Here is a 49,218-nt window from a genome sequence, read left to right as displayed (position 1 = left end):
CCGGCCGCACGCAGGTACGGCACCACATCGTCCCACGCCCACGATCCGAGTCGCGCACCTGCGATGAGTACGAAGTTCGCCATGGCTGCACCGTATCCGAGCGGCCCGACGACCGCTCCGGAAATTCTTTCGACGCACGCCCTGGTGCCGGCGGAGCCGCGGGCCGTCGGCCTCCACCGGCCGCCGGCCCGCGGTGGACGACGAGGGCGGGCGCGGAGTCCACTCCGCGCCCGCCCCTGTCGCCGTCGGTGGGTCAGGCGAGCAGTTCCACCTCCGCCAGGGTCGACTCGGCGTCCAGGACCAGGCGGTACTGGGTGTAGCCGTCCGGCTTCGGCACCGAGAAGGCCCGGGTCTGGCGGTCCCAGGTGAAGGACTCACCGGAGCGCCTGTCGAGGGTCTTCCAGTGCGTGCCGTCCGAGGAACCCTGGAGCGTCCAGCCGGTGGGGGCCTTGGCGCGGTCCGCGGACGAGGTCAGCGTGTACTGGACGGCCTTGGTGCGTCCGTCGACCGGGAGGTCGACGGTGGTGACCGCCGCGTCCGTCGCCGAGGTGTTGTCGAACAGCGCGCCGTCGCCCCTGACGGCGTCCGCGCGGGGCGTCGGCACCTCGTCGTCCTGGGTGATCGACTCCGGCGCGGCGTTCCTGCCGGTGCCCCACGACGAGGGCTTCGGGCCCATGTCGAACTCCAGGACCCCGCCCTTGGCGAGCAGCGAGTGCGGCAGCGAGCTGGACGTCCAGGAGCGGCCGTTGACCTTGAGCCCCTGCACGTACACGTTGCGCGTGCTGTTCTTCGGCGCCTTGACGACCAGGTCCTTCCCGTTCTCCAGGTGGACGGTCGCCTTGGTGAACAGTGGGGAGCCGATGGCGTACTCGCCGCTGCCCATCACCAGCGGGTAGAAGCCGAGCGAGGAGAAGAGGAACCAGGCCGACTGCTCGCCGTTGTCCTCGTCGCCGTGGTAGCCCTGCCCGATGTCGCTGCCGGTGTAGAGGCGGGAGAGCACCTCGCGGACGTTCTTCTGCGTCTCCCAGGGCCGGCCGGCCGCGTCGTACATGTACGTCACGTGGTGGGCCACCTGGTTGGAGTGGCCGTACATGCCCATGCGCACGTCCCGGGCCTCCGTCATCTCGTGGATGACGCCCCCGTAGGAGCCCACGAACTCCGGCGAGGCGGTCTCGGGGGTGGCGAAGTACTCGTCGAGCTTCTTCGCCAGGCCGTCACGGCCGCCGTACAGGTTGGCCAGGCCGCGGCTGTCCTGCGGGGCGGTGAAGGCGTAGCCCCAGCCGTTCGTCTCGGTGTAGTCGTAACCCCAGACCCGCGGGTCGTACTTCGCGGAGTCCACCCGCCAGTTCCCCTTGGCGTCACGCCCCTGGAAGAAGCCGGCCTGCGGGTCGAAGAGGTTGACGTACTCCTGGGCGCGGTTGAGGAAGTACGCGGACTCCTCCTTGTAGCGCTTCTTGCCGGTCTTCTCGTAGAGGGCCTTGCCCATCTCGGCGATGCCGTAGTCGTTGAGGTACCCCTCCAGCGCCCACGACAGGCCCTCGTGGGTGTCGGTGCTGGTGTACCCGAGGAAGGGCGAGGTGGTCATGCCCTTGCGGCCCACGCCCGACTGCGGCGGGACGACCGTCGCGTTCTTCACGGCCGCGTCGTACGCCGACTCGGCGTCGAAGTCCACACCCTTGACGTAGGCGTCGGCGAAGGCCACGTCCGAGGAGGTGCCCGTCATCAGGTCCGCGTAGCCGGGGGAGGACCAGCGCGAGGTCCAGCCGCCGTCCTTGTACTGCTGCACGAACCCGTCGACCATCTCGCCGGCCTGGCTCGGCGTCAGGAAGGAGTACGCCGGCCACGTCGTCCGGTAGGTGTCCCAGAAGCCGTTGTTGACGTAGACCTTGCCGTCCACGATCTTCGCGCCGGTCTGCGTCGGGGTGTCCGGGCCGGGCATCGGGGAGAACGGGGACGCGTACTGGTACTTCGAACCGACCTTCTCGAAGCCCGAGTTCGGGTACAGGTACAGCCGGTACAGGCTGGAGTAGAGCGTGGTCAGCTGGTCGGGCGTGGCGCCCTCGACCTCGACGCGGCCCAGGATCCTGTCCCACTGCTTCTGCGCGCGCGACTTCACCGTCTCGAAGGAGGTGCCCTGCGGGACCTCCTGGCGCAGGTTGTCCTTCGCCTGGTCGATGCTGATCAGCGAGGTGGCGAGGCGCAGCGAGACGGTGCGGTCCTCGCCCGCGTCGAAGCGCAGGTAGCCCTTCACGCCGCTCGACGTGCCCTCCGTGACGGGGGCGTCGAACTCGCCGTACAGGAACAGCCGGGTGGCGCCGGTGGACAGCCCGGACTTCACGTCGGAGTAGCCGGTGAAGGTGCCGGTCTCCTTGTCGAGCGTCAGGCCGGCCTGTTCGGTGACGTTGTCGAAGAGGACGCTCGCGTCGTCACCGGGGTAGGTGAAGCGCAGCACGGCAGCGTGGTCGGTCGGCGCCATCTCCGTCTTGAGGCCGTTCTCGAACGTCACGCCGTAGTAGTAGGGGCGGGCCGTCTCGTTCTCGTGCCGGAAGGGCAGTGCGCGTGCGCCGCGCGCCGTGTCCGGGGTGCCGGAGGCGGCGGACGGCATCACCTGGAAGGTCTGCCGGTCGCCCATCCAGGGGCTGGGCTCGTGGCTGGCGCTGAACGCCTGGATGGTCGGCAGGTTGTCCGAGTTGTTCGCCTTGGCGTAGTCGTACAGCCAGTTGAGGGTGCCCGCGTTGGTCACCGGCGTCCAGAAGTTGAAGCCGTGCGGGACGGCCGTCGCCGGGAAGTTGTTGCCGCGCGAGAAGCTGCCGCTGGAGTTGGTGCCGCGGGTCGTCAGCGCGTAGTCCGACTTGTGCGCCTTCGGCTTCTGCGGCGGCAGCTGCTTCAGTGACACGTCGTCCAGCCAGCCGCGGAACTTCGCCGGGCCCTCGGGGGAGTCGTACGCGACCACGATCCGGTCGACGGTCTTGCCGGCCGCGACCGACCCGATCCGCGAGACGACGTCGTTCCACTGGTTGACGTAGAGCACCTTGGCCGCGCCCTGCCCCTGCGGGGTGAGGGCGAAGCCGTGCTGGTCGGTGGCGCCCAGGCGGCTGAGGGAGGTGCCGTCGGTGAAGACCAGGTCGACCGAGACGTTGGTGGCGTCGTAGTCGCGGTCGCCGTCCGCCATCGAGGGGTAGATCCGGTACGACAGCGCGGTGTCCCGGCGGACGGGCAGGTCGACGTCGAAGACCTTGTTGTACGAGTAGGCCCGGCCGTCACCGGTGTGCCGGCCCGCGTAGCGCAGCGCGCGCGTACCGGTGAAGCCGGCGCCCGACTTCGCCGTCGGCGAGCCGCTCGGGCCGCGGTCGACGAGCGAGAGCATGTCCTGCGGGACGGGGTCGTCGGTGCTGCCCGTCGACAGCTGCAGGTCGGCGAGCTGGGTGATGCCCGAGGCGCCGTTGTTCCGGGTGATGTCGATCCGGAAGTGCTGGTACTCGGCGGGCTCCGCGAGGTCGTACGACTTCGTCTGGAAGCGCTCCGGGAAGGACTCACCGGAGCGCGTGTCCAGGGTCTTCCAGTCCTTGCCGTCGGTGGAGCCCTGCAGGGTCCAGTCCTTGGGGTCGCGCTCGGCCGCGTCGTTCGCGGACGTCAGCGCGTAGGTGACCACCTTCGCGGGGCCGTCGAGGTCGAACTCCACCCAGCCGGTGGGCTGGAAGACCAGCCACTTGGTGCCGGGCTCGGCGTCGACGAGGTTCTCCTTCACCTCGCCCGAGTCGGTGTACTCGCCGTTCGCGCGGAGGTCGGTGACGTGGTCGTTGAGGTTTCCGGGTATGCCGGTGCTGTAGCCACCGTCCACGCCCGAGGCCCGCTTGGACCCGTCCGCGGCGGTGTCCACGGTGTTGCGCCAGTCGGGCGCGGGTTCGCCCGACTCGAACGACGATGCGAAGGTGTCGACGTGCGGCTTGTGTTCGGGAACGGCGACCGCCGCTTGCTGTGTGGCCGCGGCCAGAGTGAAGGCGGTCGCCAAGACGACCGCCGACGAGCGCCATCTGTGCCGGGCAGCTCTCTGCTGCATATGCGCGAGCACCCCTTCTGCGCCTGGACAACGTTGTCAAGTTCGCTGTGCAAGGGCCAGTAGGGGGTCAAGGCACCAGTGGTGTCAAGGGTGTTGGTGTGACTTTCGGACCGGCTGGGTTCGCTTGTCCGGTCATGTCCCGGCCCGCCGAGCGGCGATGGGCCTTGGCGCGGTCCGGCGCTCCGGGGGCGTGCACAGGGATCGTCGAGCCGGCAACCGGGCGGAGGGCTGCCGGTGAAGCCGACCGGGAGCGGGGGAGACGACGCGTCACCACGTCCCTCCGGCAACCGGTTCCCGCACCCGCCGCAGGAACCGCCTGGTAGCCTGCGATCTTCGCCGGTCAGCCGGACGGAGTCCCCGGCAGGTGCCGATGTCCCGTTCCCAGTCGCTCCCGACCGCCCTCGACGCCCTCGACCGCGCCTTCGCCTCCGAGGAGCCCTTCCCCGTCACGGGGTGCCTGTACTGCTACGGGGAAGAGGACCTCGCGCTGCTCTCCGGGCCACTGCACCGCATATCCGAGGACCTGGTGTCCTCGGTCGCCGCGAAGACGCCGGACCACTGGGACGACTTCCCGCGTCTCTACCGTCGACTCGTCCCGCGCATCATCCGCCCGGTCGTCACCGGCCTGTCCGGCATCGATGAGGAACTCGTCGCCTCCCGCCTGGTCCAGGCGGGCTGGACCACCTGGGACGCACCCCTGACCGAAGCCCTCCGCGACGTCTGGGACACCTGGTGGCAGACCACCTTGCGCACCCACCCCGGCTCCGTGCCCGTCCGGACGGCCCTCGCCGTCGTCACCGTCGCGACCGGCGGCCTGTCCCTCTGGTTGGACACATGGACCGGCATCCGCACCGCGTCCGCCGACGCCCGACTGGCGGACCTCGTCGACGATGTGCTGTTCGAGTCCGAGTTCACCGATCTGAGCATGGGCTTCTACGGCGAGTACCACGCCACCGCGGAGCTGGTGGAGTGGCTGGTCACGGATGTTCGCGACCGTGTCGCCGACGCGCGTCCCGACGCCCTGTACCGCGTCGAGGCCTTCCGGACCGGCGCCCCGCACGCCGGATGAGCGTGGACGCGCGCCATGCGACGGCCGGGGCCCGGTCGGGACCGGGCCCCGGCGGCGGGCGTACGTCAGACCAGGTCGGGGCGCTGCCAGTCCTCGTCCAGCACGTGGTGCGCCAGGAAGTTCAGCACCGTGGCGTACCACAGGCGGACGTTGTTGGGCTTGAGGATCCAGTGGCCCTCGTCGGGGAAGTACAGGAACTTCGCCGGGACCCCGAACCGCGCCAGGTCGTTCCAGAGCGCCAGGCCCTCGCCGATCGGCACCCGGTAGTCCTTGTCGCCGTGGATCACCAGCATCGGCGTGGCGATCCGGGCGGCCCGCAGGTGCGGGGACTCCTGTTCGTACCGCTCGGTGGTGGCCAGCGGGTCGCCCTGCCGCCGCATCCAGTAGGCCGGGAAGTCGGTGACCTGCGCGAAGCTGTACATGTTCCACAGGCTCGCGTGCGTGACGATCGCCTTGAAGCGGTCGGTGCGGGTGGCGATCCAGTTGGCCATGTAGCCGCCGTACGAACCGCCCATCATCGCGGTGCGCGAGCCGTCCAGGTCGTCCCGCAGCAACGCCGCGTCGGTCAGGGCCATCACGTCGTCGTACGGCGCGCCGCCCCAGTGCGCCCAGCCGCGCTCGTGCATCCGCTGGCCGTATCCGGTGGACAGCGCCGGGTCCGGCAGCAGGACTGCGTAGCCCGCGGCCGCCGCGACCCACGGGCTCCAGCGCCAGTGCCAGGCGTTCCAGCTGGTCTGCGGGCCGCCGTGCACCCACAGCAGCAGCGGCGCCGGGGTGCCGGCGCCCGCGCCGTCCGGCAGCACCAGCCAGGCCCGCAGGGCCGTGCCGTCCGCGGCGGTGGTGTGCACCTCGGTGAGGCTGCCCGGCAGCGCCGTGTCCCGCCCGGGGCAGGGCAGCGGGACGGGCCGCTGCCCTGCCGTCGCCGCGTCCAGGCGCACCGGGAGCGGCGGGCTGTCCACGGCGGAGCGCAGCGCGTACACCGTGCCGCCGTCCGGGCTCACCACCACGTCCGAGTACGTACCGGACGCGGTCAGCGCGACCAGTTCGCCGCTGCCGGCCGAGAGCCGGAAGACCGGTCCGTGGCCGGCCTCGTCGGCGGTGAAGTACACCACCGGGGAGCCGTCCTGACCGGGCACCGGGGAGACGACCGGCGAGCCCGGCCACTGGTCGAAGCCGGGCAGCAGGTCGCGTCCGGCGTCCCGGTCGTCCGTGGCCCTCGCCAACCACAACGTGACGTCACCGGGGGCGTCCCAGGTGACCCGCCGCCGGCGGGCGCACACCACGTCCCGGCCGTCCGGGGTGAACGCCGGGGCGCCGAACTCCGCGTCGGGGTCCTCCAGCATCCGCAGCGGCTTGCCCGTCTCGGCGTCCGCGACGACGACCACACCGCGGAGCTCGTCGGGGAGGGTGCCGACGGCCGTCGCGTACGCGACCAGCGAGCCGTCGGGGGACAGCGCGACACCCTCGGCGAACGCGGCGCGGCGCGCGCCGCAGTCCACGGCGGCGGGCTCCTGCGCGGTGGCGTCCGCGACGGTGAACACGTGCGGGACGCCGGGGCCCAGGTCGTGGTCCCAGTACCGCACCGGCACCGACTCGTGCAGGATCGCCGTCACCTTGGCCTTGCGGCGTGCCTCGCGCAGCCGCTCGTCCTGCTCCGCGTCCGACGCGCCCGGCAGGAGGGAGGCGCCGAAGGCGATCCGGGAGGAGCCGGCGGCCGTCGTGTACTCGTCGATCCCGCCGGCCCTGGCCAGCAGTTGCCCCGCCTCGCCGCCGTCCGCCGGCAGGCTCCACAGCGCCGCCTCCTGCCGGTCCTCCTCGCCCTCGCCGGGGTCGGCGACCGGACGCGAGGACAGGAAGAGCAGCGTGCCGTCGGGCAGGAACCGGGGCGCGGACTCGCCGCGCCCGGAGCGGGTGAGGCGACGGGCCGGACGCTCCCCGGCCGGGTCCAGTTCCCACAGGGCTCCGATGAACCGGGTACGGTCGGCGGACAGCTCCTGGACCGCCGTCACCAGACGGGTCCCGTCAGGCGACAGCGCGAGCGATGAGACGCGGGGCAGCGCGAGGAACGCCGCCAGGTCGTGGAATGCAGTGGGTTCGGGCATGAGGATCATCCTGAATCCCCGGGGCGGCCCCGCACCAGTGCCCCCGGCGGCAAATCACGGTCAAAGACGCAGGCCGCGGCCGCCCGGCCCGCCCGCGCGCCGCGCACCGGCCGTCGCTCCCCCTCGAGACGGCCCCTACGGCCCTACAACCCTCCGCGAACACCAGGTGTCTTGTGGGTGACGGAACACCGGACGCCCGCGGCCGGACACCATCCGGGCGCGGGTGACCGACGCGGCCGGGAGGGGCGGCGAGGGCACCCCAGGAGACCAAGGAGGTTCTTCCGTGCGTCACATCAAGAGCGCGGCCTTCACGGCCGCGGCACTCCTCACCCTCGGCGGCGGCGCCCTGCTCACCGCGCCCGCCGCTGAGGCCGACGTGCCGTTCCCGTCGATCGGGTGGCAGCAGCGCAACTGCGACTTCGACGGCAACGGCCACGACGACGTGCTGATCGGCGCCCCGGGCGCCACCGTGTCCGGGGCCAAGGGTGCCGGCTACGTCACCGTGCAGTACAGCGGCTCGGGCGGCCTCAGCACCACCAGGAGATCCGTCCTCAGCCAGAGCACCGCGGGCGTCGCGGGCGCCGCCGAGGCAGGGGACGGCTTCGGACGGGCCGTGGCCACCGGCGACCTCGACAACGACGGCTACGACGACGCGATCGTCGGCATCCCCGGCGAGGACCTCGGCACGCTCTCCGACGCCGGGGGCGCCGTCGTCTTCTTCGGCTCCCCGACCGGACTGCACGGCAGCGACAGCGCGTGGCTGGAGGACCCCGACCAGCCGCGGGCCGGCGCGAACTTCGGGCGTGCCCTCGAAGCCGCCCGGTACTTCGCCCCGGACCCCTCGGACCCCGACGCCAACCTGCGCGACAGCATCGCCGTCCTGGAGAACGACTCCCTGCTGTTCTTCACCGTCGAGCCGGGGGCGGCCGCCGCACCGCGAGCGCAGCGGGCGGGCCGGGGGGTCCGCGCCCTCGAGCGCACGGCGCAGGACACCGGCGTCGCCCTGCGCAGCCTCAGCCACGGCAACTACAACGAGGACTCCTGGGCCGACCTGGCGATCTCCGGGGTGACCACCGGCGGTGATCAGCCCGGGGCCGGCGTCACCCAGGTGCTGCACGGGGCCCCGGCCGTCGAGGACCTCGGCGACGGCGGCACCTTCGAGGGCGGCCCCGCGGTCGTCTCCAGCGACTTCAACCAGGACGGCCAGGACGACCTGGCCATAGGCGACACGGGGACCGGTTCCGCGCTCGGCGGATCCGTCTCCGTCTACCTCGGCAGGGGCGACCTCTCCGGCCTCGCCCCGACCCCGGCGCAGACCTGGACCCAGGACTCCGCGGGCGTCCCGGGCGTCGCCGAGGCGGGCGACCGCTGGGGCGCCGAACTGTCCTCCGGCGACACCAACGGCGACGGCCACCCCGACCTCGCCATCGGCGCCCCCGGTGAGGACATCGGCTCCGTCGCCGACGCCGGTGCGGTCTGGACCCTGCGCGGCGCACGCGGCGGGCTCACCGCCACGGGGGCGCGCAGCTTCGACCAGAACACCGCCGGCATCCCGGGCGCCGCGGAGGCCTCCGACCGCTGGGGCGGCCAGATCCGGCTGATCGACGCCGACAAGGACGGCCGCTTCGGCCTGCTGGCGGCGGCACCGGGCGAGAACACGAACGACGGCTTCGTGTGGGTCGTCCCCGCGTCCTCGACCGGCCTGGTGGCCAACGGGACATGGACGTACGACGGCGCGGCCCTCGGCGCGCCGACGGCCGACGCGCAGTTCGGCGCGGCGATCGACGAGTAGGCGGAACGCCGCCGCACGGCGTGTGGCGCGGCACCCCGGGGCTCCCGGATGCCGCGCCACACGCACGCGCCTTCGGGGTACGTGGTCCCGGCTCCACGCGGACGTCTTCGCACCGGCGGCAGCGCGTGGGGCATGATCGCGGCATGGATGAGATCGTGTTGATGTCCGACCCGAGGGTCGCCGCGATACCGGTCGGGGAATGCGGCGAGCTCCTCGTGGACGTCCGCCGCGGCGGCTCCCTGCTGGTGGACACCCGCAAGCAGGACCCGGCGGACGCCTTCGCCCACCTGCGGGAAGGCGTCCTGGAGCGGCTGCTCGAAGCCCAGGCACTGCTGCCGCCGGGCCTGCGCCTGCTGTTCGTCGAGGGCTACCGTCCGCCCTCGCTCCAGCGGGAGTACTTCGAGGAGTACGCGGGCCGACTGCGCGGCGAGAACCCGGACTGGTCCGACGCCCGGATCCATGCGGCGGCGAGCCGCTACGTGTCCCCGCCCGACATCGCACCGCACAGCGCCGGCGCGGCCGTCGACCTCACCCTGGCCGACGGCGGCGGACGCGAGCTGGACCTGGGCACCCGGATGAACGCCGACCCGGAGGAGAGCGGGGGCGCCTGCTACACCCACGCGGCCGGCATCGGCGAGGAGGCCGCCGCCAACCGGAAGCTGCTGGGTGCGGTGCTCACCGCCGCGGGCCTGGTGAACTACCCGACGGAATGGTGGCACTGGTCCTTCGGCGACCGCTACTGGGCGCTGGTCACCGGGCAGGCGGCGGCCCTCTACGGTCCGCGGGAGATCACACCGCGCGGCTGACCCGTCGGGCGTCGGGCCGGCCACGAGGAGCCATGGCGTCATCGTCCCGGGGCTGGGTGATCCGCGGGTAACGCCCTAGCATCACCCCATGCCGAGACCCGAGGAGAGCGGGCGCGCCGAGGGGGCGGACCCCGGTCCGTGGCGCGTCACCGTGGTGGACCGTCACAGTGCGGAGGGGCGACCGCCGTACCCCTGGCAACCGCCGGACGGACGGCCGCTGGCGCGGCGGGACGACCTGCGCATCCAGGGGGCGACGGGCGAGGTCCGCTGCGTGGACGCCTCGGGGCGGACGCGCTGGACGCACGCCTTCCACGGACGCCCCAACGCCGCCCACATCTCCGGGGGCAGGGTGCTGGTCACCACGGACTCCCTCGACTACACGCCCTGGGGGTTCCTCGGGCCGGCCCTGCTGCTCGACCTGGCGGACGGCACCCTGGTCGCCGAACTCCGCGGGGAGCGCGGCGCCGCGCTCGGCGGCGGACGCTTCCTGCTCGGTCTGGAGGGCTACGACTTCTACGACACCTGGCAGCACGACCGCGACGGCGCCACCACCGACTCCTGGCGCAGTTACGGCCACTACGTCGTCGGCACCGGCGTACGCGTCGTCGAGGCCGACCGGCGGTACCCCACCGAGAGCCGCGTCGTGCGGCTGCTGCCCGGCGGCGAGATCGAGCGCGGCCCGCGGCTGGCCGATCCGCTGACGCCGCGGCCGGTGGTGCTGGAGGACGGTACGATCCTGGTGCTCGACGCCGGGCGGCTCCGCGCCGTCGACCGCCGGCTCGCAGACTCCGTCCTCGCCGAACTGCTGCCGATCCCCGACAGGGCGTCCGGCTACATCAACTCCCTGCGCCGCGAGGGCGACCGCCTGACCGCGATCATCGCCGAACCCGGGCCGGGACACCCCACCACGTACACCGTCCACACCTGGACCCTCGCCCTCCACCGGCGGGACGCGCCGCCCACGAGGCCCGCGTGACCGGCGCCGCGCAGCCGCCCGGCGAACGCACCGCGTGGCCACCTTGGTTGCCGAGCCCGAGTGAGTGGTGGCGCATTACTCGATCGCCCAGGAACACGACGGCCTGATCCGGACCTGGCCCCGCCCGGTGGGAAGCGGGTGCGGGGCCCCGGGCGACCTGCCGGGGCCCGCACCCGGGAGGCCCGGTCAGTACCCGAGTTCCTTCCGCGTGTCGTCCCAGAGGCGTTCGGCCGACGCCTCGTCGATCGCCCACGCCGCGACACCGGTCCCGCCCACGGTGGGCTCGGGCTGGAGCTCGGCGGGCCGGCAGTCCTCGAAGTAGCGGCCGGTCACGCCCTCGACCAGAGGTGAGGCGGCGAGGAGCACCTGGGTGGCCGCACCCTGCTGCGGCGTCTTCCAGCCCGGCGGGACGTCGAGCCGCTCGCCCGCCTCGTTCGTGGCGCCCACGAACCGCAGTTGCTCGTCGCTGAGGTGGCGCTGCAGGTTGGTCATGATGCCGCCCGGGTGCAGCGCGTTGGCGGTGATGCCGTCGGCCGCCCAGTGCCGGGCCAGGGCGACGGTGAAGAGGATCGTGGCCGACTTCGACTGGCCGTAGGCCGTCCAGGCCTCGTAGGGGCGGCGGGCGAAGTGGATGTCGTCGAAGTCGACCGGGGCCATCAGATGGGCCGACGAACTGACCATGACGACCCGGGCACCACCGGCGGCGCGCAGCGCTCCGTGCAGGCCGAGCGTCAGCGCGGCGTGGCCGGTGAGGTTCACGGCGTACTGGGTCTCCCGGCCCTGCGGGGTCAGGGTGAGCTCCGGCACCGCCATGACGCCGGCGTTGTTGACCAGGATGTGCAGCGGCCCGGTCCACTCCTCCGTGAAGGCGCGGACGCTGTCGAGATCGGCCAGGTCGACACGGGCGACGCCGACCTCGCCCCGGCCGGTCTCCCGGCGGATGCGGTCGGCGGCGGGCCCGGCCGCGTGCGGGTCACGTACGGCGAGGGTCACCTGCGCACCGGCCCCGGCGAGGGCGAGTGCCGTTTCCAGCCCGATGCCCGACGCGCCGCCGGTCACGAGGGCGCGCTTGCCGGAGAGGTCGACGCCGCGCACGACGTCCGCCGCGGTGGAGTGCGCCCCGAAGGGGATGTCGGTGACGAAGGACATGAGTTCCTGCTTCCTGCTTCCGGCGCACGGGTGCGGGCACGCCGGGTGACGGTGTCGGCCGGATCTGAAACCAACCGGATGGTTTAAATGTAGGCCGAGAGTCCCGAGGGTGCAACCATCCGGTTGGTTTTCTGTCCGGGCCGTGGCCGGCCCGCTGCCGGCCGGCTCGCACGGGCCCCTCCGCGCGTTCCCGCGCCCGCACCCGCGGCCCCCGTACCGCGCCGGCACCCCGTCCGACCTGGATCTCCTAGGCTGTCCCCATGGCTTACGACTCTGCCGCCACGCGGGCGCGCCTCATCGAGGCCGCATACGGCGAATTCGTCGCGCACGGGCTCGCCGGTGCCCGCGTCGACCGGATCGCCAAGGCGGCGCCGGCCAACAAGCAGGCCATCTACGCCTACTTCGGGTCCAAGGACGAGCTCTTCGACGCGGTGCTCGAAGCCCGGCTACGCGTGCTGGCCGACGTGGTGCCGTTCACCCCCGACGACCTGGCCGCGTACGCGGGGGCGCTGTTCGACGCCTTCACCGACGACCCGGACCTCATCAAGCTGACCCGGTGGAAGGCCCTCGAGCGCCCCGAGGCGTCGGCCATGGAACGGGACAACCACCTCGCCAAGGCGCAGGCGGTCGCCGACGCCCACGGCGTCGGTCTCGAAGCGGGCATGGACGCGCTGATGGTCGCGCTGGCCGCCGCGCAGGCGTGGGTCACCACACCTGCGGGCATCCGCGATCCGGAGGACGGTGACGAGACGGCCCGGCGCGGCCGGCACCGCGAGGCGGTCGTGGCGGCCGTCGGCGCGATGACCGCGCGCCTCCTGCCGCCCGCCGTGGGCTGACCGGCCCGCCGCCCCTCACCCGCCGGCGGTCACAGCTGCGCCTCGCAGGCCTCCAGCCTGGCGAGCAGGCTCGCCAAGGCCTCGTTCCACCGCACGGTGCCCCGCTGTTCCTGGAGGAGGACGCGCAGCGCCCGGACCTCCTCGGCGGCGAAGGACTCGTGCCCGGGGTTGTACTCGAATTGCAGGAACGCGACCTGCAACTCGAAGTACCGGGAGGGATCCGCCTCGTGGAGCCACCGGGTCAGCGCCAGTGCCGCGGCGCCCTCCGCCCGGGCGCACCCGAGGCCGACCGACGGCTCCACGACGAACTCGACCGTGGTGACGCCGTCGGGCGTGATGAGGCACATCCGCGCCGGGTCCGCCCCGTTGCGGACCATGCCGAAGGCGTCCTCGCGCCTCCGGTCCTGCGGCGTGTCGTCCATCTCTTCCCTCGCCTCTTCCTATCCGGTGGGACGGGCGGGGCCTCGCGCCGGTGTGCGGCGCGGGCCCTCGCACACATCAACAACCGGGGACGCCCGGGCATACCCGATGTGACGGAAGAGATCGCGGGAATTCCCGGGCTCAGGCGCCGGGGAGCCGTCCGGTGAGTCCGGTGACCTGCCGGCGCACCACCTCCCGGCCCGCGGGGTGGAGCGCGGCGAGGTCCGTCCCCTCCAGCGCGTGCAGCGCCGCCGCGGTGTCGCCGTCGAACGGGGCGCTCCCGCCGAGCACTTCGTAGCCGTCGCGGACCGCGACGCGCAGGCGGCGTCCACCGCCTTCGGCGTGCACCGCGGACGCGACGACCAGCGGCGGGGGACCGCCGGCCTCGCCGGGCTGTTTGTCGTAGGCGCTGACCAGCGGTTCCCGCCAGCGGATGCCGAGCAGGAGATGCTGCTTGGCCACGGCCTCGGACAGATCGGTCTCGTGGGTCCGGTCGGGTTCCAGCGTGATCGCGCGGGAGTCCAGGACGAGCGCGGCGGGCAGCAGGCAGCGCAGGGTGCTGCCGACGAGGTTGCCGCCGACGGTCGCCGTCCGGCGTACCGCGCCGGTGCCCACACCGGCGGCCGCCCGCCGCAGCACTTCCGGAACCCGGTCGTCGATGCGGTTCAGCACCACCGCCGCGCCCAGAGCCTCGCGTTCGACCAGGTTGGCCTCCGGCAGGTCGCGCAGCGACATGGCCCGTTCGGGGAACCCGTCGCGCTGCCAGGTGGCCCAGACGAGCGTCGCGCCGCCGACGGGCACCGCCCCCTGGGCCATGAACTCCTGTGCTTCGGACACGGACGTGGGCAGATGCAACAGCACGGCAGTCGACCCGCCTTCCGGGAGTCGGCGACCGGACGGCGAGCGTGCCGGTCGCATGATCGCTTGCGCTTGGCATTCTCCCCGTACGGCCGGGAGCGCGTACAGGGCTCAGCAGTTCCCTTCGTGCGCCCTCCGTGCGCGAACTGCCCCCGGCGCGCGGGCCGGAGGCGGCGCGGCCGGCGCTGACCGCGCCGGAGGTCAGGCGTCCTGGTGGCGTGCCTCGTGCCGCCAGAAGCCGGAGAAGGTGATGCGGTCCTTGGGGAGGCCGGCGCGGTGCAGGTGCCGGCGGCCCTTGGTGGCGAGGCTCTGCTCGCCGACGACGAAGGCGTAGCCGGTGGCGTCCGGCGCGGCGTGCCCGCGCAGTTCGGCGAGCGCGACGGAGCCGGGGACGGCGTGCGGGTCCTCGCGCACGACCCAGGTGACGGCCATCCCCTCGGGGGCGTCGAGGTCGCGCCGGTCGTCGGGGGTGGGGACCTCCTGGATGAGCCGGCCCACGGTGTCGCGGGGGAGGGACCGCAGGATGCCCGTGGCGGCGGGCATCCCGCTCTCGTCGGCGACGACGAGGACCTCGGAGGCGTCCTCCGGACAGTCGAACATGACGCCCTGGTCGAGGAGTGCCAGCGCGTCGCCGGGCCGGGCGCCGCAGGCCCATATCGCCGCGCGGCCCTCGAGTTCGCCGTCCGGGCCGCGGTGCACGACGAACTCGATGTCCATTTCGGCCGTTCCGGGGCGGAACGCGGCGACGGTGTAGTTCGAGTAGTGCGGACGCTCGGCCGTGGGGATGGCGAGGTAGGGCTGCCACCACCTGGCCCCGGAGAACTCCGGGAGCCGCAGGGCGTCCTGGTGGGGGAGTTGCATGAAGAGGCGGAACCAGTGGTCGTAGCCCCTCCACGGGAAGTCGGCGAGGTCCGTGCCCGTGACGGTCACGCGGTGCAGGGAGGGGGTGACCCGCTCGGTCCTGACGACCTCGGCGCGGAACATCCTGGGGTTCTGCGGCATGAGCCGCGCGGTCTTCGCCATGTAGGAAGGTTAGCCTAAGTTTACCGAAGTGAAAGGGGGGCGGTTCGGGCGGTGCTTAGGTTAGGCTAACCTTCGTTCGTGAGTTCTTCGGAAGAGACCGCCATGGCCCCCGGCCTGCGCGGACACCGGCTGGCGGCGTACGGCGTGACCGTGTCGTACGACGGGGTCGACGTCGTGCACGACGCGGCGATCACCCTCCGGCCCGGCGAGGTGACCGCCCTCGTGGGCCCCAACGGCAGCGGCAAGTCGACGCTCCTGCGCACCGTGGCACGCCTGCAGCGCGCACGCCGCGCCACCCTGACGATCGACGCGCACGACGGCACCACTGCCGACGGGCTCGCCCTGACGGCACGTGAGTTCTCCCGCCGGGTGGCCCTGCTGACCCAGGGCCGCCCCACGCCGGGCGGCCTGACGGTGCGCGACGTCGTGGAGTTCGGCCGCTACCCCTACCGGGGCCGCTGGGGCCGGTCCGACCCGGAAGGACCCGCCGCGGTGGACCGCGCGCTGGCGATGACCGGTGTCACCGACCTCGCCGGCCGCGGCGCCGAGCACCTCTCCGGCGGGCAACTGCAGCGTGTCTGGCTCGCCGGCTGCCTCGCCCAGGAGACCGGGGTGCTCCTCCTCGACGAGCCCACGACCTACCTCGACCTGCGCTACCAGGTCGAACTGCTGGACCTGCTCCGGGAGCTGGCCGACGACCACGGCATCGCCGTCGGCGTCGTCCTGCACGACCTGGACCAGGCGGCCGCCGTGGCCGACCGGATCGCCCTGCTGCGGGCGGGCCGGATCGTCGCCGACGGCCGGCCCGAGGACGTGCTGACACCGCAACTCCTCACCGACGCCTACGGGATCCGGGTCGACGTCGACACCGACCCCCGGACCGGCCTGCTGCGCACCCGCGCCGTCGGCCGCCACCACGCACGCAACGAAAGGCCCGTCACCACCCCATGAGACGCTCCATCCTCACCGCCGCCGCGTCCACCGCCGCCGCACTCGCCCTCGCCGGCTGCGGCACGACAGAGCCGGCCGCGGCCCCCGCCGCCAAGGACACCCAGGGCATCACGCTCACCGACGCGGGCGGGGCGAAGGTCACCCTCGACGGGCCGGCGAAGAAGGTCGTCGGCACGGAGTGGAACGTCGTCGAGTCCCTCGTGACCCTCGGGGTCGACCCGGTCGGCGTCGCCGACGTCAAGGGCTACGGCACCTGGGACACGGCCGTCCCGCTGAAGAACCAGCCGAAGGACATCGGCACCCGCGGCGAGCCCAGCATGGACACCATCGCCTCGCTCTCCCCGGACCTGATCGTCGCCACCACCGACCTGCCGGACGCCGCCGTCAAGCAGTTGAAGAAGATCGCCCCGGTCCTCGAGGTCCGTTCCGCCGACGCCGCCGACCCGGTCGGGCAGATGAAGGAGAACCTCGACCTCATCGCCGAGGCGACCGGCACCACCACCCGGGCCGACGAGGCGAAGAAGGCCTTCGACGCCAAGGTCGCCGAGGGCCGCGAGACCCTGGCCGACGCGGGACTCGCCGGCACGCGGATCGCGTTCGCCGACGGCTACGTCGCCTCCAACCAGGTCTCCATCCGCCCCTACACCGGCGGTTCCCTCATCGGCGGCGTCAACACGGCGCTGGGCCTGCGGAACGCGTGGACGATCGCCGGCGACAAGGACTACGGCCTGGCCGCCACCGACGTCGAGGGCCTCACCGGTCTCGGCGACGTGCGCTTCGCCTACATCGGCAGCGACAGCGAGGGCAGCGACGTCTTCGCCGACGACCTCGCGAAGAACTCCGTGTGGAAGTCCCTGCCGTTCGTCGAGAAGGACGACGTGCACCGGCTGCCCGACGGCATCTGGATGTTCGGCGGCCCGCGGTCGATGGAGGCGTACGTCGACGCCGTCGTCGGCGCCCTGACGAAGTAGCGCGCCGTGGCCGTCACCGCAACGACCCCCGCCACCCGTCCGCACGCGGCCGGCTCCCGGACGGGAGCGGCCGCGGTGACGGCCGCGCTCGTGCTCCTGGTCGCCGCCCTCGCGGTCGTCGACGTCACCCAGGGCACCGCCGCCGTAGGCCCCGCCGAGGTCTGGAAGGCCCTCACCGGCCGTGCCGCCCCCGGCGACGCGTCCGTCGTGATCGCCTCCCGGCTGCCCCGTATGACCGCGGGCCTGCTGGTCGGCGCCGCCCTCGGGACCGCCGGGGCGGCCCTGCAGGCCGTCAGCCGCAACGTGCTCGCCGCACCCGACACGCTCGCCGTGAACGCCGGTTCGTACCTGGCCCTGGGCGTCCTCATGGTCACCGGGACCTCCCTGCCGCTGCTGGCCTCGTCCGGCGTGGCCTTCGCCGGCGGACTCGCGGCCGCCGCCGTCGTGCTGTCGCTGTCGGGGCTGGGCGCCGGGACCGTACGCCTCGTCCTGGCCGGCAGCGCCCTCACCCTCGGTCTGACCTCCGTCACCGAGGGGCTGATCCTGCTCTTCCCGCAGCAGACCAACGGCCTCTACCAGTGGAGCCAGGGCAGCATCAGCCAGAACGGCTTCGACGGCGTGCTCCAGATGGCCCCCGTGGCCGTGGCCGGCGCCGCCGGACTGCTGCTCGTGGCCCGCCGCGTCGACGCCCTCGCGCTCGGCGACGACGCCGCCCGCGGCCTCGGCGTCCCCGTCCGCGGCACCAGGATCACCGTCGTGGTGTTCGCGTCGCTGCTGTCCGCCGCGGCGGTGACCCTCGCCGGGCCCATCGGCTTCGTCGGCCTGTGCGCGCCGGCCCTCGTACGGCCGCTGGCCCGGCGCTTCCGGGCGCTGCTGCGCACCCGCACCGGACTGCCCGTCACGGGCCTGACGGGCGCGGGCCTGGTGCTCGGCGCGGACGTCCTGCTGCGCGCCGTGGTCCCCGCGCAGACCGCCGTCGCGGTGCCCACCGGCGTCGTGACGAGCCTGGTTGGCGCGGTGTTCCTGGTCGTGATGGCGCTGCGGACCCAGGACTCCGGGGGAGCGGGCGCACCGGACCGGATGCGTATCCCCGGCCGGGTCGCCTTCCTGGCGACCGTGGCGGCCCTGGTCGCCGTGCTGGTGGGGCTCATGGTTGCCGGAGTGCTGCTGGGCGACACGAAGCTGCTCCTTGGCGACGTCGTCAACTGGGCGCAGGGCAGGTCCGGTCAGGCCGTCACCTTCGTCCTCGACACGCGCGCGCCGCGGGTGCTCGCGGCGCTACTGGCGGGGGCCGCGCTCGCCCTGTCCGGCACCCTGGTGCAGGCCGTCACCCGCAACCCGCTCGCGGAGCCCGGCATCCTCGGCGTCTCCGGCGGCGCCGCGCTCGGCGCGGTGCTGTTCGTCACGACGGCCCCGGTCGCCGGGGCGTGGGGTGTCGCGGGGGCCGCGTTCGCCGGTGCCGCGGTGACCTGCGTGCTGGTGTTCGGCCTCGCGGCGCGGGGCGGCTTCCGGCAGACCCGGCTGGTCCTCGTCGGCGTCGGCGTGTCCGCGGCGGCGACGGCCCTGATCAGCCTGCTGATCGTGCTCACCGACCCGTTCAACGCGACGAAGGCGCTCACCTGGCTGTCCGGCTCCACCTACGGACGGACCGCGCCCGACGCCCTGCCCGTGGCGGCCGCCCTCGTGCTGGGCCTCGCCGTCGCGGTTGCGCGGCGCACCGAACTCGACCTGCTGTCGGTCGACGACGACACCCCGGCCCTGCTCGGACTGCGCCGCGGCCCCGCCCGGTTCGGCTTCCTCGTGACGAGCGTGCTGCTCACCGCGACCGCCGTGGCCGCCGCCGGCACCATCGGCTTCGTCGGGCTGGTCGCCCCGCACGCCGCCCGGGCCCTCGTGGGCCGCCGGCACGTGCGCGTCGTACCGGTGGCGGTGTTCCTGGGCGCCTCGCTGGTCTGCGCGGCCGACCTCCTTGGGCGGACCGTCATCGCCCCGGCCCAGCTGGGCGCGGGCCTGATGACGGCGGTCATCGGCACGCCGTACTTCCTGTACCTGCTGCTGCGTACGCGACGCTAGCGGCGAGGGGCGCGACAGCGGGTGGTTGGTGGGGCCCTGCCGGTGGGTTTTCGGCTGTCGCGCCGTCTCGCGCCCTGCGGGCGCAAAGATGCTGGCTGCGGGTGGGAGGGTGGCGGTCCGGGGCCGGTCGGCAGTCTGCGGGTGGGCGGGCGGCTGGGGTTCAGGCGCCGGAGCGGGGTGGGTTGTTCGTCTGGTGCCGGTCTCGTTGCCGTCCGCGGGTATAGATGGCCGGTGACCACGCCCACCCTCCGTGGGTGGCGCGCGCGCCGTAACCGGCGTCTGCGGGTGCTTCCCCGATCCGACATCGGGCTCTGTTTCGACGTCTATGACGCTGAAAGCGGGCCCGATCTCCGTCCGGGCAAAGATCGGGCTCTGTTTCGACGTCCATACCGTCGAAACAGAGCCCGATGTCGTTCCGATCGCTCGGCAGCAGCTCGAATCACCCGCAGTCGCGGGTTACGGCGGGCGCGCCCAGCACCGGGAGTAGGCGTGGAAGCGGCCATCTGCACCTGCGGACGGCAACGAGACCTCCGCCAGGGGAGAGGCAACCCGCTCCGGCGCCTGAACCCCCGCCACCCACGCACCCGCACACTGCCGAGTTGGAGCGCCCCCCACCCTCCCCTCCGCAGCCCGCCGCTGTGCGCCCGAAGGGCGCGAGACGAACCCGCACCCACCCACCGGCCCGAGCCGTTCTCGGGTCCGGCGCCGGCCTGGTGCCGGAGGCGGCGCCGGGGACCTGGGCCGCCGGTCGTCTGGCGGTCCCAGGCGCGTTCCAGGAGCGGTTCAGGGGCGGGCCGCAGCCACCGCGGCTGGCTCCTCCTGACGGGCGGCGAGCGAGGCGACGATCTCGCCGGCCCGGATCGCGGTCGTGGAGAGCAGAGTGGAGGTCAGCCCGTGCGTGTGCTCGGTGCCGCCCTGCACGTAGATGCCCGCCCGCACCTCGGGGGCGACCTCGACGCGGTGGTCGCGGCCGACGCGGAGGGCGTCGCCGTCGTCGCGCAGGCAGATCTTGGCGGACTCCCCGAGGAGGGTGCCGACGTCCTGCGAGCGGTAGCCGGTGGCGTGCACCAGGACGTCCGCCGCCAGGACGTGCCGTTCGCCGGTCGGCAGGAACTCCACCGTCACGTCGAGGCCGTCGTCCGCGGCGCTCACGTCCCGGATGCGCGAGACGTTGAGGAAGCGCAGCCGTTCCCGGCCCTGCACCTTCTCGCGGTAGGAGGTGGCGTACAGGGCCTCGATGAGGTCCATGTCGACGACCGAGTAGTTGGTGCTGCGGTGGTAGTCGAAGAGGGACTGCTTCACCTCGGACGGGGAGGCGAAGTAGAGGTCCACCGCCTCCGGGTCGAAGATCCGGTTGGCGAAGGGGCTGTCGTCGGCGGGTGTGTAGCCGTACTTGGCGAACACCGCGCAGATCTCCGCGTCGGGGAAGGTGCGGTGCAGGAAGTCCACGGCCTCGGCGGCGCTCTGGCCGGCACCGAGGACGACGGCACGGCGCACCGGGGCGCCCGTCGCGGTGAGCTCCGCGACCCTGGGCAGCAGCTGGCTGTTGTGCCACACGCGGTCCGACAGTTCGGTGCCGGGCGGCAGGTGCGGCTCGAGGCCGACGGCCACGCTGATGTTGCGGGCCCGGTGGGTCACCGTCCGCGTCGGGTCCTCGGGGTGCCGGCACGTCACGTCGAGGTGGTCGACCTCGCCGTCGGCGCCGCGGACCGGTGTGACCGACAGCACTTCGGAGGAGTAGTCGACGAGGTCGGCGACCCGGGCGGCGGCCCACTCGAAGTAGTCGTGGAACTCCACGCGGAGCGGGAAGAGGGTCTTCTGGTTCAGGAAGTCGACCAGCCGCCCCTGCTCGCGCAGGTAGCACAGGAAGCTGAAGTCGCTGGTCGGGTTGCGCATGGTGACCAGGTCCTTCAGGAACGAGACCTGCATCGTCGCGTCGTCGATCAGCATGCCGCGGTGCCAGCCGAAGCGGGGCTGCCGCTCCAGGAAGCGGGCGTCGATCCGCCGGGAGGCGGGGACTTGTGCGTTGTGCTCCTCGATGGCTATCGCGAGAGCCAGATTTGACGGTCCGAAACCGATCCCCAGGATGTCGTGGATGGTGTCCGGCTCATTGAGCGGTGCTGTCACCGTTGCATCGCCTCCCTATGCGCGCCACATACTAGATAAGGTAAGCCTAACCTTGCAATAATCACTGAAGGAGAGGCAGCCCATGCGGGTCGTCATGTTCGGTTACCAGACCTGGGGACACCGGACGCTGCAGGCGCTGCTGGAGTCGGATCACGAGGTCGTCCTCGTCGTGACCCACCCCAGGAGCGAGCACGTCTACGAGAAGATCTGGGACGACTCGGTGGCGGAACTCGCCGAGAAGCATGGCGTCCCCGTGCTGCTGCGCAACCGTCCGGACGACGCCGAACTGCTCGAGGCGATCAAGGCCGCGGCGCCCGACATCATCGTCGCCAACAACTGGCGCACCTGGCTGCCGCCGGAGATCTTCGACCTCCCGCCGCACGGCACCCTCAACGTGCACGACTCCCTGCTCCCCGCCTACGCGGGCTTCTCCCCGATCATCTGGGCGCTCATCAACGGCGAGCAGCGGGTCGGCGTCACCGCGCACCGCATGGACGGCGAACTGGACGCGGGCGACATCCTGCTGCAGCGCTCGGAGCCCGTCGGCCCGCAGGACACCGCCACCGACCTCTTCCACCGCACCTGCGACCTCATCGCGCCCCTGGTGCGCGAGTCGCTGGACCTGATCGCCTCAGGCCGCGCCGAGTGGACGCCCCAGGACCGTTCCCGCGCCAGCTTCTTCCACAAGCGGTCCCTCGAGGACAGCCGCATCGACTGGAACTGGCCCGCCGAGGACCTGGAGCGGCTGGTGCGGGCGCAGTCCGACCCGTACCCCAACGCCTTCACCTACCACCGTGGGGAGCGCATCAGGATCGTCGCCGCCGCCGTCTCGCGGGCCCGGTACGGCGGCACGCCCGGCCGGATCTTCATCCGCGAGGGCGACGGCGTCGTCATCGTCGCCGGCGCGGACGCGCGCGGCGGCCACCGCAAGGGCCTGCTGGTGCGCACGATCCGCACCGACGACGGCACCGAGTACGCGGCCACGGACTGGTTCCGCACCATGGGCGGCTACCTGACGACCCGTCCGTGACGACGGCACTGGCCGGCCCCGGGCCGCTGCCCGCCCTGCGCGCGCTCGGGGGCCGCACCGTCGTCGTGAAGGTGGGCGGCAACGCCATGGGCGACGGCTCGCTGCTGCGCACCTTCGCGCAGGACGTCGTCCGCATCCGGGAGGCCGGGGTGCGGGTCGTGGTGGTGCACGGCGGCGGCCCGCAGATCAGCGCCCAGCTCGACCTGGTGGGCATCGAGGCCCGCTTCGTCGGCGGGCTGCGGGTCACCACGCCCGAGGTGCTGGACGTGGCGCGGATGGTGCTGGCCGGCAAGGTCCAGCGGGACCTCGTCGGACTCCTCAACGAGCACGGCCCGTACGCCGTGGGGCTCACCGGCGAGGACGCGCACACGCTGACCGCGGTGCGCCGCTACGCCCACGTCGACGGCGAGATCGTCGACATCGGCCTCGTCGGCGAGGTGACGGAGGTCAACACGGCGGCCGTGGACGTGCTCCTGGACCACGGCCACATCCCCGTCGTCTCCTCGCTCGGCCGCGGCACGGACGGCCAGATCTACAACGTCAACGCGGACGCGGCGGCCGGGGCCCTGGCGGCGGCGCTCGACGCCGAGGCGCTGGTCGTGCTCACCGACGTGCCCGGGCTGTACGCCGACTGGCCGCGCCGCGAGCGGGTCCTGGACCGGCTCACCGCCACCGAACTGGAGGCGATGCTCCCGGCGCTCGGCGGCGGCATGGTGCCGAAGATGGAGAGCTGCCTGCGGGCCGTACGGGCCGGCGTCCGTACGGCCCGCGTGCTGGACGGCCGCGCCCCTCACGCCCTGCTGGGCGCGCTGACCGCGGGGCCGGGGGGCGCCGGCACGACCCTCACCCCGGACTAGCCGAGTGGCCCGCGGGGTCGCCACGCCGTGCCGCCGCCGGGTCGTACGGCGGCGGCGGCCGGTGAGCCGGACCCCGCGATCCAGTCGCCCTAGTCCCCCGGCTCGGGGAGGATGTGGCCCCCTCGGCGGCGAACCGGGCGGGGGTGTCCTTGATGATTACGAGGATGCGTGACTCCGGGACGCCGCTCACCCTGCTGCCGGGGGCCGAGATCTCCGTGGCCGGCCGCGTCTTCTCCGCGTCCGCGTGGCCGGCGGTAGGCCGACGTCGCGGGCACCGCAGGTCGATGACGCTCCGTCGGACCGGTGCCGTGCCCATGTGGGCTCACAGGCACGGGCATCGAGGGGCCGGCGCCCGGTGCCCATGCGACTGCCGTGGTCGAGGAGGCCGCGCAGACGCCGTGCGTCTTGTCTGTGACCGGGTAGGCTGCCTGGCGGGCGCCGCGGTGTTCCCGGAGGACGGGGAAGCCCGTGGGTGCGCGTCGGCGCCGCGTTCGCCGGGCGGGCAGATGCGGGGCGCTTCGCGTCAACGGCCCATGGGAACCGCGGCGTTGCGGGGCGGGGGCCTTCGGACGGCCCGTCGGCCTCCGCGGCTGTCCGCACCGAACGTGCCGAGGCGACGGCCGGGGTCGACGAGGCCGCGCGGGCGCCGCGCGCCCTGTCCGCAGCCTCGTGCACTGCCCGGCGGGCGCCGGGGTGCTGCCGGAGGACGGCTGGTCCCGTGTCCGCGTTCCGTGTTCGCCGGGCGGGCGGATGCCGGGCGCTTCGCGCGGGTCGGGGGCGTCCAGCCGGTCGCCCCGAACGTGCCGGCGACGGCCGGGGTCGACGATGCCGTCTACGTGCCAGTGGCACCCCGTGGCGGGTCACTCGGCGGCGACGGGGACCGCCTCGTGGTGGCGGCCCATGGGGATCACCAGGGGGGTGCCGCTGACCGGGTCGGTGGTGACCTGGCAGCGGAGGTCGAAGACGTCCTGGACGGTCTCGGCGGTGATCACCTCCGCCGGCGGGCCCTCGGCGGCGATCCGCCCCGACTTCATCGCGATGACGTGGTCGGCGTAGCGGCAGGCCTGGTTGAGGTCGTGCAGGACCATCACCACCGTGCGCTGCTCGCGGCGGTTGAGGTCGGTGACGAGGTCCAGCACGTCGATCTGGTGGGCCAGGTCGAGGTAGGTGGTCGGCTCGTCCAGCAGCAGGACGGGGGTGCCCTGGGCGACGGCCATGGCGATCCAGGCCCGCTGGCGCTGGCCGCCGGAGAGCTCGTCCACGGCGCGGTCGGCGAGCTCGGTCAGGCCGGTCGCCGCCAGCGCCTCGTGGACGGCCAGCTCGTCGGCCTTGGACCACTGCCGCCACCACGTCTGGTGCGGCGAACGGCCGCGGCTGACCAGGTCGATCACGGTCAGTCCCTCCGGGGCCACCGGCGTCTGCGGCAGGATGCCCAGTCGCTGGGCCAGCTCCCGGGTCGGCACCGACCGCAGGGCGCGGCCGTCGAGTTCGACGGTGCCCTGGCGGGGCGCGAGCAGCCGGGCCAGGGCCCGCAGGAGGGTGGACTTGCCGCAGGCGTTGGCGCCGACGATGGCGGTGATGCGGCCGGTGGGTATGACGAGGTCGAGGTCCTCGACGACCAGCCGGTCGTCGTACGCCAGGTGCAGCCCGCGCGCCCGGAGGTCCGGGCCCGCGGCGGCGGTGGGGGCGGGGGCGGGGTCGGTGGTCGCCATGGGTTCAGCCTCCTGAGCCCGCGCGGTTGGCGCGGATGAGCAGCCAGAGCAGTACCGGCGCGCCGATGACGCCGGTGACGATCCCGACCGGCAGTTCCGTGCCGGGGATCGCTTCACGCGCGACGAGGTCCGACCCCAGGACGACCAGTGCGCCGGTCAGCCCGGAGGCCGTCAGCGGCGGCCACGCCGTGCCGGCCATGCGCTGGGCGATCTGCGGGGCGGCCAGCGCCACGAAGGCGACCGGGCCGGCCGCGGCCGTGCCGAAGGCGATCAGCCCGACCCCGATGAGCAGCAGCGCCAGCCGTACGGGCTGCACGGCGGTGCCGAGGCCCGCCGCAACGTCGTCGCCGAGCTGCAGGGTCCGCAGCCGGCGGCCCATGCCGAGGGCGAGCGGCACCAGCACGGCCGTGGCGACGGCGAGCTGGGTGACCTGGTCCCAGGTGCGGCCGTTGAGGTTGCCCACCAGCCAGCCCAGGGCGGCCTGCGCCTCGAAGCGCTCGCCGCGCGCGACCAGGTAGTCCGTGGCGCTGGTGCACATCCAGGACACGCCGATGCCGACCAGGATGATGCGGTAGCCGGTGGCGCCGCCCTTCCAGGCCAGCGCGTAGACGAGCAGCGCCGTGACCAGCGCGCCCAGCAGGCCGAGCCCCTGGGTGCCGAGGCCGCCGTCCCAGCCGAGGACGATGCCCGCGACCACGGCGGTTCCCGCGCCCTCGGTCAGCCCGATCATGTCGGGGCTGGCCAGTGGGTTGCGGGTCATCGTCTGGTACAGCGCGCCGGAGATGCCGAAGGCGATGCCGACGAGGAGTCCCACGAGGGCGCGTGGCAGCCGCAACTCGCGTACGACCAGCACCGTTCCGGGGTCGCCGGCGCCCGTGAGGGCCTTGACGACGTCGGCGAACCCGATGGGGTAGTCGCCGAGGGTCAGGCCCCAGCAGAACAGCAGGAACACCGCGGCCAGGAGGGCGGCGCAGAGCACCACCAGCCGTGGCCGGAGCACTCCGGAGACCGGCGGGGCCGCCAGCCGGAAGGTCCGGCGGCCGCGGAGGGGGGCGAGGGCGGTCATGCTCAGACCTCCGCGAGCTTGCGCCGGCGGACCAGCGCGATGAAGAACGGGCCGCCGATGAAGGCGACGAGCACGCCCGCCTGCACCTCGGTGGGCCGGGCGACGACCCGCCCGAGGATGTCCGCCGTGAGCAGCAGGCAGGGTGCGAGCACCGCCGACAGCGGCAGCAGCCAGCGGTGGTCGGGGCCGATGCCCGCGTACTGCGCGAGCATCCGGGCGACGTGCGGCACCACGAGGCCGAGGAAGACCACCGGGCCGATGACGGCTACGGACGCGCCGGTCAGCAGCATCACCGCGACGACCCCCTGCAGGCGTACGAGGCCCAGCCGGCGTCCGAGCGAGGCGGCCACGTCGTCGCCCAGGGCCAGGCTGTTGAGCGCGGGCGCGGTGGCGAGCGCGAGCACCGCCCCGACCGCCAGGAAGGGCAGGATGCTGCTGACGACGGCGGCGTCCTGGTCGGCGAGGGTGCCCGCGGACCAGAAGCGGTAGCGGTCCAGCGCGTCGGGATCGGTGAGGACGATCGCGTTGGTCAGCGAGAACAGCAGGAAGGTGACGGCGACTCCGGCCAGCGCCAGCTTCACCGGTGTCGCGCCCGAGCGGCCCGTCCGGCCGAGCAGGAAGACCAGCACGCTGGTGCCGAGCGCACCGGCGAAGGCGAACCAGATCGTGCCGTGGAGCGAGCCGAGCCCGAACACCGCGATGGCGACGACGATCCCGAAGGACGCGCCCGCGCTGACGCCGAGGATGCCGGGGTCGGCGAGCGGGTTGCGGGTGAGGGCCTGCATGAGCGCGCCGGACAGCCCCAGGGCGGCGCCCGCGGTGACACCGAGGACGGTGCGCGGTACGCGGACCGTCCAGACGATGTTGTCGACGAGCCGACTCGAGGGGTGGCCGAAAAGCGCCCGGACGACCCGGTCCGGGGGAATGTCGACGGCACCCAGCCCGATCGAGAGCACGCACAGCACCGCGAGGGCGGTGGCGAGCAACACGACGAGCAGGGCTGGGCGCAGGCTTCTGCGCGCGGTCACCGGCCTGGCTCCACGGCCACCATCCTTAGGTTAGGCACACCTTAACCCTACCGCCGTGAGCTGTGCTGTCGTGCCCGACGGGGAGGGCTATCAAGTTAGGTAATGCTTACCTTAATATGGCCAGCGGTCACGGCTCGTCCGAGTCGGTTCCGCACGTCTGGAGAGGCACGGGCACCTGTGTCGGGTAACGAAGAACTGGTCATGACGGCAAAGGACTTCTGGCGCGAACGGCTGATTCCGCTCGCACAGGAGACCGCCCTCCCCATCGACCTCCCGTACCCGCAGCGTCCCGAGGGACCGCCCGCGGTGCGCTCCCGCGCCCTGCCCGGCACGGCCGCGGGGGAGGACCGCCACCTCGCGGCGTACGTCGCCCTGCTCCACCACTACGGCGGCGGCGCCACCGACCTCGTCCTCGCCCACGACGGGCTGCCGCTGCGCGTCGCCCTCACCGCGGACACCACCTTCGCCGGGCTCACCGCGCGGGTCGCCGAGGCCGCGGAGCGGGCCCGCGCCCACCGCGTCCCCGCCGGCGACCTCGCCGCCGAGGTGGGCGCCACCGCGACCCGCGGCGGCGGACTGCTCTGCAACACCGGCTTCGCCCCCGGCGACTGGGCCGGCGGCCCCCTCGACCTCGCACTGCGGGTGACGACCGGCGAGGTCCACGCCGTGTACCGCCCCGACCTCTTCGAGGGCGCGACCGTCGACCGGATCCTCGGCCACTACGCCACGCTGCTCGCCGACGCCACCGCGCACCCGGACCGCGCGGTGGGCGACCTCGTGCTGCTGGAGGGGCCGGAACGGCACCGCCTCCTCCACGAGTGGAACGACACCGGCCACGACGTGCCGCTCGCCACCTGGCCCGCGATGTTCGCGGAGCAGGTCCGCGCCCGGCCCGACGAGACCGCCCTGGTCTTCGAGGACGTCCGCCTCACCTACGCCGAACTCGACGCCCGCGCCAACCGGCTGGCCCACGCCCTGGCCGCCCGGGGCGCCGGCCCCGAGACGGTGGTGGCGCTGGCCGTACCGCGCTCGGCGGAACTGATCGTCGCCGAGGTGGCGGTGCTCAAGTCAGGCGCCGCCTACCTGCCGGTCGACACCGACTACCCCGCCGACCGCGTCGCCTACATGCTCACCGACGCCGCCCCCGTCTGCCTCCTCACCACCGCCGAGGTCGCCGCCGAGCTGCCCGGCGAGCTCCCCACACTGGTCGTCGACGCCCCGGACACCGTCGCCGAACTCGCCGGGCTGCCCGAAAGCGCCCCCGACCTCGACGGCCGGCTGACGGTCGCGAACGCCGCCTACGTCATCTACACCTCCGGCTCCACCGGCCGGCCCAAGGGCGTCGTCCTCTCCCACGCCGGCGTCGCCAAGCTCGTCGCCACCCAGAGCGAGCGCTTCGGCATCGGCCCGCACAGCCGGGTGCTGCAGTTCGCCTCCCCGAGCTTCGACGTCGCCTTCTGGGACCTGTGCCTCGGTCTGCTCTCCGGCGGACGGCTCGTCGTCGTCCCCTCCGAACGCCGCGTTCCGGGCCCGCCGCTCGCCGACTACGCGAACGCCCACGGCATCACCTTCATGATCCTGCCGCCCGCCCTGCTCGCCGCCATGCCCGACGACGTGCACCTGCCCGCCGAGGCGACGCTGCTCGCCGGGACCGAGCGCGTCTCGCCCGAACTCGTCGGCCGCTACGCGCGCGGCCGCATGATGTTCAACGCCTACGGCCCGACCGAGGCGACCACCAACTCCACGCTCGGCCGGTGCGACCCCGACACCCCGGCCGGCACCATCGTGCCCATCGGCGTGCCCGACCCCGGCACCCGCGCCTACGTACTCGACGCCCGGCTGCGTCCCGTCCCGGCGGGTGTCGCGGGAGAGCTCTACCTCGGCGGCGCCGGACTCGCCCGCGGCTACCTCGGACGGCCCGACCTGACGGCCGAGCGCTTCGTCGCCGACCCCTTCGGCGAGCCGGGGGAGCGGCTGTACCGCACCGGCGACCTCGTGCGCTGGAAGGCGGACGGGCGGCTGGAGTTCCTCGGCCGTGTCGACAGCCAGGTCAAGATCCGCGGCTTCCGCATCGAGCCCGGCGAGATCGAGTCCGTGCTCCGCGCCCACCCCGCCGTCGCCCAGGCCGCGGTCGTCGTCCGCGAGGACCGGCCCGGCGACCGGCGGCTGGCCGCCTACGTCGTGCCCTCGCTCGACGGCGAGGCCGAGGTCGCCGAGTGGAAGGACCTGCACGAACTCCTCTACTCCGCCGCGGGCTCCGAGGGCTTCCGGGAGAACTTCGCCGGCTGGAACAGCATGTACGACGGCTTGCCCATCCCCCTCGCCGACATGCGCGAGTGGCGGGCGGCCACCGTCGAGCGCATCGCGGCCCTCGCACCGCGCCGCGTCCTGGAGATCGGCGTCGGCAGCGGCCTGCTGCTGTCCCGGCTGGCCCCCGGCTGCGAGGCGTACTGGGGCACCGACGTCTCCGAGGAGGCCGTCGCCGCGCTGCGCGCCCAGATCCGCGACGTGCCGGAACTCGCCGGCCGCGTCGAGCTGTCGGCCCGCCCCGCGCACGACACCACCGGACTGCCCGAGGGCCACTTCGACGTCGTCGTCGTCAACTCCGTCGCCCAGTACTTCCCGGGCGCCGACTACCTCGAGGACGTGCTGCGCAAGGCCGCCGCGCTGCTGGCGCCCGGCGGCGCCCTCTTCGTCGGCGACGTCCGCAACCTGCGGCTGCTGCGCACCCTGCGTGCGGCCGTGGAGAGCCGGCGCGGTGCCGGGAACGCCGATGGCCCCGACGACAAGGAGGCGCTGCGCGCCGCGGTCGACCGCTCGGTGGCCTGGGAGGGGGAACTCCTCGTCGACCCGGACTGGTTCGCGGGCCTCGACGGCTTCGCCGCGCAGGTGCGCGTCAAGCGCGGGACGCACCACAACGAACTGACCCGCTACCGCTACGACGTCGTGCTGCGCCCGGCGGCGGACGCCACCCCCGGCGAGGGCGACGAGATCGCGTGGGCCGCGCTCGGCGGCCTGCCCGCCCTCGACGCCCGGCTCGCCGCGCGCCCGGAGCGGCTGCGCGTCACCGCCGTGCCCAACGCCCGCCTCACCGAGGACCTCGACGCCCTCGCCGTCCTCGACGACAGCAGCCGCCCCGGCGCCGACGGCGTCGGAGGTGTCGATCCTGAATCGCTGCACGAACTCGCCGCGCGGCACGGCCTGTCCGCCGTCCTGACCTGGACCGGCGACGCGGACGACGGCAGCCTCGACGCCGTCTTCGTCCCCGAGGGCGCCGACCCCGGCGAGCTGTACCGGCCCGCCGGCGGCCGTCCGCTCGCCAACCGGCCCGCCCCCTTCCGCGACGTCACCGCGCTGATGCGGACGCTGCGCGCGCACGCCGCCGAATTCCTGCCCGAGTACATGGTCCCCGCGGCCCTCGTGCCCCTGGACCGCCTCCCGGTGACGCCCAGCGGCAAGCTCGACGGCGCCGCCCTGCCCGTCCCCGACTACGCCGCCCTCAGCTCGGGCCGCGCCCCGCGCGACGCCCGCGAGGAACTGCTGTGCGCCCTGTACGCACGGGCCCTCGGGGTGCGGACCGTCACGATCGACGACGACTTCTTCGCCCTCGGCGGCGACAGCATCGTGGCGATCCAGCTGCTCGTGCTTGCCCGCCGCGCCGGGCTGCGCCTCACCCCGCGCGACGTCTTCCGGCACCGCACCGTCGCCGCGCTGGCCGAGGTCGCCCAGGAGGGCGGCCCGGACGACGCCACCGCCACGGACGTGGACGCGCCCCTGGTGTCGCTGACGGACGCCGAACTGGCCGCCGTACGCGGCGACCTGACGGCCGACGTCGACGAGGTGCTGCCGCTCGGCCCGCTCCAGGAGGGCTTCTTCTTCCACGCCCTCGTCGACGGCGCCGACCACGACGCCTACGTCGTCCAGCAGGCCGTCGAGCTGTCCGGCCCCGTCGACGGCGCCGCCCTGCGCCGCGCCATGGAGCGGCTCCTGGAGCGGCACGCCCCGCTGCGCGCCTGCTTCCGCCAGCTTCCCGACGGCCGGCCCGTCCAGGTCGTCACCCGTGGCGCCGCGCTGCCCTGGCGCGAGGTCGACCTGTCCGCGCAGGAGGAGGGCGTACGCCGCGGCCTCGCGGACGCCGTCGCCGCCGACGAGCGGTCCCGCCCCTTCGACCTCGGCCGGCCGCCGCTGCTGCGCTGTGCGCTCGTCCGCCTCGGCGCGGACCGCAGCCGCCTGCTGCTGACGTTCCATCACATCGTCGCGGACGGCTGGTCGCTGCCCGTCCTGCACCGCGAGCTGATGGCGCTGTACGCGGACGACCCGGCGCCCCTGCCCGAGGTGCCCGCCTACGCCGGCTACCTGCGCGGTGTCGCCGCCGCCGACCGGGACGCCGCCCGCGCCGCGTGGCGTACCGCGCTCGCCGGGCTCGAGGGCCCGACGCGCCTGGTGGGCACGCCCGCGGACGGCGGCCCGGTGGAGCCCGCGCAGATCCGCCTGGAACTCTCCGAGCGCGTCACCGCCCGGCTCACCGCCCGCGCCCGCGAACTCGGCGTCACCCTCGGCACCGTCGTCCAGGGCGCCTGGGGCCTGCTGCTGGGCCGGCTCACCGGAGCGCAGGACGTCGTCTTCGGCACCACCGTCTCCGGTCGCGACGTCGCCGTCGACGGCATCGACTCCATGGTCGGCCTCTTCATCAACACCCTGCCGACCCGGCTCGTCTGGGACCCGGCCGGCGGGCTCGGCACGATGCTGCGCCGGCTGCAGGACGAGCAGAGCGCCCTGCTGGACCACCAGCACCTCGGCCTCGCGGAGATCCAGCGCACCGCCGGACACGCGGGCGGCGGCGAACTCTTCGACACCCTCGTCGTGTTCGAGAACTACCCCGCCGAGACCGGCCTCGCCGACCCCTCGGGCACCGTGCGCGTCACCGGCCACGCCTTCCACGACACCGTGCACTATCCGCTCGCCCTCATCGTGAAGCCCGGCCGCCGCATGGACCTGCGGCTCAAGCACCACGCGCGCAGGATCGACGCCGGCGCCGTCCGCGCCCTCGGCGGCCGGCTCACGCTCCTGCTGGAGGCGATCGCCGACGACCCCGGCCGCCCGGTCGCCTCCGTCGGCCTGCTCACCCCGCGCGAGCACGAGACCGCCCACCTCGAGGGCGCCGTCCGCGACGTCCCCGCCACCACACTGCCCGCCGCCATCGCCGCGCGGACCGCCCGTACGCCCGGCGCCACCGCCGTCGTGTACGGCGACACCACCCTCACGTACGCCGAACTCGACGCGCGCGCCGAAGCGCTGGCCGTGCGGCTGCGGGCCCGCGGCGCGGGACCCGGGCGCTTCGTCGCCATCGCCGTCCCGCGCTCGGCGGAGCTGATGGTCGCGCTGCTCGGTGTCCTCAAGTCCGGCGCGGCCTACCTGCCCGTCGACCTGGACTACCCGGCGGAACGCGTCGCCTACATGCTCGCCGACTCCGGCGCGACGACCGTCGTCACCACGGCGGCCGACGCCCCGCGGCTGCCCGAGGTAGCGGGCCTGACGCCGCTGCTGATCGACGCCGTCGAGGAGGCCGCGGAGCCCGTCGCGCCCGAGCAGGCCCGGCCCGACGACCCGGCGTACCTGATCTACACCTCCGGCTCCACCGGCCGCCCCAAGGGCGTCGTCGTCACCCACCGCGCCGTCGTCAACCGCCTCGCCTGGACGCAGGGGGAGTACGGCCTGACGGCCGGCGACCGCGTGCTGCAGAAGACCCCGTCCAGCTTCGACGTCAGCGTGTGGGAGTTCTTCTGGCCGCTGTGCGAGGGCGCCGCCGTCGTCCTCGCCCGCCCCGACGGGCACCGCGACCCGGCCTACCTCGCCGGGCTCGTCCGCGAACAGCGCGTCACCACCATGCACTTCGTGCCCTCCATGCTGGAGGCGTTCCTCAGCACCCCGGAGGTGACCGCCGACGCGTCGTGGGCGGCGAGCCTGCGCCGCGTCCTCAGCAGCGGCGAGGCCCTGCCGGGCGCCGCCGCCGCGCGCTGGCAGGCGCTCACCGGAGTGCCGCTGCACAACCTCTACGGGCCCACCGAGGCCGCCGTCGACGTCACCCACCACCCCTTCGACGGCGCCCCCGGCACGATCGTGCCCATCGGCCGCCCCGTGTGGAACACGGGCCTGCGGGTCCTGGACGCGTGCCTGCACCCGGTGCCGGACGGCGTGCCCGGCGAGCTCTACCTGACCGGTGTGCAGCTCGCCCGCGGCTACCACGGGCGTTCCGCGCTCACCGCGGAGCGCTTCGTCGCCGACCCGTTCGGCGCGCCCGGGACCCGCATGTACCGCACCGGCGACCTGGTCCGCCGGCGTGCCGACGGGGTCGTGGAGTACCTGGGCCGCACCGACCGCCAGGTCAAGCTGCGCGGCAACCGCATCGAGCCCGGCGAGACCGAGGCCGCGCTCGTCCGCCTCCCGGACGTCGCGCAGGCCGCGGTGACGGTGCGCGAGCAGCGCCTCGTCGCGTACGTCGTGCCGGCGCGCGGCGCCCGCCCCGACACCGGCGCCCTGCGTGCCGCCGTGGCCGAGGTGCTGCCCGCGCCGCTCGTGCCGGACGCCTTCGTCGTGCTGGACGCGCTGCCGCTGACCCCCAGCGGCAAGCTCGACCGTTCGGCGCTGCCCGCGCCCGAGACGGAGCGGGCCCCCGCCCGCGCCCCGCGCACCGACCGCGAGCGGACGCTGACGGAGGTGTTCGCGGCCGTCCTGGGCCTGCCCGACGCCGGTCCCGACGACGACTTCTTCCTCCTCGGCGGCGACAGCATCAGCTCCATCGGCGTGGCCAGCCGCGCCCGCGCCGCCGGACTCGAACTGACCCCGCGCGACGTCTTCGAGCACCGCACCCCCGCCGCCCTCGCCCTGGCCGCCCGCACCGGCGCCGCGACCACGGAGCGCACCGGCCCCGTCCGCCCCGAGCTGACGGCCGAGGAGACCGGGCGCGTCCAGCGGACCGCCGGGGGAGCGGTCGCCGAGATCTGGCCGCTCGCCCCGCTCCAGGAAGGCCTGTTCTTCCACTCCGCCTACGACGACGGCGCCCTCGACGTCTACACCGTCCACGAGACCTTCGACTTCGCCGAGCGCCTGGACGAGGACCGGCTGCGGGCCGCCGCCCGCACCCTGCTCGGCCGCAACCCCGGACTGCGCGCCGGGTTCACCAGCGAAGGACTGCGCCAGCCCGTGCAGTTCATCGTCGATGAGCCCGAGGTGCCGCTGGAGACGGTGGACCTGTCGGCGCTCCCCGCCGACGAGCAGGAGGCGCGGCTGCGCGCCCTGATGGACGCCGAGCGCACCCGCCGATTCGACCTGTCCGCGCCGCCCCTGTTCCGCATGCTGCTCGTGCGCCGCGGCGCCGAGCGCGGCGACCGCCTCGTCATCGGCCGCCACCTGATCCTGTGGGACGGCTGGTCCGCCTGGCTCTTCCTCGACCAGCTCTTCGCCCTCTACGCGACCGGCGGCGAGGACACCGGCCTGCCGCGCCCCGGCAGTTACGGGGACTACCTGGCCTGGCTGGGCACCCAGGACGACGCCGCCGCGACCGCCGCATGGCGTGCCGCCCTGGACGGCCTGGAGGAGCCCACCCTGCTCGTCCCGGCCGTCGCCGACGCGGGCCTGGAACCCGTCATCCCCGAGCAGCTGGACGCGCTGCTCCCGGCGGAGCTCGGCGACTCGCTGCGCGAGCGGGCACGGGCCCACGGCCTCACCCTCAACACGGTGCTCAACGCCGCCTGGGGCCTGACCCTGGCCTCCGCCACCGGCCGCACCGACGTCGTCTTCGGCACCACCGTCGCGGGCCGGCCCACCGAGGTCCCGGACGTCGAGAACGTCATCGGCATGTTCCTCAACACCGTCCCCGCCCGCGTCGCCCTCGACCCGGCGGAGACCGTCCTCGACCTGCTGCGGCGCATCCAGGGCGAACGGCTGGAACTCATGCCGTACGAGTACCTGGGCCTCGGCGTGTTGCAGGCCGAGACCGGCCACCGGCGGCTGTTCGACACCCTCTTCGTGCTGCGCAACAACGACACCGAGGACCGGCTGGAGCGGCTGCGCACCGAGCACGGCGCCGCCGCCGTCGCCAACGTCGACGCCACGCACTACCCGGTCAACCTGATCGTGACGCCGGGACAGCGTGTCCTCGTCACCCTCGCGCACCGGCCCGACGTCGTCCCGCACGAGGCCGCCCGCGCGCTGCTGGACCGCTTCACCCTGCTGCTGGAGCGCATGGCGGAGGACCTGACGGCCCCCGTCGGCCGTCTCGACCCGCTGCTGCCCGCCGAACACGCCGCGCTGGAGCGGGAGTGGGCCGCCAGCCGGGTGCCGGAGCCCACCGAGACCATCGCCGACCTGCTCGCCGCGCAGGCCACCCGCACCCCGGACGCCACCGCCCTGGTCTTCGGCGACCGCACCCTGGACTACGCGGAGCTGGACGCCGCCGTGAACCGCACGGCCCGGCTGCTGCTCGCCCACGGCGCGGGACCGGAGAAGGTCGTCGCGCTGGGACTGCCGCGCTCCGCGGAGATGGTCGTGGCCCTCTTCGCGGTGCTGCGCACCGGCGCGGCCTACCTGCCGCTGGAGCTGGACCACCCGGCCGACCGGCTCTCGCTGATGCTGGAGGACGCCCGGCCGCTGCTGCTCCTCACGAACGCCGCCGTCTCCGCGACCCTCGACGCGGACACCCCGCGCGTGCTCCTCGACGACCCCGCCGTCGCCGCCGCGCTGGCGGAGCTGTCCGACGCCCCGGTCGTCTCGGACTTCAGCCTGGAGCACCCCGCGTACGTCATCTACACCTCCGGCTCCACCGGCCGGCCCAAGGGCGTCGTCACCCCCTACCGGGGTCTGACGAACATGCAGCTCAACCACCAGAAGGAGATCTTCGCCCCGGCCATCGCGTCGGCCGGCGGACGGCGGCTGCGCGTGGCGCACACCGTCTCCTTCGCCTTCGACATGTCGTGGGAGGAACTGCTCTGGCTGGTCGAGGGCCACGAGGTCCACGTCTGCGACGAGGAACTGCGCCGTGACGCCCACGCCCTGACCGCCTACTGCGAGCGGCACCGCATCGACGTCGTCAACGTCACCCCGACCTACGCCCGCCTGCTCATCGAGGAGGGGCTGCTCGAGGGCCACGTCCCGCCGCTGGTGCTGCTCGGCGGCGAGGCCGTCCCCGAGACGGTCTGGACGCGGCTGCGCGACACCGAGGGGACCTACGGCTACAACCTGTACGGCCCGACCGAGTACACCATCAACACCCTCGGCGGCGGCACCCACGACAGCGCCACGCCCACCGTCGGCCGCCCCATCCGCGGCACCCGCGCGCACATCCTCGACGCCTGGCTGCGGCCGGTGCCGGACGGCGTGCCCGGCGAGCTGTACATCGCGGGCATCGGCCTGGCCCGCGGCTACCTGGACCGGCCGGGGCTGACCGCCGAGCGTTTCGTCGCCGACCCCTTCGGGGAGCCGGGCGAGCGCATGTACCGCACCGGCGACCTCGTACGCCGGGGTGCCGGAGGCAACCTGGACTTCCTGGGCCGCACCGACGACCAGGTCAAGATCCGCGGCTACCGCGTCGAGCCCGGCGAGATCGAGACCGCCCTCAGCCGGCACCCGCGGGTCTCCCAGGCCGCCGTCGTCGTCCGCGACGACCGGCTGGTCGGCTACGTCGTCCCGGCCCCCGTCGACGCCGCCGAACGCGCGTCCACCGAGCGCGCCCAGGTGGGCGAGTGGCAGGAGATCTACTCCGACGAGTACGAGGAGATCTCCACCGCCGTCTTCACCGAGGAGTACGCGGGCTGGGACAGCTCCTACGACGGGCAGCCCATCCCCTTCGACGACATGCACGAGTGGCGCGAGGCCACCCTCGCCCGCATCCGCGAACTGCGCCCGCGCCGCGTCCTGGAGATCGGTGTCGGCTCCGGCCTGCTGCTGTCCCGGCTGGCCCCGGACGCCGAGGCGTACTGGGCCACCGACTTCGCCGCCCCCGTCATCCGCAAGATCGGCGAGGAGCTGCGGCGCGACCCCGCCCTCGCCGCCAAGGTGGAGCTGCGCTGCCGTCCCGCGGACGACCTGGAGGGGCTGCCCACCGGGTACTTCGACACGGTCGTCATCAATTCCGTGATCCAGTACTTCCCGAGCGCGGCCTACCTGGAGTCGGTCGTGCGCGGCGCCATGGAACTCCTCGCCCCCGGCGGCGCGCTCTTCGTCGGCGACGTCCGCAACCTGCGGCTCGCCCGCACCTTCCACACCGAGATCCAGCACGCCCGCGGCACGGCCGGGGCCGGGTTCGAGCGGGCCGTGGAACGCGGCCTGCGCCTGGAGAAGGAACTCCTGGTCGACCCCGACTTCTTCGCGCGGCTCGGCTACGGGCTCGACCTGCGCACCAAGCGAGGACGCCGCCACAACGAGCTGACCCGGCACCGCTACGACGCCGTGCTCTACCACGGCGAGCCCGCCGTGCGGCTGGGCGACGAGCCCCGTGCCGTGTGGTCGCCGGACCTCGCCGCCCACCTGCGCGAGCAGCGGCCGGAGCGGCTGCGCGTCACGGGCGTGCCGGACGGCCGGGTGCGGCCGGACGGCGTCGACCCGGAGACCCTGCACGACCTGGCCGCCGGTCTCGGCTACCGCGTGCTCACCACCTGGGGCGCGGAGACGGGCACCTACGAGGCCGTGTTCGTCCCCGCCGGCACGGCAGGCACGACCGCCGGGCTCTACCGGCCGGGGGGCGGCACCGCCCCGTACGCCAACGACCCGGGCGCGGGCCGCGACGCGAGCGCCCTGGTCCGCGTGCTGCGCGAGGACCTCAAGCGCGAGCTGCCCGAGTACATGGTCCCGGCGGCCTTCGTCACCCTCGACCGGCTGCCGATGAACGCCAACGGCAAGCTCGACGTCAGGGCGCTGCCCGACGCCGAGCCCGCCGTGGCCCTCGGCGGCGGACGCGGACCGCGCACCCCCCAGGAAGAGGTGCTGTGCCGCCTCTTCGCGGAGGTCCTGGCCCTGCCGTCGGTCGGTGCCGAGGACGACTTCTTCGACCTGGGCGGCCACTCCCTGCTCGCCACCCGCCTGGTCAGCCGGGCCCGCACCGAGCTCGGCGCCGAACTCGCCATCCGCGACCTCTTCGAGGCCCCGACGCCCGCGCTGCTCGCGGGCCGCGCGGACGCCGGACGGCCCGTCCGCCCCGCGCTCACCGCGGCGGCGGAACGCCCCGGCCGCGTCCCGCTCTCCGCCGCTCAGCGCCGCCTTTGGCTGGTGGAACGGCTCACCGGCGGCGGAGCCGCCTACAACTTCCCGCTCGTCTTCCGGCTGCGCGGCGCCCTCGACACCGACGCGCTGCGGCAGGCCCTGGCCGACGTCGCGGGCCGCCACGAGGCGCTGCGCACCCTCGTCGGCGAGCAGGACGGCGAGCCCCACCAGCGCATCGTCCCCGCGGACGACGCCCGGCCCGGGTTCACGGTGGCCGACGCCGCCGAGGCCGACCTCCCCGGGCTCATCGAGGCGGCCCAGCGCCGCCCCTTCGACCTGACGGAGCAACTGCCCCTGCGCTGCGAGGTGTTCCGGGTCGGCGGCGACGACCACGTGGTGGCCGTCGTGCTGCACCACATCACCACCGACGAGTGGTCCGACCGCCCCTTCATGGCGGATCTGACGGCCGCCTACACCGCCCGCGCCGCGGGCTCCGCCCCGGCGTGGCGGCCGCTGCCCGTCCAGTACGCGGACTACACCCTCTGGCAGGAGCGCCTCCTCGGCGCCGTGGGCGACGCCCAACTCGCCTACTGGACCGAGCGGTTGCGCGACCTCCCCGAGGAGCTGCCGCTGCCCCTGGACCGGCCGCGTCCCGCCGCGCCCACCGGCGCCGGCGCGATCGTGCGCGGCGAGGTCCCGGCCGTCCTCGGGCGGGAGCTGCGGGAGCTGTCCACGGCGACCGGCACCAGCATGTTCATGCTGTTCCAGGCCGCCACCGCCGCGCTGCTGCACCGCCTCGGCGCGGGCGAGGACGTCCCGCTGGGCGCGCCCATCGCCGGCCGCACCGACAGCGGCCTGGACGACCTCGTCGGCTTCTTCGTCAACACCCTCGTACTGCGCACCGACCTGTCCGGCGACTCCCTGACGTTCCGTCAGTTGCTGCTCCGGGTCCGTGAGTCCGCCCTGGAGGCCTTCGAGCACCAGGACCTGCCCTTCGACCGGGTCGTGGAGGCGGTGAACCCGCCGCGCGCGGCGGGCCGCAACCCGCTCTTCCAGGTCATGCTCGGCTACCACCACCGCCCGGACGGCGACCCCGACGTCTTCGGACTGCCCACCGAGTGGTTCGACATGGACACCGGCACGGCCAAGTTCGACCTCGACTTCACCTTCGTCGACCACGGCGAGGCACGCCCGCTGGCGCTGCTGCTGGAGTACGCCACCGACCTGGCCGACGAGGCCACGGCCGCGCTGCTCGTCGCCCGGCTGGTCCTGCTGCTGCGGCAGGCCGCGGCCCACCCGGACCTCCCGCTGGCCGAGTTCGACCTGCTCACGCCCGCCGAGCACGAGGCCGCGGCCGTCGCCTGGAACGACACCGCGCGGTACGGCGCCGAGACCCGTGCCGTACCGGAGATCCTCGCCGACACCGTCCGCGCCCACCCGGAGCGGACGGCCCTGGTGACCGCCGAGGGCGCGCTGACCTTCGCCGGGCTGGGCGAGCGGGTCGACGCCCTCGCCGCCCTGCTGCGCCGGCACGGCGCGGCCGAGGGCACCGTGGTCGGCCTCGCGCTGCCGCGGCACGCCATGGTCCCGGCGATCCTCGGCGTCCTCGCCTCCGGCGCCGCCTACCTGCCGCTCGACCCCGCACTGCCCGCCGAACGCCTGGAGTTCATGCTCCGCGACACAGACCCGGTCTGCCTGCTGACCACCGCCGACCTCGCCGAACGCCTCCCGGCCGTGCCGGGCGCCGCGCGACTGCTGTACGACGCCCCGCTGCCCGCGGCCGAGCCCGCCGGCCCGCTCGTCCACCGGGCGGCGAGCGCCGCGTACACGATCTACACCTCGGGCTCCACCGGCACCCCCAAGGGCGTCGTCGGCACCCACCGGGGCCTGTCCAACCTCTTCGGCGCGCACCTGCGCGACATGATCGAACCCGCCGTCCGCGCCACGGGCCGTGCGGTCCTGAAGGCCGCGCACACCGCCTCGTTCAGCTTCGACGCCTCCTGGGACCCGCTGCTGTGGCTGCTGGCGGGGCACGAACTGCACGTCGTCGACGAGACGACAATGACCGACCCGGCCGCCCTCCTGGCACACCTGGAGGCCCGCGCCGCCGACTACGTCGACCTCACCCCCACCTTCCTGGCCGAGCTCACGCACCACGGCTTCCTCGCCCCGGGCGGATACGCGCCCGCCGTCCTCACCGTCGGCGGCGAGGCCACCCCGCCCGCCCTGTGGCAGCGGCTGACCGCGCTCCCCGCCACGCGGGTCCACGACCTGTACGGGCCCACCGAGTGCTCCGTCGACGCCTACGGCCGCCACAGCGGCGCCCCCGAGTGGGCGGCGCCGCTGGACAACCTGCGCGTGTACGTCCTCGACGAGCGGCTGCGCCCGACACCGCTCGGCGTGCCCGGCGAGCTCCACCTCGCGGGCGCCGGCCTGGCCCGCGGCTACCTCGGCCGGCCCGGCCTGACGGCCGAGCGCTTCGTCGCCGACCCCTTCGGCGAGCCCGGGAGCCGCATGTACCGCACCGGCGACCTGGCACGCCGCCGAAGCGATGGGACGCTGGAGTACCTGGGCCGCACCGACGACCAGGTCAAGATCCGCGGCTTCCGCGTGGAGCCGGGCGAGATCGAGTCCGTCCTCACCGCCGGCCCCGGTGTGTCGGCCGCCGCCGTCCTCGTCCGCGAGGACACCCCCGGCGTGCCGCGCCTCATCGCGTACGTCGTCCCCGCCGCCGGCCACGAGCCCGACCCGGCCGCGCTGCGCGCCCACGCCGCCGCCGCGCTGCCCGAGCACATGGTCCCCGGGGCGTTCGTCGCCCTGGCCGCCCTGCCGCGCACCGTCAACGGCAAGCTCGACCGGGCCGCGCTGCCCGCGCCCGACCTGTCGGCGGCCGTCGGCGGGCGGCTGCCCCGCACCCCGCGCGAGGAACTGCTCGCCGGGCAGTTCGCCGCCGTGCTGGGCCTGGAACGGGTCGGCATCGACGACGACTTCTTCGCGCTCGGCGGCCACTCGCTGCTCGCGATGCGCCTGATCAGCCGTATCCGTACCGCGCTCGGTGCCGAGGTCACGCTGCGGGCCGTCTTCGACGCGCCCACCGTCGCCCGGCTCGCCGCCCTGCTGGAAGAGGAGGGGGCCGCCGCACGCCCCGCCCTGACCGCCGGGAACGTCCCGCCCGAGCGGCTGCCGCTCTCCTCCGCCCAGCACCGGCTGTGGCTGCTGCACCAGGTCGACGCCGACGACCCCACCTACAACCTCCCGGCCGCCTGGCGCCTGACCGGCGCCCTCGACCGTGCCGCACTGGAGGCGGCGCTGAACGACCTCGTCGCCCGCCACTCCACCCTGCGCACGGTCTTCCCCGTCGTGGACGGAGTGCCCCACCAGCACGTACTGGCCCCGGAGCAGGCGCGCGTGACGCTCGACGCCGCCACCCCGGAGGAACTGCCCCGGATCGCGGCGCGCCCCTTCGACCTGGAGCGCGAACTGCCGCTGCGCGCCACCCTGTCCGCGACCGGGCCGGACGAGCACGTGCTGCAGCTGGTGCTGCACCACATCGCCACCGACGAGTGGTCGGACCGGGCCCTGCTCGCCGACCTCGGCGCCGCCTACGCCGCCCGCACCGCCGGCCGCGCCCCCGACCGGGCCCCGCTGCCGGTGAGCTACGCCGACTACACCCTCTGGCAGCGCGAGCTGCTGGAGCACTCCGGCGACGACCTGCTCGCGTACTGGGCCGCCACCCTGCGGGGACTGCCCGAGGAACTGACGCTGCCCACCGACCGGCCGCGCCCCCAGGAGTCCTCGCACACCGGCGGCACCGTCGGCTTCAAGGTCCCGCCCGAGCTGGAACGCGCCCTGCGCGCGCTCGCCCGCCGCGAGGGCGCCAGCATGTTCATGGTCTCCCAGGCCGCCGTCGCCACCCTGCTGCACCGGCTCGGCGCCGGCGACGACATCCCGCTCGGCGCCCCCGTGTCCGGACGCGCGGACGAACGCCTGGAGGACCTGGTCGGCTTCTTCGTCAACTCCCTCGTGCTGCGCACCGACCTGTCCGGCGACCCGGGCTTCGCGGAGCTGCTGCGCCGCGTACGGGCGGCCGACCTCGCCGCGTACGAGCACCAGGACCTGCCCTTCGAGCGGCTCGTCGAAGCCCTCAACCCGGGCCGCTCGCTCGCCCGTCACCCGCTGTTCCAGGTGATGGTCGTCCACCTCGCCGAGCGCGCCGGCACGCCCGCGCTGCCCGGCCTGACGGTGCGGCCGGAGCCGGTCGCCCAGGACACCGCCAAGTTCGACCTCAGCTTCGACTTCGTCGAGCAGGGCGAGGGCAACGGCATCCAGGGCTGGATCGAGTACAGCGCCGACCTCTTCGACCGGCCGACCGCCGAACTCCTCGCCCGCCGCATGGAACGGCTGCTGGAGCAGGTGGCCGCCGAACCCGGGCGGCCGGTCGGGCAGATCGACGTACTGGACGACGCCGAACGCGCCCGTGTCCTGACGGAGTGGAACGCCACCGGCCGCGCCGTGCCCGGCCTCACCCTCCCGGAGCTGTTCCGCGCCCAGGCCGCGGCCACCCCGTCCGCGACCGCCCTCGTGGTCGAGGACGCCGGCGTCACCTACGCGGAGCTCGACGCCCGCGTCGAACGCCTGGCCCACGTCCTCGCGGGCGCCGGCGTCGGCCCGGAGTCCACGGTGGCGGTCGCACTGCCCCGTTCGGCCGCCCTGGTCGTCACCCTGCTCGCCGTCCACCGCGCGGGCGGCGCCTACCTGCCCTTGGACACCGGCTACCCGGCGGAGCGGCTGGCGTTCATGCTCGGCGACGCCCGCCCGGCGTGCGTCGTCACCACCGACGGCGTGGCCCTGCCCGGCACCGGCGTCCCGCGCCTGACCGTCGACGCCGACGGCGCCCCCGCGGCGGACGCCCCCACCGGACCGCTCCCGCAGGCCCACGACCCGCGCCACCCGGCGTACGTCATCTACACCTCCGGCTCGACCGGCCGCCCCAAGGGCGTCGTCGTACCGCAGGAAGGCATCGTCAACCGCCTCCTGTGGATGCAGGACGCCTACGGCCTCACCCCCGGCGACCGCGTGCTGCAGAAGACGCCGGCCGGCTTCGACGTGTCGGTGTGGGAGTTCTTCTGGCCGCTGGTCACCGGCGCCGCGCTGGTCGTGGCCCGGCCCGAGGGCCACAAGGACCCGGCGTACCTGGCCGGGTTGATCCAGCGGGCCGGCGTCACCACGGCGCACTTCGTGCCGTCGATGCTCCGCGCCTTCCTCGACGAGCCGGCCACCGCGGGCTGCACCGGCCTGCGCCGCGTGATCTGCAGCGGCGAGGCGCTGCCCGCCTCGCTCGCCGCCCGCTTCCACGAGGTGCTGGGCACGGCCGGGCTGCACAACCTGTACGGCCCGACGGAGGCGTCGGTCGACGTCACCGCCCACCAGGTCGTGCCGGGAGCCGGCACCGTCCCGATCGGCCGCCCCGTGTGGAACACCCGCACCCTCGTGCTGGACGCCTCGCTGCGTCCGGTCGCCCCGGGCGTGCCTGGTGAGCTGTACCTCGCCGGCGTCCAGCTGGCGCGCGGCTACCTCGGCCGCTCCGCACTGACCTCCGAGCGCTTCGTGGCCGACCCGTACGGGGAGCCCGGGAGCCGCATGTACCGCACCGGCGACCTGGCCCGCTGGACCCGCGACGGGGAGCTGGAGTACCTCGGCCGGGTCGACGACCAGGTCAAGCTGCGCGGCTTCCGCGTGGAACCCGGCGAGATCGAGGCCGTGCTGACCCGGCACCCCGCGGTCGCCTCGGCCACCGTCGTGCCGCGTGACGAGCGCCTGGTGGCCTACGTCGTCCCCGCCCCGGGGCAGGAGCCCGGCGCCGCGGCCCTGCGCGCCGCAGCGGCGGCCGCGCTCCCCGAGCACATGGTGCCCGCCGCCTTCGTGGTCCTGGACGCCCTGCCGCTCACGCCCAACGGCAAGCTCGACCGCGCGGCCCTGCCCGCACCGGACTTCGCCGCCCAGGTCACCGCGACAGCGCCGCGCACCCCGCGCGAGGAGCGCATGTGCGAACTGGTCGCCGCCGTCCTCGGCCTCGAACGCGTCGGCGCGGACGACGACTTCTTCACCCTGGGCGGCGACAGCATCGTCGCCATGCAGCTCGTCGTCCGGGCGCGTGCCGCCGGGCTGACGATCACCCCGCGCGACGTCTTCCGCCACAAGACCCCCGCGGGTCTGGCGGCGGTCGCCACCGACACCGTCCACCAGGGCGGGGACACGGACACCGGAGCCGAGCTGCTGCCCGGCCTCACCGACGCCGAACGCGCCGAACTCCCCGGCGCCGCAACGGCCGAGCCGCTGCCGCTCTCGCCGCTCCAGGCGGGCCTGCTCTTCCACGCCTCCTTCGACTCCGGCGACCAGGGCCCCGACGTCTACACCGTCCAGGTGTCGTACGACATCGACGGGGACCTCGACCCCGAGCGGCTGCGCGCCGCCGGGCAGGCCCTGCTCGACCGGCACGAGAGCCTGCGCGCGGGCTTCCGCTACCTCTCCTCCGGCCGTCCGGTGGCCGTGGTGCCGCGCTCGGTGCCGCTGCCCTGGCGCCACGTCGACCTCACGGCCGCCCCGGACGCCGAGGCGGAGTGGGAGCGCCTGCTGCTGCAGGAACGCCGCCGCTTCGACCCCGCCGAACCCCCGTTGCTGCGCCTGCTGCTGGCCAGGACGGGCGACGGCGGCCACCGCCTCGTGCTGTCCCACCAGCACCTGCTGCTGGACGGCTGGTCGGTGCCCCGGCTGATGGCGGAACTCACCGCCCTCCACGACGGGACCACCCCGCCCGCCACCGCCCCCTACCGCGACTACCTGCGCTGGCTCGCCGCGCAGGACCAGCCGGCCTCGGCGGCCGCCTGGGCCGCGGCCCTGGACGGACTGGAGGAGCCCACCCACCTCGTGCCCGCCGACGCCAACCGGGCGCCGGCCGTGCCGCGCACCCGCACCATCGAGGCCGGCGAGGAGCTGACGCGCGAGCTCGGCGCGCTCGCCCGGCACCGCGGGCTCACCGTCAACACGCTGGTGCAGGCGGCCTGGGGAGTCGTGCTGTCCCGGCTGACCGGCCGCGACGACGTGGTGTTCGGCGCCACCGTGGCCGGACGCCCGCCGGAGCTGGACGGCGTCGAGTCCATGATCGGCCTGTTCATCAACACCGTGCCCGTGCGCGTCCGGCTGCGGCCGCAGGAGCCGGTCGGCGCCCTGCTGGACCGACTCCAGGACGAGCAGTCGCGCCTGCTCCCGCACCAGCACCTGGGCCTGGCCGACATCCAGCGCGGCGCCGGGCTCGGCGACCTCTTCGACACGCTGGTGGTCTTCGAGTCCTACCCGGTGGCCGAGGAGGCGGACGCGGGCCTGCGCCTGTCCGTCCGCGAGCACGAGGACTCCACCCACTACCCCTTCGCCTGGGCCGTCGAGCCCGGCGAACGCCTCCGCCTCACGGCGGAGTTCCGCCCCGACCTGTTCACTCCGGCCGCCGCCGGGCGGATCGCCTCGGCCCTGCTCTCCGTGCTGGCGGCGATGGCCGCCGACCCGGACGCCGCGGTCGGACGGCTCGGCATCCTCACCGACGCCGACCGCCGGCTGCTGGAGACCTGGAACGACACGGCCCTGCTCCCGCGGACCGGCGACGCCACCGTCCCCGCCCTGTTCGCCGCGCAGGCCGCCGCGTCACCGGACGCCGTGGCCGTCACCGACGGCTCCGTGACGTGGACGTTCGCCGAACTGGCCGCACGCACCGGCCGGCTGGCCCGCGTGCTGGCCGGCGCGGGTGCGGGCCCCGAGGGCATCGTGGCGCTGGCGCTGCCGCGCACCGCCGACCACATCACGGCGATCCTGGCCGTCATGACGGCGGGCGCCGCCTATCTGCCGCTCGACCCCGACCTGCCCGCCGACCGGGCGCTCGGCATGCTCGCCGACGCCCGCCCGCGGCTGATCCTCACCACGGACGCCCTCGCCGCGTCCCTCCCCGGCGCCGACGTCCCGGTGCTCAGCCTGGACGCCCTCGACGGGCTGCCGGAGGCCGCGCCGCGGGCACCGGCCCCCGACCACCCGGCGTACGTCATCTACACCTCGGGTTCGACGGGCCGCCCCAAGGGCGTCGTCGTCACCCAGCGCAGCCTCGCCAACCTCTTCCACAGCCACCGGCACGACCTGCACGACCGCGCCAAGGAACTGACCGGCCGCCGCCACCTGAGGGTCGGCCACGCCTGGTCGTTCTCCTTCGACGCCTCGTGGCAGCCGCAGCTGTGGCTGCTGGACGGCCACGCGCTGCACATCGTGGACGACGAGACGCGCCGCGACGCGGAACTGCTCGCCGAGCGGATCCGCGCCGAGGGGCTGGACTTCATCGAGGTCACCCCGTCGCTGCTCACGCAGATGGCCGACGCCGGCCTGGTCCAGGGCGGCCACTGCCCGCTGGCCGTGGTCGGCGTCGGCGGCGAGGCCGTGCCCGACGCCCTGTGGTCACGCCTGGCCGCGCTGGAGTCGACCGAGGCGTTCAACCTGTACGGGCCCACCGAGGCCACCGTCGACGCCCTCGTCGGCCGCGTCGCCGACAGCGACCGCCCCGTCGTCGGGCGCGCCGTGCACAACGCGCGCGCCTACGTCCTGGACGCCTCGCTGCGCCTGCTCCCGCCCGGCGTCACCGGCGAGCTGTACCTGTCCGGCGCCGGACTCGCCCGCGGCTACCTCGGGCGCCCCGACCTGACCGCGGAGCGCTTCGTCGCCGACCCGTACGGCCCGCCCGGCGCCCGCATGTACCGCACCGGCGACCTCGCCCGGTGGACCGAGGAGGGGCAGCTGGAGTACGCCGGACGCTCCGACGACCAGGTCAAGATCCGCGGCTACCGGGTCGAGCTCGCCGAGGTCGAGACCGCCCTCGCCGCGCACGACACCGTGGCCCAGGTGGTCGTCACCGCCCGCGAGGACCGGCCCCGCGTCCGGCAGCTCGTCGGCTACGTCGTCCCCGCCGAGGGCGGCGACGCCGACCCGGCCACCCTGCGGGCCCACGTCGCCGCGAGCCTGCCGGAGTACATGGTCCCCGCGGCCGTGGTCGTCCTGGAGCGGCTGCCCCTGCTGTCCAACGGCAAGCTCGACCGCAAGGCACTGCCCGCCCCGGACTTCACCTCGGGCACCGGCGGCCGCAGGCCCGGCAACGCCACCGAACGCACCCTGTGCGGCATCGTCGCCGAGGTGCTGGGACTGCCCGCGGAGGCCGTCGGCACCGACGACGACTTCTTCGCCCTCGGCGGCGACAGCATCGTCGCGATGCAGTTCGTCAGCCGGGCCCGCGCCGCGGGACTGCGGATCACCCCGCGCCAGGTCTTCCAGCACCGCGACGTGGCCTCCCTCGCCGGGGCCGCCGTCCCGCTCACCGGCGACGAGTTGGTGCGCACCCACGACGACGGCACCGGCCTCGTCCCGCTCACCCCGATCATGCACGCCCTGCGCGAGCGCGGCGGCCCGATCTGGGGCTACCACCAGGCCGCCCTCCTGCAGACCCCGGCGGCCATGGACGGGGACGGACTGCTGGCGGTCCTGCGCGCCGTCGCCGGCCGGCACGACATGCTCCGCGCCCGGCTGGAACGCACCCGCACCCGGCCGTGCTCCGACGGCGAGCGCGGCGAGCAGTGGGCGCTGCGCGTGCCCGCCCCGGGCACCGTCGACGTGACGTCCTGGCTCACCCGGGCCGACGTCGCCGGCGCGGACGACACCGCGCTGCGGGAGGCGATCTCCGCCCACGCGGTCACCGCGCGCGCCGGACTCGACCCGGACACCGGCGACATGGTGCGCGCCGTCTGGTTCGACGCCGGGCCCGGGAAGCCGGGACGGCTGCTGCTGCTCCTGCACCACCTCGTCGTCGACGGCGTGACCTGGCGCATCCTCCTGCCCGACCTGGAGACCGCCTGGGCTGCCGTGGCGGCGGGACGCACGCCGGAACTGCCGCCCGTGGACGTCTCCTTCCGCCGCTGGTCCGAACTGCTCAGCGCCCGGGCGCAGGACCCGTCCCGCGAGGACGAACTGCCCCGGTGGACCTCGGTCCTCGCGGACGGCGCCGGCCTGCCCCTGGCCCGGCCGCTGGACACGGCACGCGACACCGTCGAGAGCACCCGCTACCTGTCGCTGACCCTGCCCGCCGAGGTCACCGGCCCCCTCCTCGGGCGGGTGCCCGCCGCGTACGGGGCGAGCGTCAACGACGTACTGCTGACCGCGTTCGCGCAGGCCGTCGCCGACTGGCGGACCCGGGTGCTCGGCGCCGGGCCCGGCAGCGCCGTCCTCGTCGACCTGGAGGGCCACGGCCGAGAGGAGGAACTCGCCGGCAACGCCGACCTGTCCCGCACCGTCGGCTGGTTCACCAGCGTCGTCCCGGTCCGCCTCGACCCGGGCCCCGCGGGCCTGGACCCCGACGAGGCCGTCGCCCGCGTCCGCGAGCACCTGACCGCCCCGCCCACCGGCGGCGTCGGGCACGGCCTGCTGCGCCACCTCAACCCGGTCACCGGTGCCGAACTGGCCCGGCTCGCCGAACCGCAGATCGAGTTCAACTACATGGGCCGCTTCGACGTCCCCGAGGCCGCCGACTGGTCGTACGCGCCGGAGGGCGACGCCGCCGACCTCGACGCGGACCCCGGGATGCCCATGTCCCACGCCCTCACCCTCAACGCCCTCACCGAGGACCGCCCCGGCGGCCCCGAACTGAGCGCCCACTGGGCCTACGCCGGCGAACTCCTCACCGAGGAGGCCGTCCGGGATCTGGCGCAGACCTGGTTCCGGGCCCTTGCGGCCCTGGTCACACGGAAGGAAACCACCCGATGAGCAGCAACCCCTTCGAGAACCCCGACGGCGTCTACTCCGTCCTGGTCAACGCCGAGGGCCAGCACAGCCTGTGGCCCGACTTCGTCGACGTCCCGGCCGGCTGGACGGTCGCCCACGGCCCGGCGAGCCGCCAGGAGTGCCTGGAGTACGTGGAGACCCACTGGACGGACCTCCGCCCGAAGAGCCTCGTCGAGGGCCGCTGACCGCGACCGCCCACGCCGCAGGGGCCGGCCCGCACCGTGCGGGCCGGCCCCTGCGGCGTCCTGCGGCGTCCTGC

Annotated in this window: 22 protein-coding genes and 1 pseudogene; 12 read left to right on the top strand and 11 right to left on the bottom strand. The window is 74.4% G+C overall.

Translation table 11 applies throughout. From position 1 onward, the window contains the following. Both ABZ479_RS36855 and ABZ479_RS36850 read right to left on the bottom strand, forming a co-directional pair. Positions 1 to 125 (bottom strand): annotated as a pseudogene (locus ABZ479_RS36855) (alpha/beta hydrolase); the annotation flags it as partial. Positions 126 to 253: 128 nt separating this feature from the next. After that, positions 254 to 4,060, bottom strand: a complete 3,807-nt coding sequence (locus ABZ479_RS36850; protein WP_500465620.1) for a GH92 family glycosyl hydrolase — start codon at positions 4,058 to 4,060, stop codon at positions 254 to 256. 370 nt (positions 4,061 to 4,430) lie between these two features. Here ABZ479_RS36850 and ABZ479_RS36845 point away from each other — a divergent pair, with 370 nt between their 5' ends. Further along, complete coding sequence (locus tag ABZ479_RS36845) at positions 4,431 to 5,129, top strand: hypothetical protein (RefSeq protein WP_500465619.1); 699 nt, start codon at positions 4,431 to 4,433, stop codon at positions 5,127 to 5,129. A gap of 65 nt (positions 5,130 to 5,194) precedes the next feature. Here ABZ479_RS36845 and ABZ479_RS36840 read toward each other — a convergent pair whose 3' ends face one another. Next, on the bottom strand, positions 5,195 to 7,231 hold the full coding sequence (locus ABZ479_RS36840; protein WP_500465618.1) for a S9 family peptidase: 2,037 nt from the start codon (positions 7,229 to 7,231) through the stop codon (positions 5,195 to 5,197). A 283-nt stretch (positions 7,232 to 7,514) separates the two neighbouring features. Between ABZ479_RS36840 and ABZ479_RS36835 the strand changes: the two genes are divergently transcribed. From ABZ479_RS36835 to ABZ479_RS36825, 3 genes are all read left to right on the top strand, one after another. Further along, positions 7,515 to 9,023 (top strand): FG-GAP repeat protein, encoded by a 1,509-nt coding sequence (locus ABZ479_RS36835; protein WP_500465617.1) that lies wholly within the window; start codon positions 7,515 to 7,517, stop codon positions 9,021 to 9,023. A 143-nt stretch (positions 9,024 to 9,166) separates the two neighbouring features. Next, positions 9,167 to 9,829 (top strand): M15 family metallopeptidase, encoded by a 663-nt coding sequence (locus ABZ479_RS36830; protein ID WP_500465616.1) that lies wholly within the window; start codon positions 9,167 to 9,169, stop codon positions 9,827 to 9,829. Positions 9,830 to 9,917: 88 nt separating this feature from the next. Continuing rightward, complete coding sequence (locus ABZ479_RS36825) at positions 9,918 to 10,805, top strand: hypothetical protein (protein WP_500465615.1); 888 nt, start codon at positions 9,918 to 9,920, stop codon at positions 10,803 to 10,805. 186 nt (positions 10,806 to 10,991) lie between these two features. Here the strand turns inward: ABZ479_RS36825 and ABZ479_RS36820 are convergent, their stop codons facing one another. Beyond that, positions 10,992 to 11,954, bottom strand: coding sequence for an SDR family NAD(P)-dependent oxidoreductase (locus ABZ479_RS36820; protein ID WP_500465614.1), 963 nt, complete (start codon positions 11,952 to 11,954; stop codon positions 10,992 to 10,994). A 260-nt stretch (positions 11,955 to 12,214) separates the two neighbouring features. On the opposite strand from ABZ479_RS36820, the gene ABZ479_RS36815 reads away from it, so the two are divergent. Next, positions 12,215 to 12,790 (top strand): TetR/AcrR family transcriptional regulator, encoded by a 576-nt coding sequence (locus ABZ479_RS36815; RefSeq protein ID WP_500465613.1) that lies wholly within the window; start codon positions 12,215 to 12,217, stop codon positions 12,788 to 12,790. Between the two features lie 29 nt (positions 12,791 to 12,819). Here the strand turns inward: ABZ479_RS36815 and ABZ479_RS36810 are convergent, their stop codons facing one another. From ABZ479_RS36810 to ABZ479_RS36800, 3 genes are all read right to left on the bottom strand, one after another. Next, complete coding sequence (locus ABZ479_RS36810) at positions 12,820 to 13,212, bottom strand: hypothetical protein (protein ID WP_500465612.1); 393 nt, start codon at positions 13,210 to 13,212, stop codon at positions 12,820 to 12,822. Positions 13,213 to 13,351: 139 nt separating this feature from the next. Then, positions 13,352 to 14,071 carry an FAD binding domain-containing protein gene (locus ABZ479_RS36805; protein ID WP_500465611.1) on the bottom strand — a complete coding sequence of 240 codons (720 nt, stop codon included), beginning with the start codon at positions 14,069 to 14,071 and terminating at the stop codon, positions 13,352 to 13,354. Between the two features lie 198 nt (positions 14,072 to 14,269). After that, positions 14,270 to 15,091 carry a siderophore-interacting protein gene (locus ABZ479_RS36800; RefSeq protein ID WP_500465610.1) on the bottom strand — a complete coding sequence of 274 codons (822 nt, stop codon included), beginning with the start codon at positions 15,089 to 15,091 and terminating at the stop codon, positions 14,270 to 14,272. A 102-nt stretch (positions 15,092 to 15,193) separates the two neighbouring features. Between ABZ479_RS36800 and ABZ479_RS36795 the strand changes: the two genes are divergently transcribed. From ABZ479_RS36795 to ABZ479_RS36785, 3 genes are read left to right on the top strand one after another with little or no spacing between them, the layout of a single operon-like run. Continuing rightward, complete coding sequence (locus ABZ479_RS36795; RefSeq protein ID WP_500465621.1) at positions 15,194 to 16,042, top strand: ABC transporter ATP-binding protein; 849 nt, start codon at positions 15,194 to 15,196, stop codon at positions 16,040 to 16,042. Further along, the gene (locus ABZ479_RS36790; RefSeq protein WP_500465609.1) at positions 16,039 to 17,013 is read left to right on the top strand and encodes an iron-siderophore ABC transporter substrate-binding protein; all 975 of its coding nucleotides are present in this window, start codon (positions 16,039 to 16,041) and stop codon (positions 17,011 to 17,013) included. The genes ABZ479_RS36795 and ABZ479_RS36790 overlap by 4 nt, the downstream gene beginning before the upstream one ends. A 6-nt stretch (positions 17,014 to 17,019) precedes the next feature. After that, positions 17,020 to 19,086, top strand: a complete 2,067-nt coding sequence (locus tag ABZ479_RS36785) for an iron ABC transporter permease (protein WP_500465608.1) — start codon at positions 17,020 to 17,022, stop codon at positions 19,084 to 19,086. A 783-nt stretch (positions 19,087 to 19,869) separates the two neighbouring features. On the opposite strand, the gene ABZ479_RS36780 is transcribed toward ABZ479_RS36785, so the two are convergent. Next, a complete protein-coding gene (locus ABZ479_RS36780) occupies positions 19,870 to 21,213 on the bottom strand; it encodes a lysine N(6)-hydroxylase/L-ornithine N(5)-oxygenase family protein (protein ID WP_500465607.1) in 1,344 nt (447 codons plus the stop codon). 82 nt (positions 21,214 to 21,295) lie between these two features. Here ABZ479_RS36780 and ABZ479_RS36775 point away from each other — a divergent pair, with 82 nt between their 5' ends. Then, positions 21,296 to 22,243 carry a methionyl-tRNA formyltransferase gene (locus ABZ479_RS36775; RefSeq protein WP_499601081.1) on the top strand — a complete coding sequence of 316 codons (948 nt, stop codon included), beginning with the start codon at positions 21,296 to 21,298 and terminating at the stop codon, positions 22,241 to 22,243. Continuing rightward, complete coding sequence (gene argB / locus ABZ479_RS36770) at positions 22,240 to 23,100, top strand: acetylglutamate kinase (protein WP_500465606.1); 861 nt, start codon at positions 22,240 to 22,242, stop codon at positions 23,098 to 23,100. Before ABZ479_RS36775 ends, argB begins: the two co-directional genes overlap by 4 nt. 860 nt (positions 23,101 to 23,960) lie before the next feature. Here argB and ABZ479_RS36765 read toward each other — a convergent pair. Genes ABZ479_RS36765 through ABZ479_RS36755 form a run of 3 tightly spaced genes read right to left on the bottom strand, consistent with a single transcriptional unit; the run spans position 23,961 to position 26,906 of the window. After that, a complete protein-coding gene (locus tag ABZ479_RS36765) occupies positions 23,961 to 24,812 on the bottom strand; it encodes an ABC transporter ATP-binding protein (RefSeq protein WP_499601083.1) in 852 nt (283 codons plus the stop codon). A 4-nt stretch (positions 24,813 to 24,816) separates the two neighbouring features. After that, positions 24,817 to 25,878 carry a FecCD family ABC transporter permease gene (locus ABZ479_RS36760; protein ID WP_500465605.1) on the bottom strand — a complete coding sequence of 354 codons (1,062 nt, stop codon included), beginning with the start codon at positions 25,876 to 25,878 and terminating at the stop codon, positions 24,817 to 24,819. A 2-nt stretch (positions 25,879 to 25,880) separates the two neighbouring features. Further along, complete coding sequence (locus ABZ479_RS36755; protein WP_499601085.1) at positions 25,881 to 26,906, bottom strand: FecCD family ABC transporter permease; 1,026 nt, start codon at positions 26,904 to 26,906, stop codon at positions 25,881 to 25,883. Positions 26,907 to 27,107: 201 nt separating this feature from the next. On the opposite strand from ABZ479_RS36755, the gene ABZ479_RS36750 reads away from it, so the two are divergent. Further along, positions 27,108 to 48,941 (top strand): non-ribosomal peptide synthase/polyketide synthase, encoded by a 21,834-nt coding sequence (locus ABZ479_RS36750; RefSeq protein WP_500465604.1) that lies wholly within the window; start codon positions 27,108 to 27,110, stop codon positions 48,939 to 48,941. Continuing rightward, positions 48,938 to 49,144 carry an MbtH family protein gene (locus ABZ479_RS36745; RefSeq protein ID WP_500465603.1) on the top strand — a complete coding sequence of 69 codons (207 nt, stop codon included), beginning with the start codon at positions 48,938 to 48,940 and terminating at the stop codon, positions 49,142 to 49,144. The genes ABZ479_RS36750 and ABZ479_RS36745 overlap by 4 nt, the downstream gene beginning before the upstream one ends. The last annotated feature ends 74 nt before the right edge of the window (positions 49,145 to 49,218 follow it).

Source organism: Streptomyces sp. NPDC005722 (assembly GCF_040630935.1).
Lineage (GTDB): Bacteria > Actinomycetota > Actinomycetes > Streptomycetales > Streptomycetaceae > Actinacidiphila.
The sequence above is the reverse complement of the archived record's forward strand: the minus strand, read 5'-3'. Positions and strand labels throughout refer to the sequence as shown.

Bases quoted from the DNA above. Each gene is read 5' to 3' on its own strand.
- ABZ479_RS36850 (WP_500465620.1), bottom strand. From the start codon at position 4,060: ATGCAGCAGAGAGCTGCCCGGCACAGATGGCGCTCGTCGGCGGTCGTC.
- ABZ479_RS36845 (WP_500465619.1), top strand. From the start codon at position 4,431: ATGTCCCGTTCCCAGTCGCTCCCGACCGCCCTCGACGCCCTCGACCGC.
- ABZ479_RS36840 (WP_500465618.1), bottom strand. From the start codon at position 7,231: ATGCCCGAACCCACTGCATTCCACGACCTGGCGGCGTTCCTCGCGCTG.
- ABZ479_RS36830 (WP_500465616.1), top strand. From the start codon at position 9,167: ATGGATGAGATCGTGTTGATGTCCGACCCGAGGGTCGCCGCGATACCG.
- ABZ479_RS36825 (WP_500465615.1), top strand. From the start codon at position 9,918: ATGCCGAGACCCGAGGAGAGCGGGCGCGCCGAGGGGGCGGACCCCGGT.
- ABZ479_RS36820 (WP_500465614.1), bottom strand. From the start codon at position 11,954: ATGTCCTTCGTCACCGACATCCCCTTCGGGGCGCACTCCACCGCGGCG.
- ABZ479_RS36815 (WP_500465613.1), top strand. From the start codon at position 12,215: ATGGCTTACGACTCTGCCGCCACGCGGGCGCGCCTCATCGAGGCCGCA.
- ABZ479_RS36810 (WP_500465612.1), bottom strand. From the start codon at position 13,212: ATGGACGACACGCCGCAGGACCGGAGGCGCGAGGACGCCTTCGGCATG.
- ABZ479_RS36800 (WP_500465610.1), bottom strand. From the start codon at position 15,091: ATGGCGAAGACCGCGCGGCTCATGCCGCAGAACCCCAGGATGTTCCGC.
- ABZ479_RS36795 (WP_500465621.1), top strand. From the start codon at position 15,194: ATGGCCCCCGGCCTGCGCGGACACCGGCTGGCGGCGTACGGCGTGACC.
- ABZ479_RS36790 (WP_500465609.1), top strand. From the start codon at position 16,039: ATGAGACGCTCCATCCTCACCGCCGCCGCGTCCACCGCCGCCGCACTC.
- ABZ479_RS36775 (WP_499601081.1), top strand. From the start codon at position 21,296: ATGCGGGTCGTCATGTTCGGTTACCAGACCTGGGGACACCGGACGCTG.
- ABZ479_RS36765 (WP_499601083.1), bottom strand. From the start codon at position 24,812: ATGGCGACCACCGACCCCGCCCCCGCCCCCACCGCCGCCGCGGGCCCG.
- ABZ479_RS36760 (WP_500465605.1), bottom strand. From the start codon at position 25,878: ATGACCGCCCTCGCCCCCCTCCGCGGCCGCCGGACCTTCCGGCTGGCG.
- ABZ479_RS36750 (WP_500465604.1), top strand. From the start codon at position 27,108: ATGACGGCAAAGGACTTCTGGCGCGAACGGCTGATTCCGCTCGCACAG.
- ABZ479_RS36745 (WP_500465603.1), top strand. From the start codon at position 48,938: ATGAGCAGCAACCCCTTCGAGAACCCCGACGGCGTCTACTCCGTCCTG.